This window comes from Streptomyces sp. NPDC034111 (genome assembly GCF_055575375.1).
Window position 1 is genome coordinate 57,672 of record NZ_JBVIST010000013.1, and the last position, 57,671, is coordinate 115,342.

A 57,671-nucleotide genomic window follows, 5' to 3' on the forward strand; every position below is an offset into this window, starting at 1 on the left:
GAGTTGCCGGGGCTGCGGATCGAGGAGGTGCCGCCGCCGGTGGTCACCTCCAGCATGGAGCTCTCCTTCGACTTCACCGAGCGCGACGGCCGGCTCGAAGGCCATCTCACCTACAACACCGACCTGTTCGCCGCGGACGCCGCCGCGCGGATGGCGGCGCAGCTGCTGACCCTGCTGCACAACCTGGCGCTGCGGCCCTCCGTCCCGGTGGCGGAGCTGGCCGTGCTGCCGGCCGCCGAGCACCGCGAGGTCACCGAGGAGTGGCCGCACTCCGGTTCCGGCCGGCCGCCGCGCACCGCGCCGGAGCTGTTCGCCGAGCAGGTCGCCGCCACCCCGGACGCGGCGGCACTGGTGTCCGACGCGGAAGCCCTCAGCTATGCGGAGCTGGATGCCCGCACCAACCGGTGGGCCCGCCTGCTGCTGGCGCGGGGGGCCGGTCCCGAGACGCTGGTGGCGGTGGCGCTGCCGCGCTCCGCGGAGCTGGTCACCGCGATCCTGGCGATCCAGAAGGCCGGTGCGGCGTATCTGCCGCTGGACCCCAGGAACCCCGCGGAACGCAACCGTCTGATGGTCGAGGACGCCCGCCCGCTGCTGGTGGTGACCTCGTCCGGGTTCGACGGCGGCACGGAGTTCGGCGCGCCCGCCCTGCTGCTGGACGACCCCGCGACCCGCACCGCCGCCGACGGTTGCTCCGGTGCCCCGCTGACGGCCGATGAGCTGCGCGGCCCGCTGCTGCCCGGCCACCCGGCGTACGTCATCTACACCTCCGGCTCCACCGGCCGCCCCAAGGGCGTGGTGGTCACCCACGCCGGTGTCCACGGCCTGGTGGCGGCCCAGTCGGCGCACTTCCGTACGGGGCCCGGCGCACGGGTGCTCTCGTTCGCCTCGCTCGGCTTCGACGCGGCCTTCTCCGAGCTGGGGATGGCGCTGCTGTCCGGCGGCGCGCTGGTCGTCGTCGGCCAGGAGCGGATCCTGCCTGGCCAGCCGCTGGCCGAGGTACTGGCGGAGCACCGGGTCACCCATGTGACGCTGCCACCCGGCGCGCTGTCCGCGCTCACCCCGGGGACACTGCCGGAGGACCTGACGCTGATCGTGGCCGGTGAGGCCTGCCCGCCGGCGGTGGCCCGCGCCTGGTCCGCGCACCACCGCATGATCAATGCGTACGGCCCCACCGAGTCCACGGTCTGCGCCAGCATGAGCCGGCCCGTGGACCCGGACGCGGTCGGCGAAGCCGTCCCCATCGGCCGCCCGCTCTCCGGTATCCGGGTCAGCGTCCTGGACGACCGGCTGCGCCCGGTGCCGGCCGGCGTCCCCGGTGAGGTGTACCTCTCCGGCGCGGGCCTGGCCCGCGGCTATCTGGGGCGGCATGCGCTGACCGCGGAACGGTTCGTCGCCGACCCGTACGGCCCGCCGGGCAGCCGGATGTACCGCACCGGCGACCGCGCCCGCTGGCTGCCCGGTGGCGACCTGGACTACCTGGGCCGCACCGACGACCAGGTCAAACTGCGCGGCTTCCGGATCGAACTGGGCGAGGTCGAGGCGGTGCTCTCCCGCCACGACGGTCTCACCGCGGTGGCCGCCGCGGTCCACAAGGACGAGCGGGGCACCCGCCGCCTGGTGGCCTACGCCGTGCCCTCCGGCCCGGCGGACGCCGATTTCACCGCGCGGCTGCGGGAGTTCGCCCGCCGGGCGCTGCCGGAGCACATGGTGCCCTCGGTCTTCGTCGTGCTGGACCGGCTGCCGGAGAACGCCAACGGCAAGGTCGACCGGCGGGCGCTGCCCGCACCCGACCTCGGGCGCGACGGCCACGGCACCCGGGTCGCACCGCGCACCCCGGCGGAGGAGACCCTGGCGCGCATCTGGTCGGAGGTGCTGGGGGTCGACGGCATCGGCGTCGAGGACAACTTCTTCGACCTGGGCGGCGACTCCATCCTCAGCCTCCAGGTGGTGGCCCGGGCCCGGGCCGCCGGACTGCGGGTGACCGCCAAGCAGACCTTCCTGCGGCAGACCATCGCCGATCTCGCCGCCGAGGCCGTCGCGGCGGCCGACCCCGCCCCGCAGGACGCGCCCGACCAGGGCCCGGTCACCGGCGAGGTGCCGCTCACCCCCATCCAGCACTGGTTCTTCGACACCCTGGGCGACAGCCTGGAGCAGTTCAACCAGTCGCTGTACCTGGAGCTGGGCGAGGAGCCCGACCACGAGGCGCTGCGCGCGGCGCTGACCGCACTGACCGCACAGCACGACGCGCTGCGGCTGCGCGCCGGGTCCGACGGCGGACGGTGGCGGCTGCACCACGCCGCCGCCGAGACCGGTGAACTCCTCGTCCACGTCGATCTGTCCGGTGCCTCGCCCGAGGCGCAGGACGCCGCGATGGCGGGCGACATCGACGCCGCCCAGCGCGGATTCGACCTGGCCGCGGGGCCGTTGCTGCGCGCCCGGCTGTTCACCCTGGGCGGCTCCCGGCCGCCGCGGCTGTACCTCGTCGCGCACCACCTCGTCGTCGACGGGATGTCCTGGCGCATCCTGCTGGCGGACCTGGAGACCGGCTACCGCCAGGCCGCGGCCGGCCGGCCGGTCGACCTGGGCCCCCGGACCACCTCGTTCCGCGACTGGTCGCGCCGGCTGAGCCGGCATGTCGCCGAGGGCGGCCTGGACGACGAACTCCCCTACTGGGCGGGCGTACAGCAGGCGGCGCGGGAGGCCGCCCCGCTGCCGGTCGACGAGGAAGCGGGCGAGAACACCGCCGGATCGGCCCGTACGGTCTCCGTACGGCTCTCCGGGGCGGCCACCGACGCGCTGCTGCGGCAGGTGCCCGAGGCCTACCGCACCCAGATCAACGACGTGCTGCTCAGCGCGCTGGGCCGGGTCCTGGCCGACTGGACGGGCGACGACCGGGTGCTGGTGGCCCTGGAGGGCCACGGCCGGGAGCAGCTCTTCGACGACGTCGATCTCAGCCGCACCGTCGGCTGGTTCACCACCGTCTTCCCGGTCGCCCTGCGGCTGCCGGACGGGCGGGACTGGGGAGCGGTCCTCAAGAGCGTCAAGGAACAGCTGCGGGCGGTGCCGCGCAACGGCCTGGGCCACGGCGCACTGCGCCACCTCGCCGGGCCCCCCACCCCGCTCGACGAGGGACCGGAACCCGAGGTCAGCTTCAACTACCTCGGCCGGCTGGAGGCGTCGGCCGGCCCCGGCGGGCTGGCCAGGGCGCTGCTGGACAGCGCGGGCGCCGAGCGGGCCGAGCGCCAGCGCCGGGCCCAGCTGCTGGAGATCAACGGCCAGGTGACCGGCGGCCGGCTGGAGTTCCACTGGACGTACTCGGCGGCCCGGCACCGCCCGGAGACCGTCGAACGGCTGGCCGCGGACTTCATGGCCGCGCTGGAGGCGATCGTGGCGCACTGCGCCGCGCCCACCTCCGGCGGGGCCACCCCGTCCGACTTCCCGCTGGCCGCCCTCGACCAGGCCACCGTGGACCGGATAGCCGGCGACGGCCGCACGGTCGAGGACATCTACCCGCTCACGCCGATGCAGAGCGGCATGCTCTTCCATGCGCTGAGCGAGGCCGGACGCGACCCGTACACCGGGCACTTCGGCGTCCGGATCGACGGGGTCGGCGATCCGGAGGCGCTGGCCGCGGCCTGGCAGCAGGTCGTCGACCGGACCCCCGCGCTGCGCACCGCCATCGTCTGGCAGGACGTCGCCGAACCGCTTCAGGTGGTGCACTCCAGCGCCCAAGTGCCGGTCACCCACCACGATCTGCGGTCGCTGGCCGGGCCCGAGCGGCAGGCCGCCCTGGACCGGCTGTGGGAGCGGCGCACCGACACCGTCATCGATCTCGCGACGGCGCCCGCACTGCGGCTGACCCTGGCCCGGCTGAGCGACACCGCGGTGCAGATGTACTGGACCTCGCACCACATCCTGATGGACGGCTGGAGCTTCGCCGGGCTGCTGTCGGAGGTGTGCGCGCGCTACGCCGCCCTGACCGGCGGCCCGCAGCCGACCGTCCCGGCCCGCCGTCCGTACCGCGACTATGTGCGCTGGCTGGCCGAACAGGACCAGGACGCCGCCGAGGCGCACTGGCGGTCGGTGGTCGACGGCTTCACCGTGCCGACGCCGCTGCCCTACGACCGGCAGCCGGTCAAGGCGCACGGCACCCGCTCCTCCCGTGAGGTGCAGTTGCGGCTGTCCGCAACGCGCTCCGGCCGGCTGGCCGAGGCCGCCCGGGCGGCCCGGCTGACCGTGAACACCCTGGTCCAGGGCGCCTGGGCGGTCCTCCTGGCGCGCTACGGCGGCACCGACGACGTCTGCTTCGGCACCACCGTCTCCGGCCGGCCCGCCACCCTGCCCGGCGCCGAGTCGATGGCCGGGCTGTTCATCAACACCGTTCCGGTACGCGCCAGGATCGACGGCACACCGACCGTCGAGTGGCTGCGGCGCCTCCAGGGCGAAGCGCTCGACTCGCGGCAGTACGAGCATGTCTCGCTGGCGCAGATCCAGCGCTGGAGCGGCGTACCGGCGGGCACCAACCTCTTCGACAGCATCGTCGTCTTCGAGAACTACCCCTACGACGGTGACGCCGCTGCCGCGTACGGCCTCGGCCTGGGCACGTTCCAGGGCGACGAGGTCACCAACTACGCGCTCACCCTGACCGCGTACGCGGCCGACGAGCTGCATCTGAACCTGGGCTACGACCCGGACCTGTTCGACGAGGCGACCGTTACGCGGATGGCGGGACATCTGGCGACGCTGCTCGACGGCATCGCCACCGCGCCCGGCACCCCGGTCGACGACCTTCCGCTGCTCGACGCGGCGGAGCGCGAGCGCCTGCTCGTGGAGTGGAACGACACCGCCGCCGGCTTCCCGCCGCCCCGGCTGATCCATGAGCTCTTCGCCGAGCGGGCCGCCCGGACCCCGGACGCGGTCGCGGTGCGGGACGCCGAACGGCAGCTGACCTTCGCCGGACTGGAGGCCCGCGCCAACCAGCTGGCCCACCACCTCGTCACGCTGGGGGTGGGGCCCGGCACCCTCGTCGGGGTGTGCGCGGACCGCGGGGTGGACGCCGTGGTGGCGCTGCTGGGCGTGCTGCGGGCCGGTGGCGCCTTCGTGCCGCTGGACCCCGCCTATCCGGCGGAGCGGCTGCGGGTGATGCTGGAGGACGCCGCGGTGCCGGTCGTGGTGACCGAGGAGCGGCTGCTCGACCGGGTGGCCGGACACGACGCGGCCGTCGTCTGCCTGGACCGCGAACTGCCGGTGCCGGCGCAGCTGCCGTACGGCCCGCCGCGGACCACCGCGACACCGGAGGACCTGGCGTACGTCGTCTACACGTCGGGCACCACCGGGCGCCCCAAGGGCGTGATGGTCGAGCACCGGCATGTGCACCACATGGTGCACGCCTGGGACCGGCGCTACGGGCTGGCCGCGTTGCGGCCGCGGGCACTGTCGGTCTCCAGCATCTCCGTCGACCTGTTCTTCAGCGACTTCCTGCTCTCCGCCCTCTTCGGCGGCACGATGGTGATCTGTCCGCAGGACGCCGTCGCCGACCAGGTGGCGCTGACCGACCTGCTGCTGGAGAGCCGGGCCCAGCTGATGGTGACGGTGCCGACGCTGGCCCGTGCGGTGGTCGCCGAGCTCACCTGGCGCGGGGTCACGCCCGACGACCTGAAGGTGCTGATGGTCGGCTCGGAAGGCTGGCCCGCCGATGCCGCCGCCGAGATCCACGACGGGCTCGCACCGGGAACGGTGCTGGTCAACGCCTACGGTTCGACCGAGACCACGGTCGACTCCACGGTCTTCCAGCTCGGCCGCGACCCGCTCGGCGAGGCCGCGTTCGTCCCGGTCGGCCGGCCGCTCGCCAACACCCGGATCTACGTACTGGACGCCCGGATGCGCCCGGTGCCCACCGGCGTCACCGGCGAGTGCTACATCGGCGGGGACGGCGTCTCCCGCGGCTACCTGGGCCGCCCTGAGCTGACCGCCGAGCGGTTCCTCGACGACCCGTTCGCGCCGGAGCCGGGCGCCCGGATGTACCGCACCGGCGACCTGGTGCGCTGGCGCGCCGACGGCAATCTGGAGTGCCTGGGCCGGGTCGACGACCAGGTCAAGATCCGCGGCTTCCGGGTCGAACTCGGCGAGGTGGAGGCCGCGTTGGCCCGCCACCCCGCGGTCGCCTCGGCAGCCGCCGCGGTCCGCAAGGACGACGGCGGCCCGGCCCGCCTGGTGGGCTATGTCGTGCCCGCCGCCGGCCGGACCCCCGACCCCGGCGAGCTGCGGGCCTTCGCGGCCGAACGGCTGCCCGCGCCCGCCGTCCCCACCGCGTACGTGGTGCTGGACGCGCTGCCGATGACGCCGAGCGGCACCGTCGCCCGGCGGGCCCTGCCCGCCCCGGCCGGGGCACAGGACCCGGCCCGGCCGTACGCCCCGCCGGCCAGCGGCACCGAGCTGGTGCTCTGCGGCATCTGGCAGGAGGTGCTGGGCGTCGAACGGGTCGGGGTGCACGACAACTTCTTCGAGCTGGGCGGCGACTCGATCCTCAGCATCCGGGTCATCTCCCGGATCCGGGCCGCGCTGGGGCTCGCCCCCTCGCCCCGCCAGCTCTTCGACACCCCGACGGTGGCCGCGCTCGCCGCGGTCCTGGGCCAGGACGCCCCCTCGGCCGCCGCCGGTGCGCCGCTGGAGCCGGCCGACCGCGGCGCACCGCTGCCGCTGTCGTCCGCCCAGCAACGGCAGTGGTTCCTGCACAACTTCGAGCCGGACAGCAGCGAGTACCACATCGTCACCGGGCTGCGGCTCGACGGCGACCTGGACACCGCGGCGCTCCAGCGGGCGCTGACCGGTCTCGTCGCCCGCCATGAGGCGCTGCGCACCACCTATGCGGCCACCGAAGGCGGCGCGGAGCAGATCGTGCACCCCGCGGGCGAGGTGGCCCTGGCCCGTACGGACCTGTCCGAGGTGCCCGGGGAACAGCGCGACGATGTGCTGCGCAGCCATGTCGAACGGGCCGCGGCCCGGCCCTTCAGCCTCACCGAGGGGCCGGTCCTGCGCGCCGAACTGTTCCGGCTCGGCGCCCGCGACCATCTGCTGCTGCTGGTCATCCACCACATCGCCACCGACGGCGGCTCGATGGCGGTGCTCCGCGAAGAGCTCGGCGTCCTCTACGCCGCGGCGCTGGACGGGCTGCCGCCCGCCCTCCCGCAGCTCCCGGTCGCCTACGCCGACTACGCGGCCTGGCAGCGCAGGATGCTGTCCGGACCGGCACTGGACGGCCATCTCGCCTACTGGCGGGAGAAGTTGGCGGGGGTCCGCCCGCTGGAGCTGCCCACCGACCGGCCCCGTCCCGCGGTCCGCAGCTCCGCGGGCCGGTTGCTGCTGACCGAGGTCGAGCCGCGGGTGGCGGCCGGCCTCAAGGAGCTGGCCCGCCGCCATGACGCCACGCTGTTCATGGTGCTCACCGCGGCGGTCCAGCTGCTGCTGGCCCGCTGGACGGGACAGCCGGACATCGTCGTCGGCACCCCGTCGGCGGGCCGCGGCCGGCAGGAACTCGAAGGGCTCGTCGGGCTGTTCGTCAATACGGTCGCGGTGCGCTCGAACGTCGACCGGAACCGGACCTTCGGCGAACTCCTCGGCGCGGTGCGCGGCACCGTCCTGGAGGCGTTCGAGCACGAGGAGGTGCCCTTCGACCGGCTGATCGAGGTGCTGCGGCCGCGCCGCGACCCCAGCCGCAACGCCCTGGTCGAGGTGTTCGTCGGGCTGGAGACGGACCGGTCGGCGCCGCCCGCGCTGCCCGGGCTGACCGTGACCGAGGTCCCGTTCGTCAGCGGGGAGGTCAGCCATGACCTCAGCTTCGACTTCGTCGACGGGCCGGACGGTCTGCGGGCGGCGATCGGCTACAGCACCGCTCTGTTCGACCCCGGCACCGTCGAGCGGCTGGCCGGCCGGTTGCAGGCGCTGCTCGCCGCGGTTCTGGAGGACCACCGCGCGCTCGCCGACCTGGCACCGGCGGACGAGGCGGAAGCGGCGGACGCACGGCGGACGGCGGAGCTGCGGGCGGCCGGACCGGCCGACGACCCGGACGAGGACGAGGCGCCGGCCGCGTACCGCGCACCGGACACCGACGCCGAACGGGCGCTGGCGGAGATCTGGGCCGCCGTGCTGGGCGTGCCACAGGTCGGCACCGACGACAACTTCTTCCAGCTGGGCGGCGACTCCCTGCTGAGCATCCAGGCGGTCCAGCGCATGCGCCGGGCCGGCCTCGCGGTGACCACGAAGGATCTGTTCGTCCACCAGAGCATCCGGCCGCTGGCTGCGCTCGTCGAGGAACGGGCCGCCGTACAGCCGGAGGCGGCGGCGCCGGCCCCGGTCGCGTACGACGGCGGCACCGGCGGGGAGATACCGCTGACGCCCGTCCAGCGCGACTACTTCGCCGCCGGGCCGCTGGCCCCGCACCACTTCACCCAGTCGGTCTTCGTCGAGCTCCGCGCGGACCTCGACGAGGGGGCGCTGCGCACCGCGCTGACCGCGCTGCTCGGCCACCACGAGGCGCTGCGCCACCGCTTCGTCCACGAGGACGGCGCGTGGCGGCAGTACGCCACTCCCCCGCGGCCGCTGGACGTGCTGCGCCGGCACGACCTGTCCCGGGTTCCCCCGCAGCAGCGGGCCGCCGCGATGGACGAGCTGGCCGCCGCGGCGGATGCCGGTCTCGACCTGGCGGCCGGTCCGCAGGTCGCCGCCCTGCTGTTCACCTTCGGGCCCGGGGAGCGTCCCGCGCTGTTCCTGACCGCCCACCACCTCGTCGTCGACGGTGTCTCCTGGCGGATCCTGCTGACGGACCTGGAAGCCGGCTACACCCAGGCCCGCGACGGCAAACCGGTGTTCCTGGGCGCCCCCGGCACCTCGTTCGGGCAGTGGGCCCACCGGCTCGCCCGGCACGTCGCCGACGGCGGACTCGACGGGCAGACCGGCTACTGGCAGGAGCTGCCGCCGGGTACCGAGGTCCCCCGCGACGGCGCGGGCCCCGCGGTGGTGGAGTCCGTGCAGACCGTCACGGTGGAGCTGGCCGAGGACCTCAGCGAGGTGCTGCTGCGCCGGTCCGCCGGGGTGTTCCGCACTCGCTTCCACGAGGTGCTGTACGCCGCGCTGGCCGGTGTGCTGGCCCGCTGGACGGGCGAGCGGCGGGTCGTCTTCGACACCGAGGGACACGGCAGGGAAGAGCTCTTCGACGACCTCGATCTCTCCCGGACCGTCGGCTGGTTCACCACGGAGTACCCCGTCGCCCTCGACGTGGGCGAGGGCACGGAGGACTGGCCCGCGCTCATCAGGTCGGTGCGCCGGCAGCTGCGCTCGCTGCCCGGGAACGGCTTCGGCTACGGGGCGCTGCGCCGGCTGAGCCCGGACGGCACCCCGGGTGCCGCGCTCGCCGGACGTACCCCGGCCGCGGTGGTGTTCAACTACCACGGTCAGGCCGACGACGCACAGCGCGCCGAGGAGAGCGCGCTCTACCACGCGTTCGGCGACCCGATCGGCCGTGAGCAGCGGCCCGACGAGCTGACCGGGCACCCGGTGGAGGTGGTCGGCGCCGTACGGGCCGGCCGGCTCCGCTTCACCTGGTACTTCTCACGCAATGTGCACCACAGGGCCACCATCGACAAGGTGGCCGAGGACTTCGCCGACGCGCTGCGCACCATCGCCCGGCATCTATCGGAGCGGTGAGCCATGGACCACGACAGTCTGCACAGCCTTCTGGCCGAACTGGCCGCCCGCCACCGGGTGCCCGGCGCCCAGCTCGCCGTCCTCCGCGACGGGGAGCGGTTTGTGGTCCACACGGGCGTGGCCGACACCGGCTCCGGTGCCCCCGTCGAGCAGGGGACAGCGTTCCCGGTCGGCTCGCTGACCAAGCCGTTCACCGCCGCCCTGGCGATGATCCTGGTGGCCGACGGGGATGTCGATCTCGACGAGCCGCTGGACGAACAGCTGCCGGAGTTCGGCGCGGGCGTGCTGGTCACCCTCCGGCAGCTGCTCAGCCACACCGCGGGCCTGCCCTCCGACGTGCCGGAGGGCACGGCCGGGGAGGGCGGGGACCGCGCCGCGTGGGTGGCCAGGCACTGCCGTGCCGAGGATCTGACGCATCCGCCGGGGACGGTCTTCTCGTACTCCAACATCGGCTATGTCGTCGTGGGCCGGCTCATCGAGGCGGTGACCGGGATGACCTGGCAGGAGGCGATCAGCGCGGTCCTGCTCGAACCTCTGGGCATCCGGCCCGCGTTCGTCGTCGGGCCGGAGCGCCCCGGCCGCCCGGTGGCCGCCGGGCACGCCGTCCAGGCGGCCCGCGACCGGATCGTGCCGATGGACCGGCAGGACCTGCCCGAGGTCGAGATGCCCAACGGTGCGCTGGCGCTGAGCGCCGAGGACCTGCTGGCGTTCGCCCGGCTGTACTTCGCCGGCTGCCCGGACCCCGATCCGCTGGACCGGGCGACCGCCGACGACATGTGCTTCGACCAGCTCGCCTCGGTCCCCGTCGGGCCGTACGGCATGGCCGACGGCTGGGGCCTGGGCTGGGCCAGGTTCGACGACGGGGCGGCGGATGTCTACGGACACAACGGCACCGGCGACGGCACCTCCTGCCATCTGCGGTTCGACCCGGTCAACGGCACCGCGGTCGCGCTGACCACGAACGCCAACACCGGCGGGCAGCTCTGGGACGACCTGGTGCCCCGGCTGCGGGCGCTGGGGCTGGCCGTCGGCGACCGTACGGAGCCCGGGCCACCGCCCGGCGCCGCACGGCCGGCGGTCCCGGACGGCGCGCTGGGCCGCTACACCAACGGCGACACCGAGTTCGAGGTGCGGCGCGGGGACGACGGCGGGCTGCTGCTGAGCTTCGGCGGGGCGCCGCACGCGGAGCTGCTGTGCACGCCCGATCTGCGGTTCACCATGCGGGAGCTGGGCAGCGGGGCCCGCTCCCCGGGCCGGTTCGTCACCGCCCCGGGGAGCGGGCGGATCGACTACCTCCAGATCACCGGGCGTCTCGCCCCCCGAGCCTGAGACAGGGACGGCCCCCGGATGACCACGGCCCCCACGGACACCGCACCGGCACCCGCAGCACCCCCCGTCCCCCTGTCCCGCAACCGCCACTACAACATCCTGTGGTCCAGCCAGTTGATGTCCGAACTGGCCATGGAAGTGGCCGCGGTGGCCGTCCCGCTGCTGATCCTCGCCCGGCACGGCTCACCGCTCCAACTGGGGCTGGCCTCCTCGGCGATGGCCGCCGCGCACATGGTCTCGGTGGTGCCGGCCGGAGTGCTCGCCGACCGCTGGGACCGCCGCAGACTGATGCTGGGCTGCCAGCTGCTGCGGGTGCTGGGGATGGCGAGCCTGGCCGGCGCGCTGCTGCTGGACCGCTACGCGTTCTGGCACGTCCTGCTGGTCGTCGTCCTGGAGGGCTTCCTCGGCTCGGTCTTCGACCCGGCCGAACACGCGGCGCTGCCCCAGGTGGTGCCCCCCGGCCAACTCTCCACAGCAGTGGCCCGCAACGCCGCACGCCCCTATATAGCCACCCTCCTCGGGCCGGGCGTCGCGGGTTTTCTGTTCGCGGCGCTGCCGCTCGCGCCGTTCGTGGTCAATGCGGTGATGTTCACGCTGTCGTCGGTGGCGCTGCTCTTCCTCCGGCTGCCCCGCGGGCGGGCCGTCGGTGCCGTGGCGGAGCACGGGCCGGACGGGGACGGCGGGGACCGGCACGACGAGGGCGACGCGGACGGCCGGGGCGGCCCCGTACGGGACGCGCTGGCCGGGTTCCGCTGGGTGCTGGGGCAGCCGGTGATCCGTACGACGATGGCCTGGATGATGGTCACCAACCTGGTCTTCAGCGCACTGCTGATCGTGCTGCTCGCGCTCTCCGGCGAGGACCGGGTCGGCGCCGGCGAGCTGGGCCTGACGATGGCCTGCTTCGGGGCCGGCGGACTGCTCGGCGGCCTGTTCGCCGCCCGTCTGCACGCCGCCGCCCGGCCGCCGCTCATCATCCTCGGCTTCACCTGGACCGCGGCCCTGGCCTCCGCCCTGATGGCGGTGGTGCCCACCGGTCTGCCCCAGGGGGCACTGCTGGGCCTCATGGCCTTCTTCGCCCCGCTCGCCAACACCACGGTGCTGACCTACCAGTTGACCCTCACCCCGGACGATCTGCGGGGCCGGATGAGCGGCGTCGCCGGGTTCTGCTCCGGCGGCGCCGGCGTCCTGGGCCCCGCCCTCGGCGGCGTCCTGACCGGCGCGGCCGGCGGCGGCGTCACCCCCGTACTCATCTGCGCCGGCTGCCTGCTCCTGGTCGCGCTGGCGGCGACCGCCAGTCCCACACTGCGGCGGTTCCCCCACACCGCGCCCCGGGAGCCCTGACCGGCGCGCCGGGTGCGGCGGAGGACCAACTTGACTCCACGGTAAAGGTCATAGCCCCACTGCGGGAGTTACCGCGATGCTCGGAGATCACCAACTGGAGATTTCCGCGCGACCTCGGTGCGGGGTCCGGGCCGGTCCGACGGACGCGTCCCGGCCGTTGCGGCGGTGTGCCGCGCGGCCGGCGAAGGGTCCCCATGCAGACCACCCCCCACACACCGCGCCAGACACCGCCGACCCCGAATCTGCGGTCGCTGACCGGGTTACGGTTCCTGGCCTTGTTACCGGTGTTCCTCACCCATGCCGCGTTCGAGGGCGTCTTCACCGACCCGAGGACCAGCTGGGGCTTCCTCGACGCGATGGGCTCCACCGGCTACGCCGCGGTGTCGTTCTTCTTCGTGCTGAGCGGCTTCGTGATCACCTGGTCGTACCGGTCCACCGACACCACCCGTCGGTTCTGGCGCCGGCGGGCGTTCCGGGTCTTCCCCAACCACCTCGTGGCCTATGTGTTCGCGGTGGCCCTGATGCTCGCGGCGGGCACCGCCTTCGACGCACCCGGCATGATCGCCCAGCTGTTCCTGGTGCACGCCTGGGTGCCGGATCCCCTGTTCATCGACACCGGCAACACCGTGACCTGGTCCCTCGGGGCCGATGTGGCGTTCTATGCGCTCTTCCCTGTGCTGCTCGTCCTGGTGAACAAGATCAGGCCAACCCGCCTGTGGTACTGGGCCGGTGCGGTGGTGCTCATGGTGATCGCCATACCGACGGTGGCGCTGACCGTGCTCCCGGACACCCCGGCCATGCCGGTGGGCGGGGTCTCCCGCAGCCAGTACTGGTTCACCTACTTCTTCCCGCTCTCCCGTGCCGTGGAGTGCGTGCTGGGCATGCTGGTCGCGCGGATCGTGCGCAGCGGCCGGTGGATCGGGCTGCGGGTGCTGCCCGCCGCGGCCCTGGTGGTTGCCGGGTACGTCGTCGCCCAGCAGCTGCCCTTCCTCTACCGGCTGAGCGCGGTGCTGGTCGTACCGCTCGCGCTGCTGACCGCCTCCCTGGCGGTGGCGGACGCCGAGCGCGGCGGCACCTTCCTGGGCAGCAGGGTCATGGTGTGGCTCGGTGAACTCTCCTTCGCCTTCTACCTCGTGCACCAGGTGATCCTGGCCTACGGGCATGTCTTGATCAGCCCGCGCGGCGCCGAGGGCGAGGTGCTGCCGCGCACCTGGGGTACGGCGGGCGGCATCGCGGTGATCGCCGCCTCGTTCGTGGTGTCGCTGGCGCTGGCGTGGCTGCTGCACAACGGCGTGGAGAAGCCGGTGATGCGCCGCTGGTCCCGTCCCCGGCGCACCGTCGCCCCGCAGCCGCCCGCCAAGGTGCCCGCAACTTAGCTGCGAAGTGAAACGTGTGGAGTACGCGAAAGGTCTCGGCCAAAATCCGCACAACGGGGGAGCAAGGCTGACCGCTGCCAGAGGTCCGCGCGCCAGGCCTGACGAGGGGGCCTGGCCGTGGGGTCCGGTGCCGGCGACCGCACCCGGGTCATCCAACAGCAGACGGTGGTGCGGCCGCCGTTGCAGTGCACCGTCGTCCCGCACCGCCTGTCGCCCATCTGGCGAGAGGTCCGCATGCAGACAAGACAATCCAACCCGAACCTCAGATCCCTGACCGGTCTGCGCTTCGTGGCCATGCTGCCGGTGTTCCTCACCCATGCGGCGTTCGAGGGGGTCTTCACCGACGCGAAGGTGAGCTGGGGCTTCCTCGAAGCGATGGGGAGCACCGGCTACATGGCCGTCTCCTTCTTCTTCGTGCTCAGCGGCTTCGTGATCACGTGGTCGTACCGGCCCACGGACACCGCGCGCAAGTTCTGGCGCCGGCGCTTCTTCCGGGTCTTCCCCAACCACGTCGTGACCTATGTGCTCGCCCTCGTACTGATCGCATCGGTCGGGCTGAGCGTGGGTGTACTGCCCTCGGTCACCCAGCTCTTCCTCGTGCAGTCCTGGGTGCCCGACCCGGTGTTCACCGACACCGGCAACAGCGTCAGCTGGTCGCTCGCGGTGGACGTGGTGTTCTACGCGCTGTTCCCGGCGCTGCTCGTCCTGGTCAACAAGATCAAGCCGGGCCGCCTGTGGTTCTGGGTGGGCGGCGCGACGCTCGGCGTCGTCGCCGTGCCCGCGATCGCGCTCGCCGTGCTGCCGGACACCCCGCAGATGCCGCTCGGCGGGGTGTCCGTCAGCCAGTACTGGTTCGCGTACTTCTTCCCGCTGTTCCGGCTGCTGGAGTGCCTGCTCGGCATGCTGATGGCGCGCATCGTGCTCAGCGGCAAGTGGATACGCCTGCCGGTGCTGCCCGCCGCCCTGCTCGTGGTGCTCGCGTACTGGGCCGCCCAGCAGGTGCCGTACCTGTACCGGCTGAGCGCGGTGACGGTGCTGCCGGTCGCCCTGCTGACCGCGGCGGCCGCGGTGGCCGACGCCGAGGGCCGCGGTACGCCCCTGGGCAGCAAGGTCATGGTCTGGTTCGGCGAACTCTCCTTCGCCTTCTACCTGCTGCACAACCTGGTGCTGAAGTACGGCCATCTGCTCCTCGGCCACACCGAGGAGGACGGCGAGCTGGTGGGCCACACCTGGAGCGTGCCCACCGGCATCGCGCTGATAGCCGCCGGCTTCGCGGTGTCCCTGCTGCTGGCGTGGCTGCTGCACAACGGTGTGGAGAAGCCGGCGATGCGCCGCTGGTCGCGGGCCAGGACGGCCCCTGTGACTGAAGTGACCAGTGAGTTCCGTGTGAAGGACGGGGCAATTTAGCTGGGAAGTAAAGGTTATGGAACACCCGCGCGAAACCGGCAAAGATCTCACTGACCAGGCGTTCGGCACCGGATTCGACCAATCAGGTGCCCTATCTGGAGGGACGTGTACGTGCTGACGCACCATCTACAGGATGACGACGTCGCCGCAATCGAAGCCCTGGCTGACGACCTCAGCCGGCGCTACGACACCGTGGAGTCCGCTGAGTTCCAGGCCGAGAGCCGCCTCTACGCGGACGAGCTGCCGCGGCGTGTGCGGCGGGCGCTGCATGAGTACCGCAGCACCGAGAAATCCGGCATTCTGGTCGTCAGCGGACTGCCGGTGGACGACGCGGCGCTCGGGGCGACCCCGGACGACCGCCGGCACAAGCCGGTTCCGTCCACGTCCCTGCGCCAGGACATCGCCTTCTACCTGATAGCCAACCTGCTGGGCGACCCCATCGGATGGGCCACCCAGCAGGACGGCTTCCTCATGCATGACGTCTACCCCGTCCAGGGCTTCGAGCACGAGCAGATCGGCTGGGGCAGCGAGGAGACGCTGACCTGGCACACCGAGGACGCCTTCCATCCGCTGCGCACGGACTACCTCGGTCTGATGTGCCTGCGCAATCCGGACGGCGTCGAGACCACCGCCTGCGACATCGCCGATGTGAAGCTCGACGACGCGACCCGGGAGATCCTTGCGCAGGAGCGCTTCCGGATCCTGCCCGACGACGCGCACCGCATCGCGGGCGCGGCGCCCGGCGACGAGAGCCCGCGCGAGGCCGAACTGCGCGAGCGCAGCCGGCAGCGGGTGGACGCGGCGCTGGAGTCGCCCGATCCGGTCGCCGTGCTCTTCGGGGACCGCGACGACCCGTATCTGCGCATCGACCCGCATTACATGCAGGGCGTCCAGGGCGAGGCCGAGCAACAGGCACTGGACACCATCGGCGCCGCGATCGACGACGCCATGTCCGGGGTCGTGCTCGCCCCGGGTGACATCGTTTTCATCGACAACTACCGCGTCGTCCACGGCCGTAAGCCGTTCCGTGCCCGCTTCGACGGCACGGACCGCTGGCTGCGGCGGCTCAACATCGCCCGGGACCTGCGCAAGTCGCGCGAGGCCAGGCTGGCAGCGCACACCCGCGTCATCTACTGACCGGCTGCCGCGGCGCGGCCGCACGGGACCGGCCGGCCTACCCCCGGCCGTAACCCCGCATCACATCGCGCCGCTGTTCGCACGGCGTCGCCTGGGAGCGTTCCCAAGGCGGTGCCGTTGCGGGCCCATGTCATCCCGCAACTGGGAACCCTTACGTCTCTGCGAGGTACACCTGTGTCCGGAACGCAGCAAGTAAACGCCGCTTTGGGGGAGTCCGAAGGTGACACCGGAAACCTCACCCAACTGGAGTTCCTGGCCCTGAACAGCGAGTTCAACATCGCTGACGGCCACGCCCGGCAGGCGCTCACGGCCGGCCAGAGCAAGATCGTCGACGATCTGCCGCTGCTCTTCGCCGAGGGCGAGAAGCGCCCCGTCGAGGAGCTCGAACAGGAGGCACACGCCGCCTTCTTCACCGCTCTCGGCCAGCACAGCTACCCCTCGGCCCCCGGCCGGGTGCTGAGCTGCTACTCCTCCTCGGTCGCCATGGAGATCCTCTCCCGCTCGCTGGCGGAGACGATCGAATCGGTGGCCCTGGTCCACCCGACCTTCGACAACATCGCCGACCTGCTGCGCGGCAACGGCCTGAAGCTGGTGCCGCTGGCCGAGGACCCGCTGCACGGCGACGACCTGGACGCGAGCCTGCTGAAGTCGGTCGGCTGTGTCTTCATCACCACCCCGAACAACCCCACCGGCAAGGTCGTCTCCCGGGAACGGCTCACCCGGCTCGCCGAGCAGTGCGCCGCCCACGGCGTGATCCTCGCGCTGGACACGTCCTTCCGCGGCTTCGACACCCGCGCGCACTACGACCACTACGAGGTCCTTCAGGCCAGCGGTGTGCGCTGGGTGGTGATCGAGGACACCGGCAAGCTCTGGCCGACCCTGGACCTGAAGGTCGGCATGCTGGTCCACTCCGAGAACCTGGCGCTGCCGGTGGAGAAGATCTACTCCGACATCCTGCTCGGCGTCTCCCCGCTGATCCTCGCGATGGTCCGGCGGTTCTCCGAGGACGCGGCGGCCGGCGGTCTGGAGGATCTGCACCGCTTCATCGCCGGCAACCGCGCCATGGTGCGCGCCGAACTGGCCGGGCTGCCCGGTGTCACCGTCCCGGACCCCGACAGCCGCGCCAGCGTCGAGCGGGTCGGCATCGACGACCTGACGGGTACTCAGGTCTGGGACCTGCTGCGGGAGCACAACGTCTACGCGCTGCCGTGCCGCCCGTTCCACTGGGCGAACCCCGCGGAGGGCGACCACACCCTGCGCCTCGCGCTGGCCCGGTCCACCGACCCGCTGACCCAGTCCGTACGCGCACTGCGCCACGTCCTGAAACAGCGTTGATGACACCACTCCACGAGGGAGAACTCCCGCACGGCTCCGCGCGCCCGCTGCCGCACACCCGGCAGTGGCGCCCCGGAGTCGTGCAGGAGGTCGCCCCCGCCGGCGTACTGGACCTGGGTCCGGGCTACATCGAGCCCGCGCTGCTGCCCGTAGGCCTCCTGCGGGACGCCTATGCGCAGGCGCTGGCGGAGTACGGCGCGGCGGCGCTGGGCTACGGCCACGACCCGGGCGCGCGGCCGCTGCGCGCCCTGCTGGCCGGCCGGGCCGCCGCGGCGGACGGCTACCCCTGCGACCCGGAACAGGTACTGCTGACGTCGGGGACGTCCCAGGCCCTCTATCTGCTCGCGACCACGCTGGCGGCCCCCGGCGACACAGTGCTGACGGAGGAGCTCTGTTACGACCTGGGCCGGCAGATCTTCCGGGACTGCTCGCTGCGGCTCGGCACGGTCGCGATGGACGCTTCGGGGATGCTGCCCGAGGCGCTGGACCGCCGCCTGGCCGGGGCGGCGGCCGCGGGGGCGCGGGTCGCGTTCGTCTACCTCACGCCCACCCACCACAACCCGCTGGGCCACACCATGACGTTGGCGCGCCGCCGCCGGCTGCTGGAGGTGGCCGCCCGGCACGACGTACTGCTCGTGGAGGACGACGCCTACGCGGAACTGGCCCTGACCGACGACCCGCCCCCGCCCTCGCTGGCCTCACTGGCCGGATACCGTCGCGTGGTACGGCTGTGCAGCTTCTCCAAGACGCTCGGCCCCGGCCTGCGCCTCGGCTGGCTGCTCGCCGACCGCGCGCTGGCCGGCCGGCTGGCCTCGCACGGGCTGTTCGTCAGCGGCGGCTCCCTCAACCACACCACCTCCCTCGCCGTGAGCACCCTGCTCGCGAGCGGCGCCTACGACCGTCATCTCGCGGACTTCCGGACGCAGTTGCGGGCACGCCGGGACGCCCTCGTGGACACCCTGCGCACAACTGCGGGAGCCCGGCTGGAACTTCGCACCCCCCAGGGAGGGTTCTTCCTGTGGCTGCGATTCCCTGACGGGGCCGACGAGGCCGGGCTGCTCGCCCGCGCCGCGGACGCCGGCGTCAGGATCGCCGCCGGCTCGCGTTTCGGCACCACCCAGGAGACCGGCGTCCGGCTGGCCTTCAGCTTCAACCCGCCCGCTTTATTGGAGCAGGCCGCACAGCGGCTGACCACCGCATGGGCCGGCAGCGCGTCCGAGCCCGAGATCGGAGTGAGATCGTGACGACCAGCATCGGGACCAACGGCAGGCCCTCGGCGGCCGGTCCGGGCAGCACCGGTCCCGTCGGCTACAGCCTGCCGCTCTCGCCGACCGGGGAGTCGGCGATGCTCACCCCACCACCGTGGCACTTCTCCGGCGAGGTCGTCATGGTCGAGTACCGCGTCGACCCGGACGCCGCCCGGCGGTTCCTGCCGCCGGGCCTTACGCCGGGGGCCGATCCGGGTGCCGCGGCCGCGGTGTTCGCGACCTGGCAGTGGTGTTCGCAGGACGGAGCGGAGCTGACCGACCCCGGTCGCTGTCAGTTCGGGGAGTTCCTGATCCTGCTCGGCTGCGAGTTCGAGGGCCGCCCCATGGCCCGCGCCCCGTACGCCTGGGTGGACCAGGCCGTGCCCATGATGCGCGGCTGGGTGCAGGGAATGCCCAAGCAGTACGGGGTCATCCACCAGAGCCGGCCGGTCACGGTCGGCAAGGCGGGCTCCCGCCTGGCGCCCGGCGGCCGGTTCGACGGTGCGCTCTCCGTCCACGGGCGGCGCGTCGTGGAGGCCTCGGTCACCGTCGACCGGTCGACCGATCAGCCGCCGGCGCTGCACGACGTGCCCCTGGCACACACCCTGACGTTCCCGGAGTGGGTGCCCACCGGTGACGGGCCGCGGCCGCGGCTGGTCGCCTCCGAGGTCAGCGATGTGGAATTCTCCCCGATCTGGACCGGATCAGGAGATCTCACATTCTTTCCCGGCCTGGGGGATGATTTCGCCACACTCGCACCGTTGGAGGTAGGGAGCGGCCACGTGTTCTCGTACGGGGAGACCCTGCACGGCGGCCGGCTGCTCAGCGACTATTCGGTACCGAACGACATCAGCCATGACCACGGGGGACACAGTGCTGAGGATCCACTTCACAGTTGAGGACCTTTCCCATACCCGCATGCTGGCGACCCTCGGGCCGCTGGCCGAGAGCGCTTTCGCGCTCTATCTGTTCGGCCGCAACGGCGACGTAGCCTTCCATGAGTGGCGTCGCAGCGTCCGGGCGCAACTGGGCAAGGACGCGGCCCGTTTCACGGCCTTGTCCCAGCAGTTCCGCACCCTGGAGGAATTACCCGCTGCCTTCGCCGACGCCTTCACCTCGGGCCCCGATCCCGACCATGTGACGTCCGGCGAGGAGCGCACCGGCGCCCGGCTGCTGGCCGATCTGTGCCGGGTGGCGGTCCTCCCGCACTGGAGCCTGATCCGCGGTCACCTCGACGGTGCCCGCGAGGGCTGGGGCCGGGTGGCCATCTCGCACGGCGTCGAGCGGCTGCTGAGCTCGGTGCACCCCAAGGTGCGCTGGCGGGCGCCGGTCCTCGAGGTGCGGCACGGCCCCAACCGCGATATCCATCTGGACGGCCGCGGGCTGCTGCTGTGCCCGTCGTTCTTCCTGTCCGAGCAGTCCTGTTCGTTCGTGACGGCGGTCGGCAAGGACGCCATGCCGGCGCTGGTCTTCCCGGTGAAGACCTCGTCGCGGGGGGACATCTGGGGGACACCGGAGCACGACGAGCAGGCCTTGGGCGCCCTGGTCGGCCACACCCGGGCGGCCGCCCTCGAAGCGCTCACCGAGGGCTGCTCGACCGGTGAGCTCGCCGACCGGCTGGGCATCTCGCTGGCCGGTGCCAGCAAGCACGCCGCGGTGCTGCGCAGGTCCGGGCTGGTGACCACCTCCCGCAACCGCAACACCGCGCTGCACGCCCTCACCCCGCTGGGCACCGCCCTGCTCCGCAGCAGCGAACGCCTCGTCGCACCGCTGCCCGTCCAGGTATCGCGCGTACCCGCCCAACGCGTGCGGTCCGTGCAGTTCAACCGCATCGGCCCCGGCACCGACCGGGAAGCGGTCTGACCGGCCGGGTGGGCGGCACCGCCCACCCGGCCGGTGCCGCCGCGCCGTCCCGCACCCACGACAGGAGAGGACACGACAGTGGCCCAGAACCCCTTCGACGACCCCGACGGCAGGTACCTGGTGCTGGTCAACGACGAGAACCAGCACTCGCTCTGGCCGGCCTTCGCCGACGTGCCCGAGGGCTGGACGGTCGCCCTCGCGGAGACCGACCGCACCTCGGCGCTCGATTTCGTCACCGAGCACTGGACCGACATGCGCCCGCGCAGCCTGGCGAGGGCGATGGAAGGGGCCTGAGCCCGACGCCCCCGCCCGGTCTCCGGGACCGGGATTTCCCCTCCGGGACCGCCGGTATTTTTCCATGTTCACCGACGGCCCCGGAGAAGAAGTCCCCGTCCGCACCCGCCGTACGGCAGAATTCCTGCCCGTGACTATTCGCCTACTGATCGCCGACGACCAGGAGATGGTCCGCCGGGGAATACGCCGCATCGTGGAGAGCCAGCCCGACATGGAAGTGGTCGGTGAGGCGACGAACGGTGTGGACGCCGTGGAGCTGGCGCGCACGCTCACTCCGGATGTCGCGCTGGTGGACATCCGGATGCCCCGGATGGACGGTCTGGAGGTGACCCGCAGGCTGGCCGACCCCGCCGCGGCCAGCCCGGTCCGCATCGTGATCGTGACGACCTTCGACCTCGACGAGTACGTCTACCCCGCGCTGCGCTTCGGCGCCTCGGGCTTCCTGCTCAAGCGCTCGGGGCCGACGCTGCTGGTCGAGGCGGTGCGGGCGGCGATGGCGGGCGACAGCCTGATCAGCCCCTCGATCACCGTACGGCTGCTCCAGCACGTCACCGGCCCCCCGGCCGGCCGCCGTCCCCGGCAGCGCGACTCGGTCCTGACCGAACGCGAGGTGGAGATCGCCGGAAAGGTCGCCGAGGGCAAGACCAATTCCGATATCGCCCGCGAGTTGTTCATCTCGGCCGGCACCGTGAAGACCCATGTCGCCAGCATTCAGCGAAAGCTTCAGGTGCGGAATCGGGTCGGGGTCGCGGTACGGGCCTGGGAGCTCGGATATGCCACCGGGCAGACACCGGGCTGAAATCCCGCACGGCCGGCACCGGGCAGCGCCGTACGGCAGAAGCCCGGTGCCCGGGCCGGAAAATCTGCCGTACGGCAGATGCCGCAATTTCCGTGCTGTGCTTACCGCCCCGGGCCCCGGGGAATGTGCGTAGCCTCACCCCATGGATTACGACATTCCTCCCCGGCAAAGACGCCGCCGGTGGTCCGGGGTGGCCGCGGCCCTGATGCTCGCCCCCGCCGTCATATCTCCCCCGAGCGCTGCCCCGCTGGCCGTGATGGCCGCGCTGGCGCTGGTGGTGGCGATTCTGGCCTGGCCGGCCGGCCGGATCTCCCTGGCGCAGGCGGCCGGGGGCGTCGCGCTGCTCTCCCTCGTCACGGACGCCGGCTACTTCGGTCAGCCGGGCCTGGTGATCCTGTGGTACCCGTTCGAGACGGTCGCGCTGCTGGTCCTGCTGGAGCGGGTGGTACGCCATGTGCCCAGTCCCAAGGTGGCCTTCGTCGGCCCGCTGACCGGCGCCGCCGCGGTCCTGCTGCCGCTGCGCTTCACCCTGCACGCACCCACCGCGGGCCTGAAGGAGTCGGTCTTCGCCGCCTCGGTCGCGCTCTTCCCGGCCGCCGTCGCCGCGGGCGTCGGCCTGTATCTGCGGTCGCTGGACAACCGGCGGGCGCATGCCGTGGCGCTGGCCCGTCGCGAGCAGCGCCTCGAAGTCGCCCGCGATCTGCACGACTTCGTCGCCCACGAGGTGACCGGCATCGTCCTGGAGGCCCAGGCGGCACAGCTGACCACGGACGCCGGCCCCGAGGAGCACCGGGCCCTGCTGCAACGCATAGAGCAGGCCGGACTGCGGGCGCTGGACTCCATGGACCAGACGGTGACCGCACTGCGTGAGGCGGACGGCCGCAAGTGGGGCGAGCCGCCGCCCACCCGGCTCTACGGCCTGGCCGACCTGCCCGAGCTCGTCGGCCGCTTCTCGTCCATGGCCGCCGCCGAGGTGGCGCTGTCACTGGAGGACGAGGTGGCCGGCACCCTCTCGCGGGAGGCCGAGGACACCGCGTACCGGGTGGTGCTGGAGGCGCTGACGAACGTACGGCGGCATGCGCCGCAAGCGGGCCGGGTCGAGGTGTTCGCCGCCCGTACCGCCGACCGGGCGGTGGAGCTCTCGGTCGCCGACGACGCGGGCGCCGGGGCGGTGGCAGCCAAGGGCGGCGGCACCCGGCAGGGCGGCGGCACCGGTCTGGCGGGCCTGGACGAACGGGTCAGCGCCCTGGGCGGCACGCTGGAGGCGGGCCCGCACGGCCCGGGCTGGCGGGTCCGGTGCCTGCTGCCGGCGCCCGCCATCCGCTGAGCGGATATCTGCCGATCGGCAGATGTGGCGGCCGCCCCGGACCGGGATCCTCTAGGGAGTGCACCACCCCGTATCTCTGGAGGAACCGATGTTCTCAGGCACCATCTCGAAGCGGCCCGCCACCCTCGTCGTCGCGGTGGCGGCCGTCGCCGCCACCCTCGGCCTCTCCGGCTGCTCGGTGGATGCCTCGAAGGCGACGCCGGAGTCGAAGACCTTCGCGTACGCCGGCAAGTCCCTCAAGCTGACGACGCACGAGGTCGCCACCAAGGTCGTCGCCGCCGACCGCAAGGACATCAAGGTCACCCGCTGGTTCGACTCGGCCGCCGGCAGCGAGCACCTGAAGTGGACGCTCAAGGGCAACACCCTCGACATCGACGCCGGCTGCACCGGTATCGCCATCTGCGACGCCAAGTTCAAGGTCGAGGTCCCCAAGGGCATCGCGGTGACCAAGGACGGCGAGAAGACCCTGAGCGGGAAGAACTGACCATGCTGGAGCTCGTCGACATCACCAAGGTCTACAAGGGCGGCAAACGCGCCGTCGACGACCTGACGATGCGTCTGGAACCCGGCATGCTGGGCCTGCTGGGACCCAACGGCGCCGGCAAGTCGTCCCTCATGCGGATCGCTTCCACCGTCACCCGGCCCACCTCCGGCAAGGTCCTCTTCCACGGCGAGGACGCGGTGGCCCGGCCCAACGCGCTGCGCCGGGCGCTCGGTTACCTCCCACAGGACTTCGGGGTCTACCCGAACCTGACGTCCCGCGAATTCCTCCGGTACATGGCGGCCGCCAAGGGCGTCTCGGCCCGCACCGCCAAGGCCCGCATCGACGAGCTCCTGGAACTCGTCAACCTCACCGAGGCGGTCAAGCGCCCCCTGGGCAAGTACTCCGGCGGCATGCTGCGCCGGGTCGGCATCGCCCAGGTGCTGCTGGCCGACCCGCAGGTGATCATCGTGGACGAGCCGACCGCGGGGCTCGACCCCGAGGAGCGGGTCAGGTTCCGCAATCTGCTCAGCGACCTGGCGGCCGACAAGGTCGTGATGCTCTCCACCCACATCGTCTCCGACGTCGAGTCGGTGGCCTCCGACATCGCGGTGATGGCCGGCGGCCGACTGCAGCGCCGCGGCACCCCCGAGGAGCTGCTGCGCTCGGTGGCGGGGCAGGTGTGGGAGGTCCTGGTCGACCCCTCCTCCGTACCGGCGGTGCAGGCGCAGTACACCGTCAGCCGGCTGGTGCGCACCACCGAAGGCGTCCGTATCCGGCTGCTCTCCCGCGAACTGCCCTACGAGGGCGCCGTACAGCTGACGCCCGACCTGGAGGACGCCTACCTGGGCATCATCCGGCAGTCCGAGGGCGGCCGTACGGCCCAGGGCTTCGGCGGACGGCCGCAGCCGGCCGGGGCGGTGTGACGCGATGGTCCAGATGCTCACCGGTCTCGCGGTGGCCGACTTCCGCGACCGGGTACGCCGTCCCGCGTATGTCGTCGTGCTGGCCGCGGCCGTCGCCCTGGGGTACGTGGCGGTGCCGGACTCCGACGCCAAGTGGATGATCATGCAGATCGGTGATCACCGCGGGGTCTACAACAGCGCCTACGTCGGCATGGTGACGGCGCTGGCCGCCGGTCTGTGGATCACCCTGGGCGGCTTCTACATCGTCCGCAACTCCATCGAGCGCGACCGCAGTACCCGCGTCGGCCAGCTGCTCGCCGCCACCCCGCTACGCACCTCCGCGTACATGCTCGGCAAGTTCCTCAGCAATCTGATGCTGCTGACCTCGATGCTCGGGGTGCTCGCGGTCACCGCCCTGGTCATGCAGCTGGCCCGCGGCGAGTCCCGCGAGGTCGATCTGCTCGCCCTGTGGCAGCCGTTCGTGCTGATCGCGCTGCCCCTGGTGGCGCTGACCGCCGCCCTCGCGCTGCTCTTCGAATCGCTTCCGGTGCTGCGCACCGGCCTGGGCAACATCCTGTGGTTCTGCATCTGGCTGGTCATCTCCACGGCCGGCCAGGGCCCCGGGCTGCCCCTCGACGGTATCGGCGTCAACAGCGTCGTCCGGTCGATGTACGACGACATGGTCGCCCAGCACATCGAGGTCGACGGGTCGTTCAGCCTCGGGCTGACCTACCTCGACAAGCCGCTCGGACTCTTCACCTGGGACGGCTTCACGCCCACCTCCGGCTATGTGCTCGGCCGGGTGACGCTGCTGCTGATCGCCGGCGCCATCGCCGTGCTCCCGGCGCTGTGGTTCGGCCGCTTCGACCCCGCACGCAGCCGTCCGGGCCGCTCCGCCGCCGCCGCGCAGGACCCGGCCGCGGGCACCGTCCAGCCGGTCTTCATCGACGAGGTCGGCCCGCACGCCGCGTCGTCCCGGCCCTCCGTCGCCACCGTGCTGCGCACCCGCCCGGAGCCGGGCGCGGTGACCCTGCGGCTGTGGGCGGGCGAGGTCCGCATCCTGTTGCAGGGCGTGCGCTGGTGGTGGTGGCTGGGCGCCGCGTTCCTGATCCTCACCAGCCTCGCCTCCCCGAAGATCCACGGCATCATCCGCGTCATGCTGCCGCTGGCCTGGATCTGGCCGGTGCTGATCTGGTCCCGGCTGGGCACCCAGCGCCATGAGTACGGCGTCGACGGCATGCTCGGGGCCTACCCCGCGGTACGCCGCCGGATCCTGGCCGAATGGGCGGCGGGCCTGACCGTCACCGTCGTGGCCGGTATCGGTCCCCTCATCCGCCTGATCGCCGCGGCCGACTGGCTGGGCCTGGCGGGCTGGGCCGGCGGTGCGCTGTTCATCCCGTCCCTGGCCCTGACCCTGGGCACCCTCAGCCGCACCCACCGGCTCTTCCAGGCGGTCTATGTGCCGCTGTGGTACTCCGTCGCCAACGGCCTGCCCATCTTCGACTTCATGGGCGCGCTGCGCGACAACAGCGAACTGGCCACCGTACAGCCGTCGATGACCCTCGTGGTGTCCGCGGCCCTGATGGCCGTCGTCTTCATGACGTCCGTCCTGCGCCGCTTCAGCCGCGACTGAGCCCGGCCCCGCCGCAGCGCCCGGGTACCGACGGGCCCGGGCCGCGCGGCGCACCACCTACGGGAGAGGAGACCCCCATGACCGACCCCGCCCGCCGCCATCACGCCCACCGTCCGCTCGCCGCCGCCCCCACCCGCTACACCCGGCCCCTCCAGGCCGAACGCCGGATCGCGGAGCTGGAGGACGAGCTGGCCGAACTCCGCAGCGCCAACGAGATCCTGTTATCGGTGGCCACCTACTTCGGCAACGCCCAACTCCCGCCGGGCCGGCCGGGGACAGCGTCCCCGCCCGAGCGCTGACGCCCGGCGTCCGCGCCCCGGCGCACACGACAAGAACGGGGGTGACAGACCGACTCGATCCGAGCAGACCCAAGGAGCTTCGATGCGACTGTGGCGCCGACGCGACACCGCGCCCCACGACACCGGCCGGCCCCGCGCCGCCCTTCGCCCGCTGCCCGCGACGGCCGCCGGCGCGCTGGCCACCGCCCTGGCCATGACGCTGACCGGCGCCTGCGCCCCCGCCGCTCCCTCCCTGCGGACGGAGGGACCGGCAGCAGCCCCGGCCGCCGCCCGCACCCCCCAGTGGACGGCCAGCTGGGGAGCGGCCGTCCAGCAGGCGACCAAGGACACGACGGACACCGGCCCCAACTGGTCCCAGCGGGGCTTCCGTAACGAGACGCTGCGCCAGGTGATCCGGCTCAGCGTCGGCGGCCCCACCCTCCGCCTCCGCTTCTCCAACGCCTACGGCACCCGGCCGCTGCACCTCGCCGGGGCCACCGTGGCCCGGTCCGACGGTGACGCCAAGGCCCGGCCCGGCACCGTACGCACCCTCACCTTCCACCACTCCCCCACGGTCACCGTCCCGGCCGGCCACGACATCGTCACCGACGCGGTCCCACTGCCCACCGCCAACCTGGAGAAGCTCACCGTCAGCCTGCGCTTCACCACCCCCACCGGCCCGGCGACCCTGCACCGCTTCACCACCGCCACGTCCTACCGGGCCCCCGGCAACCGGTTACACAGCCCGGCCGCCGAGGCCTTCAACCGCCGCACCTCGCACGCCTGGTACTACCTGACGGGTGCCGAGGTGACCGGGACCGGTGCGGCCTCCGCGTCCTCCCTGATGGCCTTCGGCGACTCCCTGATGGACGGGGTGGGGACCAGCCCCGGCACCGACAACCGCTTCTCGGACAAGCTCGTCGAACGGCTCATCGCCGCCGGCCGCCCCCAGGGCATGAGCAACGCCGGTCTGGCGGGCGACCATCTGCTGCACGACTCCCCCTGCTACGGCGAGAAGGGCACCGCCCGCTTCACCAGGGAACTGCGCGCCCGTGCCGCCCTGCGCACCGTCTTCATCCACCTCGGCGCCAATGACCTCGCCCAGCCCCAGAGCGGCGATCCGTGCGCCAACCGCCGTCCGGTGACCGCCCAACAGCTCATCGACGGCCACCGCGCCCTCATCCGCGCGGCGCACGCCCACGGCGTCAAGGCCATCGGCGTGACGATCCTGCCGCTCACCGCCGCGGTCTTCCCCTTCACCACGCCCACCGGCGACAAGGTCCGCCGCCAGCTCAACCACTGGATCCGTACCAGCCACGCCTACGACGCCGTCCTCGACGCGGACCGCGTGCTGACCGACCCCGGCCACCCCACCCGCTCCCGCCCCGGCTACGTCTCCCAGGACGGGCTGCACCCCAGCGACGCCGGCTACCTGGCCCTGGCCTCCGCCGTCGACCTGAACTCCCTCTGATCCGCTGCCCGTTCCCCCCCCCCAGTCAGCCCCGACCAGGAGCCCCCGTCCCTGGTCGGGGCGCTCTACTTCCCGGGGTGGTGCGCCGTTGCCGCGCACTCCTCCCGGCTGGCCGGAAACCGCCTTCCCCGCCGGGCCCTCCCCGCCTAGCTTTGACTCCGTGACCAGATTTCATATCCGGTCACGAAGTCAAAGGGGGAGGCAGCCGTGGAACGGGCGGAGCGCGCCGAGCGCATCCTTGAGGTGGCACGGGAGTTGCTGCTCGCCTGGGGGTACGGGCGGGTGACGATCGACGAGATCGCCCGGCGTGCCAAGGTCGGCAAGGGCACCGTCTATCTGCACTGGAAGACCAAGGACGCCCTGCTGCTGGCCGTCATCCTCCGCATCCAGCTCAGCACCCAGCAGCGGCAGTTGGCGCGGATGCGCACCGATCCGCTGGCGGTGCTGCCGAGCCGGATGGTCAGCGCGCTCTTCCGCGACTGCCTGTCCGAACCGGCGCTGCGCGCCGTCTACACCGGCGACTCCGACACCCTCGGCCGGCTCAACGACACCGCGCAGCAGGAACTCGGAGAGCTGATAGTGGAGAGCGACCAGACGCTCCGCCGCCACCTCGAAGTGCTGCGCGTACACGGCCTGATGCGCGACGACACCGACGTGAGCCACCAGCAGTACGCCCTGATGGCGATCGCCACCGGGTTCTTCACCTCCGAAGCACTCAACGCCCACCGCGCCCCGGAAACCCCGGAGGTACGCGCGGAGATCCTCGCCCACACCGTCCGCAGCGCACTGGAGACCGACCCCGGCCCCGACCGGCTGCGGGCCGCCGCCGCGTCGGCCGCGCCCGAGGTCATCGCGCTCCACGAGCACATGACGGAGCTGTGCGCACAGGAGATCCACCGGCAGATACGCGGCTGACGCCGGCGAACCGGCCGGACAGCGGCACGAGTCCCACCTCGACTCCCACCCACTCCCAACCGTAGGAGAACGAAAGATGTCGGCATTATCCAGCTCTCCGTTCGCCGAGCACGTCGGGAAGCACCCGGGCGAGCCGAATGTGATGGACCCGGCGCTGGTCGGCGACCCGTTCCGCGGCTACGGCGCCCTGCGCGAGCAGGGCCCGGTCGTGCGCGGACGGTTCCTGGACGACTCGCCCGTGTGGTTCGTGACCCGCTTCGAAGAGGTCCGCCAGGTCCTGCGCGACCCCCGGTTCCTCAACGACCCGGCCTCCCCGGCCCTGGGCGGTGTGTACGAGGAATCCCCGCTGGCCCGGCTGATGGACGCCATGGGCTTCCCCGAGCACATGCGGGTCTATCTGCTCGGCTCGATCCTCAACAACGACGCCCCCGACCACACCCGGCTGCGCCGGCTGGTCTCCCGCGCCTTCACCGCACGCAAGATCACCGACTTGCGGCCGCGCGTCGAGCAGATAGCCGACGAGCTGCTGGCCCGGCTCCCCGAGCATGCCGAGGACGGCGTCGTCGACCTCATCCAGCACTTCGCCTACCCGCTGCCGATCACGGTCATCTGCGAACTGGTCGGCATACCCGAGGCGGACCGCCCGCAGTGGCGGCAGTGGGGCGCCGACCTGGTCTCGCTGGAACCCGACCGGCTCGGCAAGACCTTCCCGGCGATGATCGACCACATCCACCAACTGATCGGCGAGCGGCGCAAGGCGCTCACCGACGACCTGCTCAGCGAGCTGATACGGACCCATGACGACGACGGCAGCCGGCTCAGTGACGTCGAGATGGTCACCATGGTCCTCACCCTCGTACTGGCCGGACACGAGACCACCGCGCACCTCATAGGCAACGGCACCGCGGCCCTGCTCACCCACCCCGACCAGCTGCGGCTGCTCAAGGACGACCCGGCCCTGCTGCCGCGCGCCGTGCACGAGCTGATGCGCTGGTGCGGACCGGTGCAGATGACCCAACTGCGCTACGCCGCCGAGGATGTCGAGATCGCCGGCACGCAGATCCGCAAGGGCGACGCCGTCCAACTCATCCTGGTCTCGGCGAACTTCGACCCGCGCCACTACACCGACCCCGACCGGCTCGACCTGACCCGGCACCCCGCGGGCCACGCAGAGAACCATGTGGGCTTCGGCCATGGGGCGCACTACTGCCTGGGCGCCACCCTCGCCAAACAGGAGGGCGAGGTCGCCTTCGGCAAACTGCTCGGCCACTTCCCCGAGGTGTCCCTGGCCGTCGCCCCCGACGAGCTGGAGCGCACCCCGACCCCCGGCAGCTGGCGGCTGGCGGCACTGCCGCTGCGGCTGGGGTGATCCGCCGCCCGTGCCGTGCCGGGCCGGGGGGCGGCACGGCACGGGCCCGCCGTGGCGCGCAGCCGGTCAGCTTCCGGTCACGTCCACCGGCCGGTCGTCGCGCAGCTCGGCGAAGAGCCGCTTGGCCTTCGGCAGGTCCCACTTCACGGCGCTGCCCTTGGGGGTTTTGAAGCCGGTGGACGCGACGGGGACGTTGAGCTGCTTGCCGCCGCCGGACGAGACCTTCTTCATCGCCTCGAACAGCGAGGTGAGGGTGGGAAGGCCCATGTCCTTGTCGACGATGAGGGTGTCGAGCCCGGCGCTCACGGTCGGGTAGACCTTGGCGGGGTCGAGGAGCGTTCCGGGGGTGGCGGCCTCGTGGGCGAGCGCGGCCAGGAACTTCTGCTGGTTCTGGCTGCGGCCGAGGTCGCCCTTGGCCTCCTGGTGGCGCTGGCGGACGAAGGCGAGCGCGGTGCGCCCGTCGAGCGTATGGCAGCCCTTCTTCAGGTCCGCGCCCGATTTCTCGTCCTTGACGTCCCTGTCCAGGCACATCGGCACCCCGCCGATGGCGTTCACGATTCCCACGAAGCCGGCGAAGCCGATCTCCGTGTAATGGCCGATGCGCAGGCCCGTGTTGTGCTCGATGGTCCGCACCAGCAGTCCGGGGCCGCCGAGCGAGAACGCCGCGTTGAGCTTGTTCTTCGACGCCGGGTAGTGCTTGCCGGTCTCGGGGCGGATATAGGGCGGGATGGTCACCCAGGAGTCACGCGGCAGGCTCACCATCGTGGTGCCGTGGGCGCCGGTGTGCAGCAGGATCATCGAGTCGGTGCGGCGGCCTGCGTCGGCCGAGCCGCCGGTGTGCAGGTTCTTCTTGTCCTCCACGGTCAGGCCCTGGCGGCTGTCGGAGCCCACGATCAGATAGGTGGTTCCCGCACCCGGCGCCGGGCGGTCCGCGATCTTGCCCAGGTCGACCTGGCGGTTGAGTTTGGTGTCGGCCCACACATAGGTGCCGGCGGATGTGACGAGCGCCACGCTGGCCAGCAGGATCCCGGCCCGGGTGAGCCGGCGGCGGCGGGTGGGGCGGGAGGCGGAGCGCCGGCGCCGCGAGGCCCCGGGGGCGCCGCCTCTCCGGCCGCCACCGCGGCCTGTGGGACCGCCGCGCTGCGGCGGGACACCGGCGGCCTGCGGAACGTCCTGCGCAACGCTCTGCGAGATGACCTGCGGCACGGCGCCGGGCGGTGCGCTGCCCGCCCCCGGCACCGTGAACCCGGCGCCCGGGTAGGTCTCCTGACTGTTCCACACCTCTTGGGTGCCGGCGTACGTCATGTGCCCCGCGTCACCGCGGAGCCTCCCGTCGGACGGCCCCTCCAGCCAATCAGTCATGCGCGGCAGTCTGCACGCTCACGCGCTCTTCACCAAACGGTCCACAATTCTGCACTGAAGCGCACCGATTCGTGCGGGAGAAGGGATAATGCCCGATCCGCCCGGGGGCCCGGAGGGGCAAGGCGCCCGCCCAGCCGGAGCCGGACGAGCGCCTTGTACCGATAGGTCCGTTATCACCGTGTGAGCAGACGCTGCTGCTCGACCGGCTGCCCGATCTCCTGGGCGGCGGTGCCCGAGCGGTGCATCCGCTGCCACCTCAGCCGGGTGCCGAGCAGGAAGGCCACCACGGACTGGATGACCACCAGATACATCAGCTGCCGGTAGACGAAGAGCTGGAACGGCATCGCCCACAGGGCCCGCACCCGCTCACCGTCCAGCCGCAACGCATAGCCCGCGCAGGCCAGTTGGAGCGCGAGGAAGCCGAGCCACACCCCGGCCGAGAGCACCGGTCCGCGGAACAGCGCCCCGTACAGGGCGAAGATGTCCACGATCGGCGCGAGCAGCGGCAGGATGACCTGGAAGATCGTCAGGTAGCTCAGTCCGCGGCGGCCGAAGCGCCCGGACGGGCCCACTTCGACGGCGGCCCGGCGGTGCTTCCACATCGCCTGGAGCGTGCCGTAACACCAGCGGTAGCGCTGCCGCCACAGCTGGCCCAGCGAGGTCGGCACCTCCGTCCAGGCGATCGCGGACTCCTCGTAGACCACCCGCCAGCCCGCCTGCCACAGGGCCATCGTCAGGTCGGTGTCCTCGGCGAGGGTGTCCTCGCTGACGCCGCCGACGCCCATCAGCGCGTCCCGGCGGAAGGCGCCGATGGCGCCCGGGACGGTCGGCATGCACTCCAGGACCTCGAACATCCGGCGGTCGAGGTTGAAGCCGAAGACGTACTCCAGGTGCTGCCATCTGCCCAGCAGACGGCGGCGGTTGCCGACCTTGGTGTTCCCGCTGACGGCGCCGATGGCGGGGTGGGCCAGGGGCTGGATGAGCCGGTAGATGGCGTCCGGCTCGAAGACGGTGTCGGCGTCCACCATGACCACGATGTCGTGCCGGGCGTACGCCAGACCGGTGTTGAGGGCGGCGGCCTTGCCCGCGTTGGGCTGGCGGATCACCTCCACGCGGGGGTCGTCGATCCAGGTGGCGAGGTCCGCGGTGCGGTCCGTGGACCCGTCGTCGATGACGATGACCTGGAGGTACGGGTGTGTGGAGGCGAGCAGCGAACGGACCGTGGACTCGATGCCGGCCTCTTCGTTGTAGGCGGGTACGAGCACCGTCACCGGGGCGACGACCTCCCGCAGCCGGGGAGCCCCCGGCCGGAAGCGCGTCAGCCGCCGCACATGGGCACGGGCGAACACCACGAGCATCAGCAGGCGCAGCACCCCGAGCCCGCCGGCGATCCCGAGCACCCAGGTCATCCCGCTGACGAAGGCGTGCCCCAGCCCCTTGATCCAGAGCAGGCCGGTGCCCAGCCAGCGCTCGACGGTGGACACCGACTGGTCGGCAGGTGCCAGGCGCGCGCCGGCCGTCACGGTGGTGAACTTCTTCACGCTCCGGTTGCCGAGCAGCTTCTCCGTCTCGTGGTACGCGTTGTCGTTCAGGCTGAACTGCCGGACCAGGCCCTGCGACGGATTGCGGAACCACTTGTCGGCGGCGACCAGGGTGTAGCCCTCGGCGGCGGCGTGCTGTGCCGCCTTCCACTCCGGGCCGCACATGGTGTCCGCCGTGGTGGTCTGCGGCAGCCGCAGCAGCCGGGTGTGGATCCCCGCACTGCCCGCCAGCGCCTTCTGCGTGAGCGACAGCTCCATCTGGGCCCGCAGCGGCGATGCCGCTCCCATGACGGCGCCGGTGTAGGTGTTCGAGCCGATCTCGTGCCCCTCGGAGCGGATCCGCTGGACCAGCTCCGGGTACTGGGCCGCCTTCGTTCCGTACAGGAAGAACGTGGCATGCGCATGGTGCTTGCGCAGCAGATCGAGCAGGCGCGGGGTCCATACAGGGTCGGGCCCGCCGTCGTAGGTGAGCGCCACGGTGCGGGCGGGCATCGCGGCCGACGTCGCCCGGTCACCGTTCAGCCGCACCACCGGCCCACCCTTGGCCACGACCTCCGGCACCGGCGTGGTGCAGTCGCTGCGGACCTTGGCGGCGTCGACCTCGTGGGTGGTCCAGCCTTCGAAGAGCAGCGCGCCGAACATCACGGGGAGGACGAGGATCAGCAGCAGCCAGTGCCCGCGCGGATCACGGGACTGTGCGTGCCTGCCTCGGTTCGAGCGCCGCCTCACGCGGTGACCGTGGCGCTCGCGGCCACCGCCGGAACGCCGGCACAGAGTTGCAAATTGTCCGTTTTCAGCTGTTCTCGGTACTGCCTGGCCTCACACATGGTCGGCGAGTGTACTCATGGCCGGCCGGGGGTACGCGCCCCCGGCCAGCAACGTCCGGACCCGCGCGGACGGGAATGACCCGGCGTGACAAAGCCTGCACCGGCGGCTCCGCGGCACCGTTTCGCGCGGGTTGCACCGGATTGCACCGCCCCCCGGACGTGACTTTTCCGGACTTACGAGCCCGGCCCGGCCTAGCTCGGACCGGCTCGCGATGTGGGCGCGGTAACACCGGACCGCCGTACGGCGCAGAAGAACCCAGAGGGCAGCGGCAGAAGAGCGCAGAGGAACACCGCACCACGACAGAAGCACGCAGCAGCACCCGGAGGAACCAGGAGGCCGCACGGCACACAGCGGACCGAACGCCCCCGCCGACGCGAGCGGTCCGAACGCGCACGTCGACACGAGCGGACCGTGCGACCGCGGGACCGCGGCGGCACCTCCCGGCCGGACCACGCCGGCGTTCGCGACCGGCCGGCGCTCGCTACCGTCCGCCGTCCACCTGCGCCCGCCAGACGACCGGCTCCGAGCCCTCGCCCTCACCCTCGAAGACGACCGCGGCCGGGGCATCGCCCTTCGGCAGCAGGTGGATGGAGCACTCGGTCACCACACCGTTCGGCTTCACCATCTTGTGCGGAACGGCTTCGGGGCACGCGGCGACGCCGGGGCCGCCGATGTCGATCAGCGTCAGCTTCCGCACGGTCTGACCGCCCGTGGTCCGCAGCGCCACCCCGTCGCTCATGCTCGGCAGCAGGTCGAACTTGCCGCTGTTGCGGTACTGCATCGTCACGAAGTACGGGACCATCCTCTTCTGGTCCGCGTCCAGGTCGAAGCGGCTCAGGTCCGCGAGCGAGCCGGTGCGCACGCCCTTCGGGGTGATCCGCAGCGAGACCGGGCGGTTGCGGCTGTCCCTGGTGATCCCGTCGGCGGGCACGTCCGGGGCGAGCACCCCCTTGGAGCCGCTCTGGGCGCCGCCCACCTGCCATATGAGGGTGTCCCCGCCGTCGTCCTTGTAGGAGACGGTCGCCGGCTGCTGGCCCTTGGGCAGCATGAAGATCCGGCAGATCGCGGCCGTGGCGCCGGCCGCCAGCTGGGACGCGCCGCTCTCCCGGCACTCGGGCGGCAGACCGGAGCCGGTGGCCAGCGGGTTGGACCGGAACAGCGAGACCGGCTCGGCGGCCTGGCCGTCCGTCCCGTTGACGGAGAAGTTCCGCTCCGGGGACAGGTCCTTCACCGTCTCCTTGCCGGTGTTGGTGTAGGAGAAGGTCAGGTAGTACGGCACCTTCCCCTTGAGGTCGTCGTCCAGCCGGATGTGCGAGAGGTCGGAGTCCGAGCCGCGGGCCAGCCGCGTGGGCGTGAGCCGCAGGGGGTGCGCCTTGTGGTCGGAGCCGGTCCAGGTGGCCTGGCGCGGGGTGGCCTTCATCGGCAGCGGCTTGGCGGGCGTGACGGACTCCGCCGCCCCCGGCCTCTTGTCACCGGCCCCGCCGGCACACCCCACGGCCAGCAGCATGAGTGCGCTGAGACCCGCGGCACCCGCAATACGTACCGGCATCCGCACGGCAAACCCCCCGTTGTTACGAGCCGTATGGCGCCTGACCACACGGCGTTGGCTCGTCACTTCCGACGGCCGGACGGCGGCCAGGGTAGTCACCGCGGGGTGGTCGGGCGGCGGCGGCCCCGGGGGAACGTCAGCGCGGGCGGCGGGCCCGCAGCGAGTACATGAGGGGGATGCGGGGGCGGTCGCCCGGGAACCGGTAGTAGCCGTCGTCGTCCCGGCGCAGCGCGGCGAAACGCTGGAACATCGTCATGTCGTGTTCATGCAGAAATTCGAGGTGCAGGCCGGCGCCGGACAGCGCGGAGACGACCTCGCCGACCGGATGCTGCCATTCGACGCTGCGGTTGTTGACCGTCGGCGCACCGAAGTCCGTGTAGGTACCGGGGACTTCGTCGACCCAGGCGTCCCGGCTGAAGTAGTCGTGCACGATGCGCGATCCGGTCTCGTCGTCCAGCACATCGCACAGCGGGTGGAACTCGGCGAGGTAGAGGAAGCCGCCGGGGGCCACGAGCGAAGCGGCGGTATCGGCCCAGCGCTCCAGATCCGGCAGCCAGTTCAGCGCGCCGATGCCGGTGTAGACGATGTCGTACGCATCGTCCGGGACGGCCTCGGCGGCGTCATAGACGTCGGCGGCGACGAACGCCGCGCGCTCCGGGCCGTAGCCCAGCTCCTCGGCCAGCTCCCGGGCGGTCTCGATGGCCGCTTCGGAGAAGTCCAGGCCGACGACGCGGGAGGCGCCGCGGTGGGCCCACGAGAGGGTGTCCTGGCCGAAGTGGCACTGGAGGTGGAGCAGGGACCGGCCGGTGACCTCCCCGACCTCCGCGGTCTCGAAGTCGCGGAGCACGTCCCGGGCCCGGCGGAATCCGTCCTGGTCGTAATAATCACTCGCGGTGTGGATGGCGACCCGCTCGTCCCACCTGGCGCGATTGGTCTCCCGCCAGTCGTCGGGGCCGGTATGTCTTCCCATAACGCGAAGTTATCCACAGCCTTGCGGTCCTCGCCAACGCATTCGCGGCGCCGGGCGCAGAATGGGCCCATGACTGACGAGACGACCGCAGGTCCCGACCACCCCACCGATCCGATTCCTTCCACGACGGCAGCCGATCGCTCCTCCGGGACGGTTCCTGGCCGGGCCGGCTCGATAGCCGGTACGGAGATGCCCGACTGGGAGAAGCGCTTCCGTGCGCCGCGGATCGGGCTGCCCGACTGGGCCGAGGACGCTCCGGACCGTTCCCTGTTCGTCTCGAACGCCACCGGCACCTTCGAGCTGTACGCCTGGGACCGGACGACCGGGGAGCAGCGCCAGGCCACGGACCGGCCGAACGGCACGACGGACGGGACGCTGTCGCCCGACGGCGAGTGGCTCTGGTGGTTCTCCGACACCGACGGCGACGAGTTCGGCGTCTGGATGCGCCAGCCCTTCGCCGGTGGCCCGGACGAGCCCGCCGCCCCGGGCCTCGGCCCCTCCTACCCGGGCGGTCTGGCGATCGCCCGGGACGGCACGGCGGTCATCGGACGCTCGACGGACGAGGACGGCTCCACCATCCATGTGGTCCGGCCGGACCGGCCACCGGTGGAGATCTACCGCCACCGCGAGTCGGCGGGCGTCGGCGACCTCTCCCACGACGGTTCACTGATCGCCGTCGAGCACACCGAGCACGGCGATGCGATGCACTCCGCGATCCGCGTCGTGCGCCCCGACGGCTCCACGGTCGCCGAGCTCGACGACACCAACGGCGGGACCGAGGAGCTGGGCCTTTCGGTGATGGGCTTCGCACCGGTGGACGGTGACTCCCGGCTGCTGGTCGGGCACCAGCGGCGGGGCCGCTGGGAGCCGATGATCTGGGATCCGCTGACCGGTGTGGAGACGCCCCTGGAGATCGACCTCCCCGGAGACGTGGGCGCCGACTGGTATCCGGACGGCTCCGCACTGCTGGTGGAGCACGAGTACCAGGCCCGCAGCGAGCTGTGGCGGTATGACCTGTCCGCGGCGGCCGGCCAGGCGCTGACCCGGGTCGAGACCCCGGCCGGCACGGTCTCCGGCGCGACGGCGCGGCCGGACGGCACGGTCGAGTTCCTGTGGTCGTCGGCCGCCCAGCCCCCGGAGGTCCGCTCGACGAGCGGCAGGGTCGTGCTCGACCCGCCCGGAATGAAGGCGCCCGCCTCGGTGCCGGTGCGCGACATCTGGGTGGACGGCCCCGGCGGCCGTATCCACGCCCTGGTCCAGCAGCCGCCCGGCGAGGGCCCCTTCCCCACCGTCTTCGACATCCACGGCGGCCCGACCTGGCACGACAGCGACTCCTTCGCCTCGTCCCCGGCGGCCTGGGTGGACCACGGCTTCGCGGTGGTGCGCGTCAACTACCGCGGCTCGACCGGCTACGGCCGGGCCTGGACGGACGCGCTCAAGCACCGCGTCGGACTGATCGAGCTGGAGGACATCGCCGCGGTGCGCGAGTGGGCGGTCTCCTCCGGCCTGGCCGATCCCGACCGGCTGGTGCTGGCGGGCGGTTCCTGGGGCGGCTATCTGACGCTCCTGGGCCTCGGCACCCAGCCGGATGCCTGGGCGGTGGGCCTGGCCGCGGTCCCGGTCGCGGACTATGTGACGGCGTACGACGACGAGATGGAAGCCCTCAAGGCGATGGATCGCACCCTGCTGGGCGGCACACCCGAGGAGGTTCCCGAGCGCTTCGAGGCCTCGTCCCCGCTCACCTATGTCGACGCCGTACGGGCACCGGTCTACATCTCCGCGGGCGTCAACGACCCCCGCTGCCCGATCCGTCAGGTGGAGAACTACGTCCAGCGCCTGGAGCAGCGCGGCCACCCGCACGAGGTCTACCGCTACGACGCCGGCCACGGCTCCCTCGTCGTGGAGGAGCGCATCAAGCAGATACGGCTGGAGCTCGACTTCGCCCAGCGGCATGTGATCAAGGACAGCAGGAGCAGCCAGGAGAGCTGACGAAGGAGGGGTGAAGGGGCACCGCCCGCTCCCGCCCGCTCAGGCGGTGGCGTGATGGGCGAGCGCGGCGTGCGGGTCGGTGCCCTCGCTGGTGTGGTCGGTGTGGACGGTCGCGGCCGTCAGCCGGGGAACGGCGTGGATCAGCGCATGCTCCGCGGCCACGGCGAGGGCATGGGCCTGGACCACCGTCAGCGTGGAGTCGACGACGATATCGGCCTCGGCCCGCAAGGTGTGGCCGATCCAGCGCATACGCACCTGCCCGACGCTGCGGACGCCGTCCACCGACCGCAGGGCGGTCTCCGCGGTGTCGATGAGCGCCGGATCGACGGAGTCCATCAGGCGCCGGTAGACCTCACGGGCGGCGTCGCGCAGCACCATGAGGATGGCGGCCGTGATGAGCAGACCGATGAGGGGGTCGGCCAGGCGCCAGCCGAGGGCTGAGCCGCCCGCCCCGAGGAGGACGGCGAGTGAGGTGAAGCCGTCGGTGCGGGCGTGCAGGCCATCGGCAACCAGGGCGGCGGAGCCGATCCTGCGCCCGGTGCGGATGCGGTACCGGGCCACCCACTCGTTGCCGATGAACCCGATCACGGCGGCGATGGCCACCGCCCACAGGTGCGTGACCTCACGAGGGTGCAGCAAACGATCGACCGCCTCGTAAGCGGCGAGGAAGGAGGAGACGGCGATGGTCAGCACGATGGCGATACCCGCAAGGTCCTCGGCACGGCCGTAGCCGTAGGTGTAGCGACGGTTCGCCGCCCGGCGGCCGAGCACAAAGGCGATGCCCAGCGGGACCGCGGTCAGGGCGTCGGCACCGTTGTGCAGGGCGTCACCGAGCAGCGCCACCGACCCCGACAGCCCGACGACCACTGCCTGGACCCCACAGGTCAGCCCCAGCACCCCGAGCGAGAGCCACAACGTCCGCATGCCCTCCCGAGAGGTCTCCATCGCGGCATCCACCTTGTCCATGGCCTCATGCCCATGCGGCACCACCAGATGCGCCAGCCGGTGCCACACCCGCCGGCACACCTGGCCGCCGGGACCGTGGTGGTGGGCGGGATGCGCCTGCTGCGTGGCGGGGCCGTGGTCGGACGCATGAGTGTGGTGCCTGGCGCTTCCCTGGCCGGCAGGGGCCTGGCCGTGGGCGGCGGGGTCCTGGCCGGCGGCCTGCGCGTGGTGACCGGCCGGGCCGTGGTCAGGGTGCGGGTGGTGCGGGCCGTTCGGGTGATTGCCTGCCATACGGCCTACCGTGGCACGCCGATCCCCTTGCAGCTACAACGGTCATACGCCCGATGACCAGGTGCGAATCCATTGCAGAAGGGGGAGGGGTGGGGAGGGGGCGGGGGGGAGGCCCCCCGGGGCCCAAGGGGCGCGCAGCCGCGCCCCTACCCCCCGTCTCTCACCCCGCCGCCCGCCCCGCCTCCGCACCCGCACCCGCTTCCGCCTCCGGCTTCGGCTCCACCTCCGGCAACAGCCCCAAAGCTGCGTCCCTGGCCGCTTCGGCTTCGCGGCGGAAGAGGCGGAACCACATGAAGACCACGAAGCCGGCGAAGACGAACCACTCGCCGGTGTAACCGAGGTTCTGGAAGGCCTTGAGGTCGAGGCCGCTGCCCTCGGCGGCGGCCGGCGGGACGGCGCGCAGCGGGGCCTGGGCGTCGGTGAGCGTGATCCAGGCGTCGTAGACCTCGTACGGCACGATGTTGACCAGCGACGCCGCGCTGATCATGCCGAGCTGGCCCTTCGGCAACCCGCCGCCGGCCTGTACGCCGTCGGTGCCCTGGTTCTCGGAGGCCTGGAGCGCCCCGGCGACCGTCACCTCGCCCTTGGGCGGCGCGGGCACCTTCGCCGCATCGGCCTTCGCCCCGGCGTCGCCGGGCAGCCAGCCCCGTACGACCGGGAGGGCCTTGCCGCTGTCCGTACGCAGCAGGTTGAGGACGTAGAAGCCCTGCCGCTCGCCGTGCTTGTCCTTCAACGTACGGCCCGGTACGAGGAGTTGGTACCCGGTGTCGTAGTGGCCGCGGGCGCTGGCCTGACGGCCGGAGGTGACCTTGTCGACGGGCAGCAGGCTGTCGACCGGGCGGGCCGCGGCGGCCTTGGCCCGTTCGGAGCGGTCCTCCTGCTGCTGGTGGGTGTCGACGCGGTCCTCGAAGCGGCTCAGCTGCCAGCTGCCCATGAAGATGCAGAAGGGAATCGCCAGTGCGGCGAAGACGTTGATCCCCCACCACCGCGGGGTCAGCAGGAACCGGTACACGCCCTCAACGGTACGGGGCCCCTACGGCGGGCCCGCATCGCCCCCTCGGGACCAGAGGCCAGCCCCGCCGCCCAGAAACGACGGGAGCCCCGCCGCCCGGAGAAAGCGGGGAAGCACCCCGACGCCCGGAAATCACGCGAGCACCCGCACCCCGCCGCCCTGAGACCGACGAAACGCCCCGCCGCCTCCGGACCACACAGCGCTCGCCCCGTCCGTCCGTCCGTCCAGCCAGCCGGTATCAGCCGGAACAAGGGCCGCGCTCCGTGCGCTCAGTGGCCGGGACCGGGCCTCCTCCACCCCGTCACTGGGCGGCCAGCGCCTCGGTCCGGTAGACGGTCCCGGCGCAGGCGTCCGCGACCTTGGTCTCGGCCGCGGCGGGCTCGCCGGCCTCCGGCGTATGGCTGAGAACGATCCCTCCGGACGCCGTTCCGCCCTCGGCGGAGCCGTCGTCGCCGCCCGCCTGACCGCCGCTGTCACCGGCGGAGGTCGCCCCGCCGTCCGGGGACTGTGCCGGGTCGTTGGTGGGGCCGGGTGTCGGTGAGGGCCCCGGGCTCGCGCATCCGGTGGTGCCGCCCCCGGCCTCCGGGATCCAGGCGAACTGCACCTCGTAGGCCTCCCCCGGCTTGAGTACCAGCTGGTCGGGGGTGGTGGCGGGGTCGGGCAGACCGGTGGCCTCATCGCCCGAGGTGTGGTCGACGACATGGATGCGGTCGGGGTTGGTGGTGCCCTGGGCGACCACGCCGACGGTGCCGCCGCCCTCGACGGAGCAGGCGGTGCCGGAGGTGTTGACCACGCGGAACGAGCCGTAGACCCGCCCCGCGGAGTCCGCCGGGCGGACCGTCCCGGTGCCCTGCCCGAGCTGGTCGCGGGAGCAGACCGGTGAGGTGACGTCCATGGTCTCGTCCGGGGCAGGGGTGCCCGCCCCGGCGCCGTGGCCCGTGCCGTTCTTCTCCGCGGCCTTCCCCTTGCCCGAGGGATCTCCCGCGCCGGGCTTCGTACCGGCCTTGCCGGTCGGCCGGGGTCCGGCGTGCTCGGTGCCTTCGCCGTGTGCGCCCTCGGTGCCGCCCTGGGCACGCTGGCTGCTGGCGGCGTTGGCGGGCCGGTCCGGGGAGCCGTCGGCGAGGTTGGCGACATGGACCATGGCGGGGATGGCGGTCCCGCCGAGCAGCAGTGCGGCGGCCGCGCCGACGAGGACATGGCGGCGGCGCTGGCGGCGGGCGGGGACCGCGCGGCGCAGCGTGTCCAGGGCGTCCGCGGCGGGTTCGAGGTCGCCCACGCGGGACTGGAGCAGCCGCCTGAGGTCGTCCTCGTCGCCGAAGCCGCCACCGAATCCGCCGGTGGGGTGGCTGCGGCCGTGATCGTGCCCGTCGCCGCCGCTGCCGCCGCCGAACGCGCCGCCGAAGGCGATCTCGGCGCCGGTGTCGCGGTCGTGCACCGGCCGGTCGTGCGTCTCGACGTCGCCCGCCGCACGGCCGTACGGGTCGGCTACGTATGCGGTGCCGCCGCGCGCCGCACGGTCGTACGCGGTTGCCGCTGCTGTCGGACCGTCGCAGGGACGGTCGTCGGCGGCGTCCCGGCTGTCCGCGCCACCGTCGTCGTCACGCTCCGTACCGTCGGCGACGCCGATGTTCTCGCCCGGGCCGTCCGGGCCCGATGCCTCGCATGCGCCGAAGGGGTCGTGCCGGCCAAACGTCTTGCCACTCATGCCGGAGCCTCCATCGCGACGCGGAGCGCCGCGATCCCCCGCGAGCCGTATGCCTTGACCGAGCCGAGCGATATGCCCAGCGTCTGGGCCACCTGCGCCTCGGTCATATCGGCGAAGTAGCGGAGCACCAGCACCTCGCGCTGGCGGCGCTGGAGCCCGCGCATCGCGTGGATCAGCTGGTCGCGCTCCAGCAGGTCGTAGGCGCCTTCTTCGGCGCTGGCCATGTCGGGCATCGGCTTGGAGAGCAGCTTGAGCCCGAGGATGCGGCGGCGCAGCGCGGAGCGCGAGAGGTTGACGACGGTCTGCCGGAGGTAGGCGAGGGTCTTCTCGGGGTCGCGCACCCGTCCGCGCGCGGAGTGCACGCGGATGAAGGCTTCCTGGACGACGTCCTCGCAGGAGGCGGTGTCGTCGAGGAGCAGCGCGGCGAGACCGAGCAGCGAGCGGTAGTGCGCGCGGTAGGTCTCGGTGAGGTGGTCGACTGTGGTGCCCGCTGCCATCGCGTCGTCAGTGTCCCCACGCTGAGAAGGAAGCTGCGCGGGGCGCGTGGTGGGCCAGGGGGCGATCACTGGCATGCTCCCGCCGGCACGGGGCCGCGGTGGGCTCGCTGTTGCCCCTGCGGCGCCTGCCGGCGCGATGGTGAATCCGAGTACCTCTGCCACGCCTGTTGGACACGCTTCCCCCTGTAAGGGTTGTACGCGCAAGGCACCGCTTTTGACGATGCATCAAATGCCCTCATGCGTACCAGCTCTTCCCGAATGCCCTATTAATCCCGACGCGTGCACCCCGACATCCGGGGGCTCAAGCGGCCCGCGGACACCCCGGGCCACCCCTGAGGGCGGCCACAAAGACGCTCCCCGCCCAACTGCCGGTTGCAGTGTGGCGGGGAGCGAATGGTCGAACAGATCGTCAGCCCAGATCAAGAGGTCTGGGCCAGCAATTCGCTCACAGAATCTTCACACGACCCACAAAGTATCTACCAGCGGGTCGGCCCGCGACGGCCAATCACGCCAAGTCGCGCTCTCCCTACGGCTGGTGTCCGCACCGCAGTTCACACGAGTCCCACGCTTCACACAAGCTTTCAGATTCGCGGGGACCGCCGGATCCCATGAGGGCGGTAGCAGGGGTACGAGCCGGGGCAGCCCTGCTACGGCCCCACCCGGACAGCACGGCCGGGCAGCGAACGGCCCGGCGTCGGCAGCGTTATCCCCGGAGCTCCGCCGCCACCAACTCGCCCACCTGTGCGGTGTTCAGGGCCGCGCCCTTGCGCAGATTGTCCCCGCAGACGAACAGCTCCAGCACCCGCGGATCGTCCAGCGAGCGCCGCACCCGGCCGACCCAGGTCGGATCCGTACCGACGACGTCGGAGGGGGTGGGGAACTCCCCCGTGGCCGGATCGTCGCAGAGGACGACCCCGGGGGCCGCGGCCAGGATCTCGTGCGCGTGGGCGACCGTGACCTCGTTCTCGAACCGTGCGTGCACGGCCAGCGAGTGGGTGGTGAGCACCGGCACCCGTACACAGGTCGCGGTGACCGGCAGATCCGGCATGCCCAGGATCTTGCGGGTCTCGTTACGGACCTTCAGCTCCTCGGAGGACCAGCCGTCCTCCTGGAGCGAGCCGGCCCAGGGCACCACATTGAGCGCGATGGGTGCCGGGAAGGGCCCCATCGCGTCCCCCACGGCCCGCCGTACGTCACCGGGCGTGGCACCCAGCTCCGTACCGCACACCGCGGACAGCTGCGCCCGCAGCGTGTCGATACCGGCCTTCCCCACCCCGGAAACCGCCTGGTACGAGGAGACGATCAGCTCGCTCAGCCCGTACTCGGCGTGCAGCGCACCCAACGCGACGATCATCGACAGCGTGGTGCAGTTGGGGTTGGCGATGATGCCGCGCGGACGCACCCGCGCGGTATGCGCATTGACCTCGGGGACGACCAGCGGCACCTCCGGATCCATCCGGAAGGCGCCCGAATTGTCCACGACCACCGCGCCCTTGGACGCGGCGACCGGCGCCCACTGCGCGGAGACCTCGTCGGGGACGTCGAACATCGCGACGTCGATACCGTCGAAGACCTCCTCGCTCAGCGCGAGGACCTCGACCTCCGCACCCCGTACGGTCAGCTTGCGGCCGGCCGAGCGGGGGGAGGCCACCAGCCGGATCTCGCCCCAGATGTCGGCCCGCTCGGACAGGATGCCGAGCAGCACCGCGCCGACGGCGCCGGTGGCGCCGACGACGGCGAGATGCGGCTTACGGGCCGTGCGGGCATCCGCCCCTGCCGTGTCAGCGAGGGACGGACGGCCCGCCTCGGCCGGAATCATCGTCCGGTGCCGCCATAGACCACGGCCTCATCGCTCTCCGAGTCGAGCCCGAAGGCGGTGTGCACGGCGCGCACGGCCTCGTTGACGTCATCGGCGCGGGTGACGACCGAGATGCGGATCTCGGAGGTCGAGATCAGCTCGATGTTCACGCCCGCGTTCGACAGGGCCTCGAAGAACGTCGCCGTGACGCCCGGGTTGGTCTTCATCCCCGCGCCGACGAGCGAGATCTTGGCGATCTGGTCGTCGTAGCGCAGCGAGTCGAAGCCGACCGCCGCACGGGTCTTCTCCAGGGCCGCGACGGCCTTGCGGCCCTCGGCCTTGGGCAGCGTGAAGGAGATGTCGGTCAGACCGGTCGACGCGGCGGACACGTTCTGGACCACCATGTCGATGTTGACCTCGGAGTCCGCGATCGCGCGGAAGATGCGCGCGGCCTCGCCGGGCTTGTCCGGGACCCCGACGATCGTGACCTTCGCCTCGGAGGTGTCGTGTGCGACGCCCGAGATGATTGCCTGCTCCATCGGCTGGTCCCCTTGCGGTTCGTTGCTGACCCATGTGCCCTGAAGCCCCGAGAAGGAGGAGCGGACATGGATCGGGATGTTGTATCGGCGTGCGTACTCGACGCAGCGGTGCAGCAGCACCTTGGAACCGGAGCTGGCCAGCTCCAGCATGTCCTCGAAGGAGATCCAGTCGATCTTCCGGGCCTTCTTCACGACCCGCGGGTCGGCGGTGAAGACACCGTCCACATCGGTGTAGATCTCACAGACGTCGGCGTTCAGCGCGGCGGCCAGCGCCACGGCGGTGGTGTCCGAGCCACCGCGGCCCAGGGTCGTGATGTCCTTCTTGTCCTGGGACACACCCTGGAAGCCGGCGACGATGGCGATATTGCCCTCGTCGACCGAGGTCTGGATACGGCCCGGCGTGACATCGATGATCCGTGCCTTGTTGTGCACGGAGTCGGTGATGACACCGGCCTGGCTACCGGTGAAGGACTGCGCCTCGTGACCGAGGTTTTTGATCGCCATCGCCAGCAGGGCCATGGAGATCCGCTCTCCGGCGGTCAGCAGCATGTCGAACTCGCGCCCCGACGGAATCGGGGACACTTCCTGCGCGAGATCGATCAGCTCGTCCGTCGTGTCGCCCATCGCCGAAACCACGACGACCACCTGGTGGCCGTTCTTCTTGGCTTCGACGACTCGCTTGGCAACGCGCTTGATGCCCTCGGCATCCGCAACGGATGAGCCGCCGTACTTCTGCACGACAAGGCCCACGTGCGCTCCTCGCAACTGTCTCTTCGGGAGTTTCCTCCCGGACCCCCGGAATGTGGGGGTACTGCGGTCGGCTCAGTCTAACGAGCAAGCGGAATCCGCCCTGCTGTTATCACATCGTGAGACACGAAGCTCACTCAGCGATCACGTCCCGCTTCGACGGATCCGCGCCGGCGCACCGTCGCGCCCGCTCGGCGAAGCACATGCCCGCTCTGCGCCCGTACACACGGAAACGTAACCCAGGTCACAGGCCCGGGGCACCCCGGGCGGCCCGCCCCGGCTCAGGTCCCCCGCAGCCCCAGCGGCCCGGCGATCTCCGCCGCCATGACCTTCCCGGCCTCTTCGGCGAGCCGTTCCTCGTCGCCGTCGACGCCGCTGTCGGTGTCCAGGCCGTCCAGCTCCACCAGCGGCTGGTCGAGGCGTACGTGGGCGACCAGCGACTGCAACGCCCGCAGCGCGGCCGAGGCGGTCGGGCCCCAGTTGGAGAGGTAGGAGAACTGCCACCACCACAGGGCCTCGCTGACCCGGCCCTCGCGGTAGTGCGCCAGGCCGTGCCGCAGGTCGGTGATGATGTCAGCCAGATCGTCGGAGATCCGGGAGGCGACCGGCTCGCTGCGCGGGACGTAAGGGTCGAAAACCTCGGAGTACACATCCACCGGGTCGAGCAGGGTGGCGAAGCGCTCACGCAGCTCGTCGACGTCCGGCTCCGGACCGGTGTCCGGCTCATAGCGCTCATCGGGAACGATGTCCTCGTGGGCGCCCAGGCGGCCGCCGGTGAGCAGCAGCTGGGAGACCTCCAGCAGCAGGAAGGGCACCGCGCTGTCCGGCTCGTCGCCCTTGGCGACCTCCGTGACGGCGACGATGAAGCTCTCGATCGAGTCGGAGATCGAAACGGCGAAATCGTCCGGGTCCTGTGTCGCGTTGTGCAGCGTGGCATCAGACATCGAGAAGTCTCCTCCCTTCGAAGGCCCGCCCGAGCGTGACCTCGTCCGCGTACTCCAGATCGCCTCCGACCGGCAGTCCGCTCGCCAGTCGTGTCACTCTCAGGCCCATGGGTTTGATCATGCGGGCCAGGTACGTGGCCGTGGCCTCGCCCTCGAGATTCGGGTCCGTGGCCAGAATCAGCTCGGTGACCGTGCCGTCCGCGAGCCTGGCCAGCAGTTCCCGTATCCGCAGATCGTCGGGGCCGACGCCCTCGATCGGGCTGATCGCCCCACCGAGGACGTGGTAGCGGCCGCGGAACTCGCGGGTCCGCTCGATGGCCACGACGTCCTTGGGCTCCTCCACGACACAGATGACCGCCGGATCACGCCGCGGGTCCAGACAGACCCGGCACTGCTCCTCCTGCGCCACATTGCCGCAGACGCTGCAGAACCGGACCTTCGCCTTGACCTCCATCAGCGCATTCGCGAGCCGGCGGACATCGGTCGGCTCGGCCTGAAGAATGTGGAAGGCGATCCGCTGCGCGCTCTTGGGACCGACGCCGGGCAGCCTGCCCAACTCGTCGATCAGGTCCTGGACCACGCCTTCATACACGGAACGTCTTCTCTCTCTTCTGCCGTGCTGCGTACGCTAGTTGGCTACTCCTCAGAAAGGGAGACCGGGGATTCCGCCACCGCCCAGTCCCTGGGCGAGCGGACCGAGCTTCTGCTGCTGGAGCTGCTGGGCACTGGCGTTGGCATCCCGGACCGCCGCCAGCACGAGATCGGCGAGCGTCTCCGCCGTCTCCTCGGCGGAATCGGCATCCACCGCCTTGGGGTCGATGACCAGACCCGTGAGCTCACCGGAGCCGGTCACCGTCGCCTTGACCAGACCGCCGCCCGCGGAGCCCTCCACGGGCGTCTCCGCCAGCTCCTGCTGGGCGGCCGCAAGGTCCTGCTGCATCTTCTGGGCCTGCTGGAGCAGCTGCTGCATATTGGGCTGACCACCGGGGATCACGACGTGACTCCTGCCATACGACAACGATTGGTGCGGTAGCCCGAGCCTACGTGTTTCAACGGCCCCGCGCCCTACGCCGTAAGGAGGAGCACGGGTGTACGCCGGATGCGGACGCTGGAGGCCCCCGCCGGCCCGCCCCGAACCACCCGGCACGCCCCGTATGCGCCCCCTGACGGGCACGCTGCCCCCTCCGGCCCGGCCGCCCACCCCCGCCCGCTCATGTGAGCTTCTCCGCTCGCCCGCGCCTGCCCTTCACATGCGGTGGGAGCTCACCCGCTCACTCACTCTCGAGCCCATCCATTCTCGAGTTCGCTCATTCTTCAGGTCCCTCATCCTTGAGCTCACTCATTGTTGAACTCTTCCAGGACCGTCGCGCCCAGCTCGCGGACGATCAGGTCATGGCCGCTCAGCGCGGAGTCGACGAGATCGGGGTCGTCCTCGGCCGGCATGTCGTACTCGATCGACATGGGCGGCGGCTCGGGCGGGGTGTACGAGGGCTCCGGCGCGGCAGCCGCCTGCCCACCGCCGGCGGAGGCCGACGGTCCGACGGCCTCCCGCGCCATCCGCGCGCCCTGGCTGCCACCTGCTGCGCCGCCGCTCTGCCCGTACTGCCCGCCGGACGACGGGGCCGCCGCCGGGCCACCCTGCTGGGGCGGGGCCTGCGGCGCGGACTGCTGTGGGGCGGACTGCTGCGGCGCGGCGGGCGGGCCGCCGAAGCCACCGCCGCCTCCGCCACCGCCGCTACGGGGGGCGCCGCCGGCCGGCGGGCTGGCGCCGCCCGACGGGTCGACGATCGCCTCGACCCGCCACTGCACCTGGAACCGCTCGGCAAGCACGTCCTTGAGGACGTCCTCGCTCCCGCCGTTGGCGAAGCTGTCGCGGGCCCCGGCATTGGGGAAGCCGATCTGTAGCGTCGTGCCGTCGAAGCCGGAGACCTGGGCGTTCTGGCTCAGCAGGATCCAGGTGAAGCGCCGGCGGTCCTTGACCGCTTCCAGGATGTCCGGCCACATCTGCCGCACCTGGGCGGCACCCTGCGCCGCCCCCGGGGCCGCCCCGCCCTGCGGCGACTGCGCCACGGGCGCGGGCGCACCGGCCGCCTGGCCGGCCCCCGTCGGGCCGGCGGCCGCCGCCTGCTGCTGTACGGGCGCCGCGCCGCCAGGGCCGCCCGCCGCGGGGCCGCCCTGCCCGGGCGCCGCGGCCGTCGGCCACCCGCCCGGCTGCCGCGCCGCACCGCCGCCTCCGGCCCCGCCGTTGCCCGTGGCGGCACCGCCGCCGGCTCCCCGGCCGGTACCGCCGGGCCACGCCCCGGGCCGCGCGGGCGCACCGTCATGACCGGCACCCTGGCCACCGCCCGGGGCACCGCCGTGCGGCCCTCCAGCGCCCTCCGCCGGAGCCGCCGGTGCCGGAGCGGCCGGAGCCGCCGGGGCCGCCGGGGTCGGGGCCGCAGCTCCCGGAGCGGGCGCGGACGGCGCCCCCGCCCCCCGTACCGCGGCACGCGCAGCCGCCGGTCCGGACGGGCCCGCGGCCGGCATCGGCGGATGCGCCTCCGGCCCCGGTACGTACCCGGCCGCCGGCCCCCCGCCACCCGAAACCACCGGAGCCGGACCAACCCCAAGATCGCCGGGCCCAGCACCTGCCGGGCCCACCCCACTCGCTCCGCTCGCCCCGCCGAGCAGCGCCGCACCCGCACCGCGCTCCAGACGGTCCAGCCGTGCCTGCACCGACCGCTCGTCGTCGTACGCCGCGGGCAGCAGCACCCGGGCACAGATCAGCTCCAGCTGGAGCCGCGGCGAGGTCGCCCCCCGCATCTCCGTCAGGCCCGTATTGACCAGGTCAGCGGCCCGGCTCAGCTCCGCCGCCCCGAACACCGACGCCTGTGCCGACATCCGCTCCACCACATCCGCGGGGGCATCGATCAGCCCCTTCTCCCCCGCGTCCGGCACCGCCGCCAGGATCACCAGATCCCGCAGCCGCTCCAGCAGATCGGCGACGAACCGCCGCGGATCGTTACCGCCCTCGATGACCCGGTCCACCACCTCGAAGGCCGCCGCCCCGTCCCCCGAGGCGAACGCCTCGACCACGGAGTCCAGCAGCGACCCGTCGGTGTAGCCCAGCAGGGCCGTCGCCATGGCATACGTCACACCGTCGGCACCGGCTCCGGCCAGCAGCTGGTCCATCACCGACATCGAGTCCCGCACGGAGCCGGCACCGGCCCGTACGACCAGCGGCAGCACCCCGTCCTCGACCGGGATGTCCTCCCGCCCGCACACCTCGGCGAGGTACTCCCGCAGGGTGCCCGGCGGCACCAGCCGGAACGGATAGTGATGCGTCCGCGACCGGATCGTGCCGATGACCTTCTCGGGCTCGGTCGTCGCAAAGATGAACTTCAAATGCTCCGGCGGCTCCTCCACCACCTTCAGAAGCGCATTGAAGCCCGCCGAGGTCACCATGTGCGCCTCGTCGATGATGTAGATCTTGTACCTGCTGCTGGCGGGCCCGAAGAACGCCTTCTCCCGCAGCTCACGGGCGTCGTCCACACCACCGTGCGACGCCGCGTCGATCTCGATCACATCGATCGAGCCGCGCCCGTTCCTGGCCAGGTCCACACACGACTGGCACGTCCCGCAGGGCGTGGGAGTGGGACCTTCCTCACAGTTCAAACACCGCGCAAGGATCCGCGCGCTGGTCGTCTTGCCGCAGCCACGCGGCCCACTGAACAGATAGGCGTGGTTGACCCGGTTGTTCCGCAACGCCTGCTGGAGCGGATCGGTCACGTGCTCTTGCCCGATGACCTCGGCGAAGGTCTCGGGTCGGTATCGGCGGTACAGCGCAAGGGACGACACGCTTACGACGATATCGGGCCGCACTGACAACCGGCCCTTCCCCAAACTCTCGGCTCCTCACGAGCAGGGAAGGCCCCATGCGCAGGGGAGGCCCCCTTCGCAAACACAAGCGCCCCCCACGCACCCGCCAGAGCCGACCTACCCTTGCTGCCTTCCGGCCCTGGGGGAGTTCAGTCAGATAGCGCCACGTGAGGGGCTGCGCTCCACACTAGCGGATCCCCCACCCAACAATCGAACCCGACCCCCACCTCCACCCCCGCTCCGGACCCCCTCCCACCCCCTCCCCCGGATCATGTTCGCGAGCACTCCCCAACGTCTTGTATTGTTTGCGGCGGAGGATTCGCCTAGTGGCCTAGGGCGCACGCTTGGAAAGCGTGTTGGGGGCAACCCCTCACGAGTTCGAATCTCGTATCCTCCGCACCGCCCGTCAGGGCAAACGAGGGCCCCGACCAGATCTTGGTCGGGGCCCTCGTCGTTCGGTCCCAGGCCTCCGGTGCTGCCGGTGCTGCTGTGATACTGACGCGATGCCGCCGACGCCTCTGCCACGGATCCCCGTGCCCCTGGACCCCATAACGGCTGACCCGCCGGGTCCGATAGCGCGCCCGCTGCTCACCCAGTCCTGGCTCGACCTCGCCTTTCTGCACTGGGCCGCGGACCCCGCCGACGTGGCCGGCCTGCTGCCGTCCGGGACGGTCCCCGACTCTTTGGACGGTGTCACCTACGTCGGTCTGGTCGCGTTCCGGATGCACCGTGTCGGCTGGTTCCGGCTCCCGGGCGTCCCTTATCTGGGGACGTTCCCCGAGACCAATGTGCGCCTCTACTCGGTGGACGCGCAGGGGCGGCGTGGTGTGGTCTTCCGCTCACTCGACGCCTCCCGCCTGGTGCCGGTGGCCGTGGCGCGGCTCGGCTTCCGGATGCCCTATCTGTGGTCCCGCATGGCCATCCGCACCGACGGCGACACCGTCACCTACACGAGCTCCCGGCGCTGGCCCGGCCCCCGCGGCGCCCGCTCCCGTATCACCGTGCGGGTGGGCGAACGGATCGAGGAACCCACCGAGTTGGAGCACTTTCTGACCGCACGCTGGGGAATGCACAGCGCCTTCTTCGGCCGGCCGATGTACCTGCCCAACGCCCACCCGCGCTGGCCCCTGCACCGGGCCGGCCTGGTCGAGTGCGAGGAGGATCTGGTGGCGGCGGCAGGCTTCCCGACGCCCATGGGGGAGCCGGTGAGCGTCCTGTACTCGCCCGGCGTCCCGGCCCGCTTCGGCCGCCCCGCCCGCCCGGCCGGCATCCCGACCCCCTGACTGCCGCCGGCCTGGCCGGGAAGCCCCCTGGGCCCAGACCTCAGGGCGGGTCTGGGCGGCAGCGCCCGTCGCCAGGTGCGGCGTCCTGATCCGGCTGTTACGGGCTTGTGATCGTGCGCGTGTAACCAGAGGGCGAGCGGGTGCGTAAGCACCCGTGTACGTCGGCCGCAGCAGGAGTACCAAGTGGAGCGGGATGGCCCCCAGTAGCAGTGTGTCTGCCCGTGGCGTGCCCGGGGCGGGCGGAAGCGAGGTGCCCCCATCCGGGTTCAGGGGCGGGGACCCCGTGCCGTTGGCCGAGTGGAACCGCCGGGGCGCGACATGAATGAGCGGGAGTTCGATGCGTTCTACAGCGGAAGCGTCGGCCGGCTTACCGGCCAGTTGTACGCGATGACCGGCGACCTCGCCGAGTCCCAGGACGTGGTGCAGGAGGCGTTCGTCCGGGCCTGGGAACGGCGGACCGAACTCGATGCCGGCGGCGCCCCCGAGGCCTGGGTGCGCACGGTGGCCTGGCGGTTGGCGGTGAGCCGGTGGCGGCGGGTGCGTGCCGCGTTGTCGTTGGTGCGCCGGCAGGGTCCACCCGCCGATGTGCCCCCGCCCGACCCGAATCATGTGCTGCTGGTGGAGGCGTTGCGCGGTATCCCCGAGGCGCAGCGGCGGGCGATCGTCCTGCACCATCTGTGCGACCTCCCCCTACGTGAGGTGGCCGCCGAGACCGGGTGTCCGGTCGGGACGGTCAAGGTGCATCTCAGTCGCGGACGCGCGGCCCTGGCCCGGCTTCTCTCCGACTCGGAGCTGGATCCCCGCTCGGGCGAGCTATCGGAGGTGAAGCGTGGCTGACCGGACTGAATTGGGCCGACGGCTCGAGGAGCTCGCCGCGTCGGGCCGGCAGCACGTCGTGGCAGTGCCTGCGGAGCGGGTGCGGGCCCGAGGTGACCGGCGTCGTCGCCGTAAGCGTGCCGCCGCGGCTGCGGGCGGGGCGTTCCTGTCGGTTGCGCTCGTTGTGGGCGGTGCGGGGCTGTGGTCGATGCGGTCCTCCTCGGTACCGGACCCCGCGGCGGTCACGCCCGCGCCGAGGGTGTCCGCCTTCACCACGCCGTCGCCGGCGCCCGGCGAGGAGTATGCGAGCGAACTCGGCTATGTGTACGGGGCCGTGGCCGAGGGGGGCAAGGTGCGGGTCACGGTCAAGCAGCTGCGTGAACTCCGCGGGGACGCCGCGTCGGCGTACGCACGGGCCCATGGGCTCACGGCACCCCGTTACGGCGATGCCTTGGTGGTGGACACCGGCACGGTGCATGTGCTGACCCTGCCGGAGTGGACGCCGGTCGAGGCGCGTGAGCTGTCCGGGAATCGCGCCACCGATATGCGGCTGGGGCAGTTGGTCGGGGAGCTTGGCTCACGGCCGAAGTGGACGTTCTGGATCGACTACGACACCAGGCGCCAGGTGGCCTCGCTGCGGGAGGCCGGGCAACGGCCGGATCGGGCTGTTACGCGTTCATGACAATCCCTCTGTAACCCACGGGACGACCGCACGCGTAAAGCCCATGTACACCGACCACACCCGAACCGATGGGGTACCACCATGTTCCACTCACGCCGCCGTATCGCCGCGAGCGCCGCCGCGATGGCCGTCGCCGCCCTTGCCCTGACCGCTTGCGGCAGTAAGGACGCCGCCGTAAAGCCGGCCGGGGCTGCTGCCACTGCCCATGCGAACGACAACGGCAAGCCGGCGAGTGCGTCCGACACCAGCGAGTCGAGCGGTGCGGCCGGCGCGTCGCAGTCCGATGGGCAGCGGCGCGCGCCGGGACAGGTCAACAAGCTCGACTGGGCGAACTCCAAGAAGTTCGTGCAGATCCAGAGCGCCGAGGTCATCGGCGGTCAGACGTACCTGATGGTTCGCCCCGCCCGGAAGAAGGCCGTCACGCAGCCGACCGAGCGGTGGGAGGTCGTGCCGACGAAGGGCGCGTTCAACGGGGTGTCCCTGGCGAAGAATGCGCGGGTGCTGGCGTCGGCGCCGCTGACCGACGAGCCCGCCCCGAAGGAGATCAGCCAGGCCGAATTCGCCAAGCAGGTGAACAAGTTGGACAAGGAGAAGATCCTCGTCGGCTTCGACCTGACCTTCGACGGCGACGGCGACGTGGTCAGGGTGCAGTCTCTCTACACCCCCTGAGCGGTCAGCCCCTGCCGAAGTCCTTGGTCTTGACGAAGCGGCGGTCCGTCTTCGACGGGCCGTCCTCGGTTCCACGCAGGATCCAGTAACCGGCGTCCTTGCGGGGCTTGTTGAAGCCGAATGTGCCGATGAGCAGCTCGTCACGGCCATCGGTGTCGAGGTCGGCGAGGTACAGGTCCCAGCCGAAGTCATCGCGGTCGCCGGGGCTCTGCGGGGAGCCGCCGAGGCCGATCGCGTAACGGTCGATCGTGACGGTACGGGCCGCGCTGAGCCCGTCCTTGCCGCCGAGAACCACCGTCACCTGGCCGATGCGGTCGTCGTCGCCGTGAGATTGGGTGGCGATGTCGTCGTGGCCGTCGCCGTTGACGTCGCCGGCCGCGAGATCGTAGCCCACCTTCAGCTTCCCGAGCCCGCCGGCGCGGACCTTGCCCCGGCCAGGGCCCTTGTCGCTGCCGTAGACAGCAACGGCCCGGTCGTCGTCCCTGCCTCTGGCGAGGATGTCCTGCTTGCCGTCTCCGTCGAAGTCGCCGGTGGCGACGGGGACGGCGCCGTTCGTGATGCCGGGTACGGACCCGGAAGGCCGCAGCCCGCGGGCCGTTCCCCGGTAGAACGTGGCGTCGACGGCGTCTTTCGGCAGGCCGTCCTCAAAGCGCGCGTCCTCCTCGTCGTACTCGGCCTTCGTCACCAGGTCGTCCCGGCCGTCGCCGTCGAAATCGCCGACGACCGTGTGGGCCACCGGCACCCAGCCCTCGTGGCCCACGTCGGTGGCCGAGGTGCTGCGGGGCGCGCCGTCGCGGCCGAGCGGGCCGTACCGGACGGTGGCGGGCTGCGGCTTGGTGGGGGCGGACTCGCTGTTGTTGGGCTCCGCGAGGGTCAGCAGGTCGAGGGCACCGTCGCCGTCGAAGTCCCCGGCGGCGACGGCCCGGTCGAGGCCGGCGGGCAGCTTGACGGTGCCCCTGGGGCCGTCGGGGCCGCCCCGGACGAGGCGCTGCTCGTGCGCGTACTCGTCTCCGCTGGGGTCGGGCACCATGTCGCTTGCCACGACGTCGGCGTAGCCGTCGTCATCCAGGTCTCCGGTGAACTGGGTCGAACTGTCCCACCCGATGGGCCCCTTGGTGCTTCTGGGGTCGAGGTCGGGCAGGTGCCCCGCGACGCGGAACGCCGCGCCGGGTTCCGGGCCACCGGGCGCGGCGAGCGCGACGACACAGTTACGGTCCCACCCTCCGAACCCGGTCTTCCGCGCCCTGTACCAGCCGTTGACGACCACGTCGGCGTGCCCGTCACCATTGACATCGTCCCGGTTGACCGCGCCCTTGCTCCGCTTCGAGGCGGGAGGGGACGACGGCGCCGCCTTCCCGCCGTCGCCCGAGCAGGCCGTGAACAGCGGGGTGGTCACGCAGAGGCAGAGCAGAGCGGCGACAAGGCGGCGGGGGCGGCAGTACATGGCGCCAGTCTGCGGAAGGCGACTCACGAACCCGTAACGGCCCGGGCAAGAGCGGATTCCGGTCAGCACGGCCGGGCGGCAGGCGGTAGCCGGCGGGCAGGTAGGCAGCAGCTCGCGGTTCGTCGACCGCCGTTCGTCGTCCGCCGTTCGCCATCCGCTGCCCGCCCGCCGCCCGCCGCCCGCCGCCCGCCATGCACCATGCGCCGTCAGGAACCTGCCGCCGCGTCCCACAGAGCGCAGCGATGCTCGGCCCGCAGTGTCGTCGTGGTCGCGTTGCCGCCCGCGGAGGCGGTGCGCAGCTGAAGCACCCGGCCCGGTCGGGCGCCCTGCTCCGGCATGGCTTCCTGCCCCTTGGCGTGCGGCGGTGAGCCGTGGAGGAAGGAGCCCCAGTACGCGGTCATCTGCGTGGACAGGGCGCGCTGCTCGGCGTTGAGGCGCGCGCTGCGGCCGTACGGCTTGAACAGGTAGTTCAGCTCGGCCGCGTGGGTGGCGCCGAAGTCGAAGTCGGCGTGCTGGGGGAGGGAGGCGAACCACGGGGAGGTGCGGTCGGCGAACTCGTACGTGTAGACCCGGCCGCGTGCGGCGAGGCGTGGGTTGATCCGCAGGGCCGGGCAGGCGAAGAGGTGGTCGCCGAAAGCGGCGGCGTAGGCGTAGCCGGGCCGGTCGTAGGCGCTGAGTGGGTAGCGGTCCAGCGCCCGGGTGCCGGTTTCCTCGCCGAAGGTGGAGGTGAGCGCCTTGGGATAGGCGTCTGCGGACAGTGGCGTGCCCCAGCGGTCGAAGCTGTCGTAGGCGAAGACCAGGCCCTCCTTGCTGTTGGCACCGTTCATGACGGGGACGCGGGCGGCGTGGCCGGAGGCGAAGGCGTCGGCCGGCTGGAGCGGTAGCTCGCGGCCGCCGACGGTGCTGCGCCAGAGGTCGGGGCCGGTGCCGCGCTGGGCGTCGAGGATCTCCCGTACGGGCTTGGCGCGCAGGCAGTCGGCCGCGCGGGCGGGCTCGGTGCAGCCCAGCTTGGCGGCGAAGGCGAGCCCGTCGGCGACGGCCTTCTTACGGGTGGCGCCCGCGCAGTCCCCGAAGGCACCGCTTTGGATGATCGCCGCCCGGTACAGGCCGCGGCTGCCCGGGGAGGCGAGCTGGGCGCAGACCGCGCTGCCGCCCGCCGACTCGCCGGCGAGCGTGACCCGGGTGCGGTCGCCGCCGAAGTGGCCGATGTTGGCCCGCACCCAGCGCAGTGCCTGCTGCTGGTCGAGCAGGGCGAAGTTGCCGGTGGTGCCGGGGAGGGTGAGGAAGCCCTGGGCGCCGAGGCGGTAGTTGAGGGTGACGACGACGGAGTGGGTGCGGCGGGCGAAGGCGTCGGGGACGATGTCGCGGCCCGCGCCTCCTATGTTGCCGCCGCCGTGGATCCACACCATGACGGGGAGCTTGCCGCGGTCGCGGCCGGCGGACCCTGCCGGCGGGGCGTAGACGTTGACATCGAGACAGTCCTCGGTGGCGTGCTGCTTCCCGTAGCCCGGCGCCCAAAAGGTGTTCTGCGCACAGTAGTTGCCGTACCGAGTGGCGTCCTTCGTCCCCTTCCACCGCGCGGCGGGCCGCGGCGCCCGCCAGCGCAGGTCGCTGACGGGCGCCTGGGCGTAGGGGATGCCGAGGAACCGGCGCCCCTCGGCGGTGGCCTCGCCGCGCACCCAGCCGTTCTCGGTGCGGACGAGGACGGGCCCGCCGGAGGGCCGGCCGGGCTGATCGGCCTGGGCGGACAACGGAGTGAGGGCCGCGGTGGCGACGGCGAGGGACAGCATGATCCGGCGCGCTCGGCGCAGGAGTCTCGCGTGCGGGGGCATAGGGTCTCCTGACGGCAGGGACATGCCCGGATACGGCTCCGGGCGCCGCGAGCATAGATGCCGAGTGTCATAGGTGACTAGTGCCATAGGTAAGGGGTTACGAGTCGGAGATGAAGATCGAGCATGTGCTGCTCGGATTCGTGGCGATGCGTCCCTGTACG

The 57,671-nt window shown here is 72.1% G+C and carries 42 protein-coding genes, 1 tRNA gene and 1 other RNA gene (2 of these 44 cut by a window edge); 27 read left to right on the plus strand and 17 right to left on the minus strand.

What is annotated here, in order from left to right:
* From ACZ55A_RS25500 to ACZ55A_RS25595, 20 genes are all read left to right on the plus strand, one after another.
* Window positions 1–9,702, plus strand: the 3' portion of a protein-coding gene (locus ACZ55A_RS25500; protein ID WP_468844318.1) for an amino acid adenylation domain-containing protein. It extends 1,254 nt beyond the left edge of the window; only the last 9,702 of its 10,956 coding nucleotides appear in the window; its start codon lies off the left edge, out of view; its stop codon occupies window positions 9,700–9,702.
* 3 nt (window positions 9,703–9,705) lie between these two features.
* Window positions 9,706–11,031 (plus strand): serine hydrolase domain-containing protein, encoded by a 1,326-nt coding sequence (locus ACZ55A_RS25505; RefSeq protein ID WP_468844321.1) that lies wholly within the window; start codon window positions 9,706–9,708, stop codon window positions 11,029–11,031.
* Window positions 11,032–11,049: 18 nt separating this feature from the next.
* Window positions 11,050–12,372, plus strand: a complete 1,323-nt coding sequence (locus ACZ55A_RS25510) for an MFS transporter (RefSeq protein WP_468844324.1) — start codon at window positions 11,050–11,052, stop codon at window positions 12,370–12,372.
* Between the two features lie 194 nt (window positions 12,373–12,566).
* The gene (locus ACZ55A_RS25515) at window positions 12,567–13,748 is read left to right on the plus strand and encodes an acyltransferase family protein (protein ID WP_468844326.1); all 1,182 of its coding nucleotides are present in this window, start codon (window positions 12,567–12,569) and stop codon (window positions 13,746–13,748) included.
* 117 nt (window positions 13,749–13,865) lie between these two features.
* Window positions 13,866–15,155, plus strand: a complete 1,290-nt coding sequence (locus ACZ55A_RS25520) for an acyltransferase family protein (protein ID WP_468844329.1) — start codon at window positions 13,866–13,868, stop codon at window positions 15,153–15,155.
* A 111-nt stretch (window positions 15,156–15,266) separates the two neighbouring features.
* Window positions 15,267–16,292, plus strand: coding sequence for a guanitoxin biosynthesis L-enduracididine beta-hydroxylase GntD (gene gntD, locus ACZ55A_RS25525; protein ID WP_468844332.1), 1,026 nt, complete (start codon window positions 15,267–15,269; stop codon window positions 16,290–16,292).
* Window positions 16,293–16,496: 204 nt separating this feature from the next.
* Window positions 16,497–17,627 (plus strand): enduracididine biosynthesis enzyme MppP, encoded by a 1,131-nt coding sequence (gene mppP / locus ACZ55A_RS25530; protein WP_468844335.1) that lies wholly within the window; start codon window positions 16,497–16,499, stop codon window positions 17,625–17,627.
* Complete coding sequence (mppQ, locus tag ACZ55A_RS25535) at window positions 17,627–18,871, plus strand: enduracididine biosynthesis enzyme MppQ (protein ID WP_468844338.1); 1,245 nt, start codon at window positions 17,627–17,629, stop codon at window positions 18,869–18,871. The genes mppP and mppQ overlap by 1 nt, the downstream gene beginning before the upstream one ends.
* Window positions 18,868–19,773, plus strand: coding sequence for an enduracididine biosynthesis enzyme MppR (gene mppR / locus ACZ55A_RS25540; protein WP_468844340.1), 906 nt, complete (start codon window positions 18,868–18,870; stop codon window positions 19,771–19,773). The genes mppQ and mppR overlap by 4 nt, the downstream gene beginning before the upstream one ends.
* Window positions 19,774–19,792: 19 nt before the next feature.
* The gene (locus tag ACZ55A_RS25545; RefSeq protein ID WP_468844343.1) at window positions 19,793–20,737 is read left to right on the plus strand and encodes an ArsR/SmtB family transcription factor; all 945 of its coding nucleotides are present in this window, start codon (window positions 19,793–19,795) and stop codon (window positions 20,735–20,737) included.
* A 78-nt stretch (window positions 20,738–20,815) separates the two neighbouring features.
* The gene (locus ACZ55A_RS25550) at window positions 20,816–21,031 is read left to right on the plus strand and encodes an MbtH family protein (RefSeq protein WP_468844346.1); all 216 of its coding nucleotides are present in this window, start codon (window positions 20,816–20,818) and stop codon (window positions 21,029–21,031) included.
* A gap of 130 nt (window positions 21,032–21,161) precedes the next feature.
* Window positions 21,162–21,830 (plus strand): response regulator, encoded by a 669-nt coding sequence (locus ACZ55A_RS25555; protein WP_468844348.1) that lies wholly within the window; start codon window positions 21,162–21,164, stop codon window positions 21,828–21,830.
* 142 nt (window positions 21,831–21,972) lie between these two features.
* Window positions 21,973–23,157, plus strand: a complete 1,185-nt coding sequence (locus tag ACZ55A_RS25560) for a sensor histidine kinase (protein WP_468844350.1) — start codon at window positions 21,973–21,975, stop codon at window positions 23,155–23,157.
* A gap of 88 nt (window positions 23,158–23,245) precedes the next feature.
* Window positions 23,246–23,641 carry a hypothetical protein gene (locus ACZ55A_RS25565; RefSeq protein WP_468844352.1) on the plus strand — a complete coding sequence of 132 codons (396 nt, stop codon included), beginning with the start codon at window positions 23,246–23,248 and terminating at the stop codon, window positions 23,639–23,641.
* 2 nt (window positions 23,642–23,643) lie between these two features.
* On the plus strand, window positions 23,644–24,564 hold the full coding sequence (locus ACZ55A_RS25570; protein WP_468844355.1) for an ABC transporter ATP-binding protein: 921 nt from the start codon (window positions 23,644–23,646) through the stop codon (window positions 24,562–24,564).
* Between the two features lie 4 nt (window positions 24,565–24,568).
* Window positions 24,569–26,176: an ABC transporter permease gene (locus tag ACZ55A_RS25575; RefSeq protein ID WP_468844358.1), complete on the plus strand. Its 1,608-nt coding sequence runs from the start codon at window positions 24,569–24,571 to the stop codon at window positions 26,174–26,176.
* Window positions 26,177–26,253: 77 nt separating this feature from the next.
* On the plus strand, window positions 26,254–26,475 hold the full coding sequence (locus tag ACZ55A_RS25580; RefSeq protein ID WP_468844361.1) for a hypothetical protein: 222 nt from the start codon (window positions 26,254–26,256) through the stop codon (window positions 26,473–26,475).
* An 82-nt stretch (window positions 26,476–26,557) separates the two neighbouring features.
* On the plus strand, window positions 26,558–27,925 hold the full coding sequence (locus ACZ55A_RS25585) for an SGNH/GDSL hydrolase family protein (RefSeq protein ID WP_468844364.1): 1,368 nt from the start codon (window positions 26,558–26,560) through the stop codon (window positions 27,923–27,925).
* 207 nt (window positions 27,926–28,132) lie between these two features.
* Entirely contained in the window at window positions 28,133–28,840 is a 708-nt protein-coding gene (locus ACZ55A_RS25590; protein ID WP_468844366.1) for a TetR/AcrR family transcriptional regulator, read from the plus strand.
* 76 nt (window positions 28,841–28,916) lie between these two features.
* On the plus strand, window positions 28,917–30,209 hold the full coding sequence (locus ACZ55A_RS25595; RefSeq protein WP_468844369.1) for a cytochrome P450 family protein: 1,293 nt from the start codon (window positions 28,917–28,919) through the stop codon (window positions 30,207–30,209).
* 66 nt (window positions 30,210–30,275) lie between these two features.
* Here ACZ55A_RS25595 and ACZ55A_RS25600 read toward each other — a convergent pair whose 3' ends face one another.
* The 4 genes from ACZ55A_RS25600 to ACZ55A_RS25615 form a co-directional block, all read right to left on the minus strand.
* Window positions 30,276–31,571 carry an LCP family protein gene (locus ACZ55A_RS25600; RefSeq protein WP_468844372.1) on the minus strand — a complete coding sequence of 432 codons (1,296 nt, stop codon included), beginning with the start codon at window positions 31,569–31,571 and terminating at the stop codon, window positions 30,276–30,278.
* A gap of 173 nt (window positions 31,572–31,744) precedes the next feature.
* Window positions 31,745–33,841 carry a bifunctional polysaccharide deacetylase/glycosyltransferase family 2 protein gene (locus ACZ55A_RS25605; protein WP_468844375.1) on the minus strand — a complete coding sequence of 699 codons (2,097 nt, stop codon included), beginning with the start codon at window positions 33,839–33,841 and terminating at the stop codon, window positions 31,745–31,747.
* Window positions 33,842–34,421: 580 nt separating this feature from the next.
* Window positions 34,422–35,489, minus strand: a complete 1,068-nt coding sequence (locus ACZ55A_RS25610; protein WP_468844377.1) for a hypothetical protein — start codon at window positions 35,487–35,489, stop codon at window positions 34,422–34,424.
* Window positions 35,490–35,625: 136 nt separating this feature from the next.
* The gene (locus ACZ55A_RS25615; RefSeq protein WP_468844380.1) at window positions 35,626–36,459 is read right to left on the minus strand and encodes a class I SAM-dependent methyltransferase; all 834 of its coding nucleotides are present in this window, start codon (window positions 36,457–36,459) and stop codon (window positions 35,626–35,628) included.
* Between the two features lie 189 nt (window positions 36,460–36,648).
* Here ACZ55A_RS25615 and ACZ55A_RS25620 point away from each other — a divergent pair, with 189 nt between their 5' ends.
* Window positions 36,649–38,448, plus strand: a complete 1,800-nt coding sequence (locus ACZ55A_RS25620) for a S9 family peptidase (protein WP_468844624.1) — start codon at window positions 36,649–36,651, stop codon at window positions 38,446–38,448.
* A 39-nt stretch (window positions 38,449–38,487) separates the two neighbouring features.
* On the opposite strand, the gene ACZ55A_RS25625 is transcribed toward ACZ55A_RS25620, so the two are convergent.
* The 11 genes from ACZ55A_RS25625 to ffs form a co-directional block, all read right to left on the minus strand.
* Window positions 38,488–39,684: a cation diffusion facilitator family transporter gene (locus ACZ55A_RS25625; RefSeq protein WP_468844382.1), complete on the minus strand. Its 1,197-nt coding sequence runs from the start codon at window positions 39,682–39,684 to the stop codon at window positions 38,488–38,490.
* 160 nt (window positions 39,685–39,844) lie between these two features.
* Entirely contained in the window at window positions 39,845–40,696 is an 852-nt protein-coding gene (locus tag ACZ55A_RS25630) for an SURF1 family protein (protein WP_468844385.1), read from the minus strand.
* Between the two features lie 301 nt (window positions 40,697–40,997).
* On the minus strand, window positions 40,998–42,401 hold the full coding sequence (locus ACZ55A_RS25635; protein WP_468844387.1) for a hypothetical protein: 1,404 nt from the start codon (window positions 42,399–42,401) through the stop codon (window positions 40,998–41,000).
* On the minus strand, window positions 42,398–43,060 hold the full coding sequence (locus tag ACZ55A_RS25640) for a SigE family RNA polymerase sigma factor (RefSeq protein ID WP_468844390.1): 663 nt from the start codon (window positions 43,058–43,060) through the stop codon (window positions 42,398–42,400). Before ACZ55A_RS25640 ends, ACZ55A_RS25635 begins: the two co-directional genes overlap by 4 nt.
* Window positions 43,061–43,601: 541 nt before the next feature.
* Window positions 43,602–44,717 carry an aspartate-semialdehyde dehydrogenase gene (locus ACZ55A_RS25645; RefSeq protein ID WP_468844393.1) on the minus strand — a complete coding sequence of 372 codons (1,116 nt, stop codon included), beginning with the start codon at window positions 44,715–44,717 and terminating at the stop codon, window positions 43,602–43,604.
* Entirely contained in the window at window positions 44,714–45,985 is a 1,272-nt protein-coding gene (locus ACZ55A_RS25650) for an aspartate kinase (RefSeq protein WP_468844396.1), read from the minus strand. The genes ACZ55A_RS25645 and ACZ55A_RS25650 overlap by 4 nt, the downstream gene beginning before the upstream one ends.
* Before the next feature lie 278 nt (window positions 45,986–46,263).
* A complete protein-coding gene (locus ACZ55A_RS25655; RefSeq protein WP_468844397.1) occupies window positions 46,264–46,926 on the minus strand; it encodes a DUF5063 domain-containing protein in 663 nt (220 codons plus the stop codon).
* Window positions 46,919–47,518, minus strand: coding sequence for a recombination mediator RecR (recR, locus tag ACZ55A_RS25660; protein WP_006604196.1), 600 nt, complete (start codon window positions 47,516–47,518; stop codon window positions 46,919–46,921). Before recR ends, ACZ55A_RS25655 begins: the two co-directional genes overlap by 8 nt.
* A gap of 51 nt (window positions 47,519–47,569) precedes the next feature.
* On the minus strand, window positions 47,570–47,920 hold the full coding sequence (locus ACZ55A_RS25665) for a YbaB/EbfC family nucleoid-associated protein (RefSeq protein WP_468844399.1): 351 nt from the start codon (window positions 47,918–47,920) through the stop codon (window positions 47,570–47,572).
* A 341-nt stretch (window positions 47,921–48,261) separates the two neighbouring features.
* On the minus strand, window positions 48,262–50,763 hold the full coding sequence (locus tag ACZ55A_RS25670; protein ID WP_468844402.1) for a DNA polymerase III subunit gamma and tau: 2,502 nt from the start codon (window positions 50,761–50,763) through the stop codon (window positions 48,262–48,264).
* A gap of 102 nt (window positions 50,764–50,865) precedes the next feature.
* Window positions 50,866–50,964: signal recognition particle sRNA small type (gene ffs, locus ACZ55A_RS25675), an RNA gene on the minus strand.
* Between the two features lie 132 nt (window positions 50,965–51,096).
* Here ffs and ACZ55A_RS25680 point away from each other — a divergent pair.
* The 5 genes from ACZ55A_RS25680 to ACZ55A_RS25700 all read left to right on the plus strand — a co-directional run bounded on the left by ACZ55A_RS25680 (window position 51,097) and on the right by ACZ55A_RS25700 (window position 54,234).
* Window positions 51,097–51,181, plus strand: a tRNA-Ser gene (locus ACZ55A_RS25680).
* 106 nt (window positions 51,182–51,287) lie between these two features.
* Window positions 51,288–52,067 carry a YqjF family protein gene (locus ACZ55A_RS25685; protein ID WP_468844405.1) on the plus strand — a complete coding sequence of 260 codons (780 nt, stop codon included), beginning with the start codon at window positions 51,288–51,290 and terminating at the stop codon, window positions 52,065–52,067.
* A 318-nt stretch (window positions 52,068–52,385) separates the two neighbouring features.
* Window positions 52,386–52,904 carry a SigE family RNA polymerase sigma factor gene (locus ACZ55A_RS25690; RefSeq protein WP_468844408.1) on the plus strand — a complete coding sequence of 173 codons (519 nt, stop codon included), beginning with the start codon at window positions 52,386–52,388 and terminating at the stop codon, window positions 52,902–52,904.
* Entirely contained in the window at window positions 52,897–53,565 is a 669-nt protein-coding gene (locus ACZ55A_RS25695; RefSeq protein WP_468844411.1) for a hypothetical protein, read from the plus strand. The genes ACZ55A_RS25690 and ACZ55A_RS25695 overlap by 8 nt, the downstream gene beginning before the upstream one ends.
* An 81-nt stretch (window positions 53,566–53,646) precedes the next feature.
* Window positions 53,647–54,234, plus strand: coding sequence for a hypothetical protein (locus tag ACZ55A_RS25700; RefSeq protein WP_468844413.1), 588 nt, complete (start codon window positions 53,647–53,649; stop codon window positions 54,232–54,234).
* A gap of 4 nt (window positions 54,235–54,238) precedes the next feature.
* On the opposite strand, the gene ACZ55A_RS25705 is transcribed toward ACZ55A_RS25700, so the two are convergent.
* Together ACZ55A_RS25705 and ACZ55A_RS25710 are read right to left on the minus strand one after the other, a co-directional pair.
* Window positions 54,239–55,678, minus strand: a complete 1,440-nt coding sequence (locus ACZ55A_RS25705) for an FG-GAP repeat domain-containing protein (protein WP_468844416.1) — start codon at window positions 55,676–55,678, stop codon at window positions 54,239–54,241.
* 206 nt (window positions 55,679–55,884) lie between these two features.
* Window positions 55,885–57,510: a carboxylesterase/lipase family protein gene (locus ACZ55A_RS25710; RefSeq protein WP_468844418.1), complete on the minus strand. Its 1,626-nt coding sequence runs from the start codon at window positions 57,508–57,510 to the stop codon at window positions 55,885–55,887.
* Window positions 57,511–57,620: 110 nt separating this feature from the next.
* Between ACZ55A_RS25710 and ACZ55A_RS25715 the strand changes: the two genes are divergently transcribed.
* Window positions 57,621–57,671, plus strand: partial view of a PadR family transcriptional regulator gene (locus tag ACZ55A_RS25715; RefSeq protein WP_468844421.1) — the 5' portion only. It continues 501 nt past the right edge of the window; the window shows 51 of its 552 coding nt (coding positions 1–51); its start codon is at window positions 57,621–57,623; its stop codon lies off the right edge, out of view.

Coding starts and splice junctions, on each gene's coding strand:
- ACZ55A_RS25505 (WP_468844321.1), top strand. CDS start 9,706: ATGGACCACGACAGTCTGCACAGCCTTCTGGCCGAACTGGCCGCCCGC.
- ACZ55A_RS25510 (WP_468844324.1), top strand. CDS start 11,050: ATGACCACGGCCCCCACGGACACCGCACCGGCACCCGCAGCACCCCCC.
- ACZ55A_RS25515 (WP_468844326.1), top strand. CDS start 12,567: ATGCAGACCACCCCCCACACACCGCGCCAGACACCGCCGACCCCGAAT.
- mppQ (WP_468844338.1), top strand. CDS start 17,627: ATGACACCACTCCACGAGGGAGAACTCCCGCACGGCTCCGCGCGCCCG.
- ACZ55A_RS25545 (WP_468844343.1), top strand. CDS start 19,793: ATGCTGGCGACCCTCGGGCCGCTGGCCGAGAGCGCTTTCGCGCTCTAT.
- ACZ55A_RS25560 (WP_468844350.1), top strand. CDS start 21,973: ATGGATTACGACATTCCTCCCCGGCAAAGACGCCGCCGGTGGTCCGGG.
- ACZ55A_RS25565 (WP_468844352.1), top strand. CDS start 23,246: ATGTTCTCAGGCACCATCTCGAAGCGGCCCGCCACCCTCGTCGTCGCG.
- ACZ55A_RS25570 (WP_468844355.1), top strand. CDS start 23,644: ATGCTGGAGCTCGTCGACATCACCAAGGTCTACAAGGGCGGCAAACGC.
- ACZ55A_RS25575 (WP_468844358.1), top strand. CDS start 24,569: ATGGTCCAGATGCTCACCGGTCTCGCGGTGGCCGACTTCCGCGACCGG.
- ACZ55A_RS25580 (WP_468844361.1), top strand. CDS start 26,254: ATGACCGACCCCGCCCGCCGCCATCACGCCCACCGTCCGCTCGCCGCC.
- ACZ55A_RS25585 (WP_468844364.1), top strand. CDS start 26,558: ATGCGACTGTGGCGCCGACGCGACACCGCGCCCCACGACACCGGCCGG.
- ACZ55A_RS25595 (WP_468844369.1), top strand. CDS start 28,917: ATGTCGGCATTATCCAGCTCTCCGTTCGCCGAGCACGTCGGGAAGCAC.
- ACZ55A_RS25600 (WP_468844372.1), bottom strand. CDS start 31,571: ATGACTGATTGGCTGGAGGGGCCGTCCGACGGGAGGCTCCGCGGTGAC.
- ACZ55A_RS25610 (WP_468844377.1), bottom strand. CDS start 35,489: ATGCCGGTACGTATTGCGGGTGCCGCGGGTCTCAGCGCACTCATGCTG.
- ACZ55A_RS25615 (WP_468844380.1), bottom strand. CDS start 36,459: ATGGGAAGACATACCGGCCCCGACGACTGGCGGGAGACCAATCGCGCC.
- ACZ55A_RS25620 (WP_468844624.1), top strand. CDS start 36,649: ATGCCCGACTGGGAGAAGCGCTTCCGTGCGCCGCGGATCGGGCTGCCC.
- ACZ55A_RS25625 (WP_468844382.1), bottom strand. CDS start 39,684: ATGGCAGGCAATCACCCGAACGGCCCGCACCACCCGCACCCTGACCAC.
- ACZ55A_RS25635 (WP_468844387.1), bottom strand. CDS start 42,401: ATGAGTGGCAAGACGTTTGGCCGGCACGACCCCTTCGGCGCATGCGAG.
- ACZ55A_RS25645 (WP_468844393.1), bottom strand. CDS start 44,717: ATGATTCCGGCCGAGGCGGGCCGTCCGTCCCTCGCTGACACGGCAGGG.
- ACZ55A_RS25655 (WP_468844397.1), bottom strand. CDS start 46,926: ATGTCTGATGCCACGCTGCACAACGCGACACAGGACCCGGACGATTTC.
- ACZ55A_RS25685 (WP_468844405.1), top strand. CDS start 51,288: ATGCCGCCGACGCCTCTGCCACGGATCCCCGTGCCCCTGGACCCCATA.
- ACZ55A_RS25690 (WP_468844408.1), top strand. CDS start 52,386: ATGAATGAGCGGGAGTTCGATGCGTTCTACAGCGGAAGCGTCGGCCGG.
- ACZ55A_RS25700 (WP_468844413.1), top strand. CDS start 53,647: ATGTTCCACTCACGCCGCCGTATCGCCGCGAGCGCCGCCGCGATGGCC.
- ACZ55A_RS25705 (WP_468844416.1), bottom strand. CDS start 55,678: ATGTACTGCCGCCCCCGCCGCCTTGTCGCCGCTCTGCTCTGCCTCTGC.
- ACZ55A_RS25710 (WP_468844418.1), bottom strand. CDS start 57,510: ATGCCCCCGCACGCGAGACTCCTGCGCCGAGCGCGCCGGATCATGCTG.